This is a genomic window from Mycobacterium sp. shizuoka-1 (genome assembly GCF_002723835.1).
Lineage (GTDB): Bacteria > Actinomycetota > Actinomycetes > Mycobacteriales > Mycobacteriaceae > Mycobacterium.
Genome location: NZ_BEWG01000127.1, coordinates 1 through 54,366, shown reverse-complemented (window position 1 = coordinate 54,366; position 54,366 = coordinate 1). Strand labels below are relative to the sequence as shown.

Below are 54,366 nucleotides of genomic sequence, written 5' to 3'. Positions count from 1 at the left end.
CCCGCGCCGGCGTTGGCCGGCGGCGCGGGTGCCGGTGCGCAGCTGGTTGCCAGGGCGGCGGCGGAGGCGATCACGGTGGCCAGGGCGACCGCGGTCCGGCGCACCCGGCGCGCGCTAACCCTTGTCGCCGGTCCCGGCAACGTCCAACACAACCTCGAACTCGAGCAGATGGGCACCCTTGGCCACCGGGTTTGCCCGTTCACCGGCATGCGCGTGGATCGCCGGACCGGATGCCCACGCCTGGAAGGCCTCTTCGGATTCCCAGGTGGTCACCACGAAATAGCGGTCCTCGCCCTTGACCGGCCGTAGCAATTGGAAGCCGAGGAATCCCGGCTGGTTGTCGACGGCGTGGGCGCGGTTGGCAAACCGCTTCTCCAGCTCGGGGCCGGCACCCGGTGGAATCTCGATTGCGTTGATCTTCACCACGGACATGGCGCAAGGCTACCGCGCCGGCCGGAGGTGATGGCCGACCACGCAAGATGAATCGGTGAGTACCGAATCGCTGACGCATCGGGGCGGCACCGGCCGGCCGCTGGTGCTGGTGCACGGCCTGATGGGCCGCGGCACCACGTGGTCGCGGCAGGTGCCGTGGCTGACCCGGTTCGGGTCGGTCTACACCTATGACGCGCCGTGGCATCGCGGCCGCGAGGTCGAGGACTCCGCCCCCGTGAGCACCGAGCGGTTCGTTGCCGATCTCGGCGACGCGGTCGCCGGGCTGCGCCGTCCGGCGGTGTTGGTCGGGCACTCGATGGGTGGTCTGCATTCCTGGTGTCTGGCCGCGCAGCGGCCCGATCTGGTGAGCGCGCTGGTGGTCGAGGACATGGCTCCGGATTTCGTCGGCCGTACGACCGGTCCATGGGAGCCCTGGGTGCACGCGTTGCCGGTCGAATACTCCACTGCCGATGAGGTTCTCGGCGAGTTCGGGCCGATCGCAGGACGCTACTTCCTGGAGGCCTTCGACCGTACCGCGACCGGCTGGCGGCTGCACGGACAGCCCGCTCGATGGGTGGAGATCGCCGCGCAGTGGGGGACCCGGGACTACTGGCAGCAGTGGCGGGCGGTGCGCGTTCCGGTGTTGCTGATCGAGGCCGGCGACTCGGTGTCGCCGCCTGGGCAGATGCGCCGGATGGCCGAGCTGGCCGGACCGTCTGCGCGCTACGTCCACGTGCCGGGCGCGGGCCATCTGGTCCATGACGACGCCCCCGATCGCTACCGGGACGCCGTCGAGGCCTTCCTAACGGCGCTCCCCGAGGGCGCCTGACGACGGCCACGTCGGGTATTGCTCGAACCGCGAGCGCACCGCGTCGAGGTCGTGATGGATCCGGCGTGCGTCGGCGTCATCGGCGAAGAGCGGACCGACCATCGGAGCGCTCACCCGGAATTGATCGCTATGCAGCCGGAGTTTGTGCAGGAATGCGGATAGTGCAGACATGGCAGTAATGTTTCGGCAGATTAGATCCTGCCAACAGTGGCAGTACTGACCCTGTCAGATAAGATTCTGCCATGCCGTTGAAGAGTGTCTCGGCGCTGGTCCTCGACGGGCTGGCGGTGTTCGAGTTCGGGGTCATCTGCGAGGTCTTCGGCATCGACCGGTCCGCCGACGGGGTGCCGAACTTCGATTTCAAGGTCTGCGGTCCCACGCCCGGTGAGCCGCTGCGCACCAGCGTGGGAGCGCACCTGGTGCCCGATCACGGCCTCGATGCCTTGATCGGTGCCGACGTGGTGGCGGTGGCGGCGGTCACCGGCCCCGTCGAGGCCTACCCGCCGGAGGTGCTGGCGGCGCTGCGGGCCGCCCACGCCGCCGGCTCGACGATCCTGACCGTGTGCTCCGGCGCCTTCGTCGCGGGGGAGGCTGGTCTGCTCGACGGGCGCCGCTGCACGACGCACTGGATGCACGCCGACGACCTCGCTCAGCGCTACCCGACGGCGATCATCGACCGCAACGTGCTCTTCGTCGACGATGGCGACCTGGTGACCAGCGCGGGCACCGCCGCCGGTATCGACGCGAGCCTGCACCTGGTCCGCCGCGAACTCGGCAGCACGGTCACCAACATCATCGCCCGGCGAATGGTCGTGCCCCCGCAACGCGACGGCGGTCAGCGGCAGTACATCGAGCAGCCGATCCCGGCTCGATGCTCGGAAGGCTTTGCCCCTCAACTAGATTGGATACTGTCCAACCTCGACAAGCCGCACACCGTGGCCAGCCTGGCCCGCCGGGCCAACATGTCGGCGCGCACCTTCGCCCGCAGGTTCGTCGAGGAGGCCGGCACCACCCCTATGCAGTGGGTCACCGATCAGCGGGTGCTCTACGCGCGCCGGATGCTCGAAGAGACCGACCTCGACGTCGACCGCATCGCCGAGCGGGCCGGCTTCGGCACCGCCACCCTGCTGCGCCACCACTTCCGGCGGATCGTGGGCGTCACACCGTCGGACTACCGGCGTCGCTTCGCCCGCTCGGCGTGATCAGGGCGCTCGCTCGCCCTCTCCGCACAGCGCGAACCGGCCGTCTGCGGTCTGCTCCACCAAACCGTCCACCAGCAGCGAATCCAAGGCGCGATCGCGCTGCGCGGTGTCGGTCAGCCACACCACGTCCAGCTGGGCGCGCGGTACGGGCGCCGAACTGGCCCGCAGCACATCCAGCAACCGGCCGCGCACCTGCCGGTCGGTGCCCGCATAACGCTGCGCCCGCCGCGGCGCGGTGGTGGCCGCCGGGTGCCCGGCGGCTCGCCACGCGCAGAAGCTCAGCGGGCAGATCCCGCACTTGGGCGATCGGGCCGTGCACACGGTGGCGCCGAGCTCCATCAGCGCAGCCGAGAACACCGGCGCGGTGTCGTCATCGGGTAGCAGGGCGGCCACGTCGGCGAGGTCGCGAGTGGCCGACGGGTTACCCGCGTCGGCCAGCCCGTGTATCGCGCGGGCGACCACCCGGCGGACGTTGGTGTCCACCACCGGCACGCTCTGCTGATAGGCGAAACAGGCCACGGCCCGGGCGGTGTAGGCGCCGATGCCGGGCAGGGTCAGTAACACCTCGACGTCGTCGGGCACCTGATCGGCGTGGTCGGTGGCGATCGCGATCGCACACTCGTGCAGCCGCTTGGCTCGCCGCGGATAGCCCAACTTGCCCCAGGCCCGCAGCACGTCCGCGGCACTGGCGGCGGCCGTCGCCGAGGGCGTCGGCCAGCGGGCCACCCAATCCAGCCAGATCGGCGCCACCCGGGCGACCGGGGTCTGCTGCAGCATGAACTCGCTGACCAGGATCTGCCACGCCGTCACGTCCGGTTCGCGCCACGGCAGGTCGCGGCGGGCACGGGAGTACCAGTCGACGAGCTCGGCACTAATGGAACTCATGTCATCCCTGGGCCGGCGACAAGGCACAATGTGTGCCATGCCGAATACCAGCCCCGTAACCGCTTGGAAGGCACTCAAGGAGGGTAACGAGCGATTCGTCGCCGGCCGGCCCGAGCATCCCAGTCAGAGCATCGAGGACCGCGCCCGGCTGGCCGCAGGGCAGACGCCGACCGCGGTCATCTTCGGCTGTGCCGACAGCCGGGTCGCCGCCGAGATCATCTTCGATCAGGGCCTGGGCGACATGTTCGTCGTGCGCACCGCCGGTCACGTCATCGATTCCGCGGTGCTCGGCTCCATCGAATACGCGGTCACCGTGCTCAACGTGCCGCTGATCGCGGTCCTCGGTCACGACAGCTGCGGCGCGGTCAAGGCCACGCTGTCGGCTCTTGACGACGGCGCCGTGCCGGGCGGGTATGTCCGCGACGTCGTCGAGCGTGTGACGCCGTCCATCCTGGTCGGCCGGCGTGAGGGGCTGTCCCGCGTCGACGAGTTCGAGGCCCGCCACGTGATCGAGACCGGGACGCAGCTGCTGGCCCGGTCCACCGCGATCGCCGAACGGGTCGCCGCCGGAAACCTGGCGATCGTCGGCCTGACCTATCACCTCGCCGACGGCAAGGTTGTGCTGCGCGAACACCTCGGCGACATCGGCGAATAACCACTTTTTCAGCTAGCGAACAAGGCGACACGCCGGGCAGGGTCGAACAACTCGCGGTGACCTGGCCTTACCGTGAGAACGTGCTGGATCTCGAACCGCGTGGACCTCTTCCCTCGCAAATCTATTGGCGACGCCGTGGCCTCGCGATCGGCATCGTCGCGGTCGTCGTCGCGATCGTTGTCGGAGTGGCCTTCGTGATCTTCAGCGGCAGCTCCGACAACAAGAGCGCCGTGACGACCACCGCCGCGGCCCAACCCCAGAATCCGCAGCCGGAGAACAGGGCTCCCGTCGTCGCACCGCCGCCACCGGCCTCGGGACCGGTCGCGCCGTCGGCCACCCCGACCGAGGCCGTGATGCCGCCGCCGGTGCTCAAGGAGGGCGACGACTGCCCGGATTCCAACCTGGCGGTCAAGGGCATCACCAACCAGCCGCAGTACGTCATCGGCGATCAGCCGAAGTTCACCATGGTGGTGACCAACATCGGCCTGGTGGCCTGCAAGCGTGACGTGGGAGCGGCCGTGCTCGCCGCCTACGTGTACTCGCTGGACGGCAAGCGGCTGTGGTCCAACCTGGACTGCGCGCCCTCCAACGAGACGCTGGTCAAGACGTTCAACCCGGGCGAGCAGGTGACCACCGAGGTGACCTGGACCGGAATGGGCTCGGCACCGCAGTGCCCGCTGCCGCGCCAGCCGATCGGCCCGGGCACCTACAACCTCGTGGTCCAGCTGGGCAACCTGCGGTCGTCGTCGGTGCCGTTCATCCTGGCCGACGCGCCGCCGCCGGGTGCGGTTCCGCCCGCGGGCGATCAGCCGCCCGCGGCGCCCGGCCAGGGTGAGGCCCTGCCGCCGGCGCCGGCTCCGGCCGGCTAGACCAGTCGGTCGGCGATCGTCGACTCGGCCAGCTGGGACAGACCCTCGCGGACGTGCCGCGCCCACATCGCGCCGATGCCCTCGACGGACTGCAGGTCGGTGGCGCTCGCTGCCAGCAGGCCCTGGAGCGAGCCGAAGCGGCGCACCAGCAGGTCGACGTGCGCGAACTGTAGCCGCGGGATGCCCGCCATCGCCCGATAGCCGCGGGCACTGAGCGCCGAATCCTGCGCCTCGGCCGTCGAGGGATAGCCGAACACCCGTGACAGCGCGGTGAAGTCGAGCAGTTCGGTGTCCGACAGCGAGTCCAGTTCAGCCAGGGTCGACGCCACCTGAGCCTTGGACGGTGCATCCGGGTTGGCGTGGTAGTCGCGCACGATCAGCTCACGGGCGGTGTCGTTGCCGCCGAGCAGCTCCTCGAGCTGCAGCCGTAACTGCCGGCCGTCGGTGCCGAGTTCGACTGCGTCGTAGTCGATTTCGAGTCCGATGCGGCGCACCATCTCCAATCGCTGCACCACGGTCATGACGTCGCGCAGCGTGACGAAATCCTCGATCTCCGCGGTGGACAGCTGCCGGGACACCTCGTCGAGGCGGGCCTTGTAGCGCTCCAGGGTCGCGATCGCCTGATTGGCCCGCGACAAGATGGTGGCCGAGTCGGCGACCACGTGCCGTTCGCCCGCTACGTAGACGGTGACGATGCTCATCGAGTGACTCACCGAGATCACCGGGTAGCCGGTCTGGATGGCCGCGCGTTCCGCCGAACGGTGCCGGGTGCCGGACTCGTCGGTCGGGATCGTCGGATCCGGCACCAGCTGCACATTGGCCCGCACGATCCGGCTGCCATCGGTGGACAGCACCACGGCGCCGTCCATCTTCGACAGCTCCCGCAGCCGGGTGGGTGCGAAGCGAACGTCGAGGGAGAACCCGCCGTCGCAGATCGCCTCGACCCGCTCGTCGTAGCCCAGCAGGATCAAGGCGCCGGTCCGGCCGCGCAGAATGCGCTCCAAGCCGTCGCGCAGGGCGGTGCCCGGCGCCAGCCGCCCGATGGTCTCGCGCAGCGTGGCGCCCGTCGGCTGCGCCGAGCCGTTCGTCCGGTTGACGGTGCTCACAGCCACTTATTGTCCACCCCGTCGAGGTCGTTACCGGACCCGTCCCGCCGAAGCTGGGTCACGACGTTGTCGTAGGGCCGTTTCGCGATCGACAGCATCGAGCGCAGCGCGTCGCCGATGGTGGCCGATTCGATGGCCTTGAAGCCCTTGGGCACCGCGCCGCAGCCGACCGGTACCAGCGCCTCGGTGAAGCCCAGCCGGGCCGCCTCGGCCAGCCGGCGGTCCATCCCGGTGACCCGGCGCAGGTCCCCGGCCAGCCCCACCTCGCCGATCACCACGGTGGACGCGGGCAGTGGCAGGTCGGCGTAGGCCGAGGCCATCGCCATCGCGACCGCCAGGTCTGACGACGGGTCGGTCAACCGCATCCCGCCGACGGTCGACAGGTAGATGTCGGTGGCGCTGACCTTGAGACCGGCTCGGCGCTCCAGCACGGCAGCGATCATCGCGGCGCGCGAACTGTCCACCCCGCTGACCGCACGCCGCTGGGGAGCGTTCTCGGGCCGGTAGGCCAGCAGGGCCTGGATCTCGCCGATCAGCGGGCGTTTGCCGTCCAGAGCCACGGTGACCGCGGTGCCGGAAACCGGGTTGGGGCGCTCGTCGAGGAAGAGCCCGGACGGATCGGACACGCCTTCGATGCCGCTGTCGTGCAACTGGAAACAGCCGACCTCGTCGGACGCGCCGAACCGGTTCTTCACCCCGCGGACCATCCGAAGGGTCGAGTTGCGGTCGCCCTCGAAGTGCAGCACCACGTCCACCAGGTGCTCCAGTGATCGCGGCCCGGCGATCGCCCCGTCCTTGGTGACGTGGCCGACCAGCACCAGGGCCACCCCGCTGGCCTTGGCCGCGGCGGTCAAGGCCGTGGTCACCGCGCGCACCTGTGTCACCCCGCCGACCACGCCGTCGGTGTCTCCGGCCGTCATCGTCTGGACCGAGTCGACCACCACGAGGCTGGGCTGTACCGCCTCGATGTGGCCGAGCACGGTGTGCACATCGGATTCCGCAGCCAGGAACACCTCGTCGTGGGTGCAGCCGGTGCGCTGGGCGCGCATCCGGATCTGGCCGGCCGACTCCTCCCCGGAGACGTAGAGGGCACGCCGGCCGGACTGTGCCCACCGGTGGACCACCTCCAACAGCAGGGTCGACTTGCCGACGCCGGGATCGCCGGCCAGCAGGCTCACCGAGCCGGGCACCACGCCGCCACCGAGCACCCGGTCGAGCTCGCCGACTCCGGTGGCGAAGTGGCGGGTGCGGTCGGGATCGATGGAACTGATCGGCACGGCGGGGGAGGACGGCACCACGATGCGCTGCGCTCCACCGACGCCGGCGGGTACGCCGGCGACCTCGTCGACCGTGCCCCAGGTGCCGCACTCCGGGCAGCGACCGACCCATTTGGCCGTGACGTGCCGACATTCCGAACAGCGGTACTGCGAACGCGCCTTGGCCACGCCGTGACGCTATCGGCTGGGTGTGACAGATCGGCGGATCAGGCCCGCCGTGTCAGCAGGCTAGTGGTGGCCGCCGACCGGGTCGCCGTCCTGGCGCGGTGCGCCGCCGGCCGAGATCGGTACCTCGACGGTGGTCTGACCGGCCTTGTCGAAGGCGAAGGTGAACTTGTAGGTCAGGCCGTTGGTGATCGGCTCGTCCAGCGTGACCTCGGCTTTGGTCTGCGTGGCGCTGCCCATCGGGGCGACCTCGTCCTGGCCGTCGGCGCTGCCGACGATCAGCGAGCTGGCCGCCGGGATCGCGGTGGGCCCGGTGAGCGCGACCGAGCCGACGTCGGAGCTGACGCTGAGCAGCTTGTCGTCGACGTCGGGCGAGGTGTTTGCCGCCACGAAGATCAGTTCGACCGCGCGGCCGGGCTTCAGGTAGTCACCGGTCTGCACGGCCTGGATGTGCACGTTGCGTAGAGCGATGTTGGCGACGTTCGCAGTGGCGCCGTTGACAGCCGACTCCTGGTCGGCGGTCTGCGAGATCTGGCCCGAGCCGCAGCCGGTCAGGATCAGCCCGCAGGCGGCCAGGCCGGCGGATGCGGCGACGAGGCGATTCGTCAAGCGGTTCACAACAGCCTCCTGCTCGGCCTGTGGCTACGGCAGCGTCGCCGCCGCGGTTCGACTATGCAGAGTAGTAGGTAGTGCGGCGCGGCGGTAGCTGAGGGTTCCCCGCGCGGTGACAAAGCCGCCCGGGGGCCTCGATCCGAGGGTGTGCTGGGGCTTGCGCGCGGCGTTGGTGTTGCACGCTTTCGTCACCATGTCAACCCCCACTCTTCACCTCCGATGCCCCTGACCTGCATCGTTGTTCCGCACGCTGTCGGCCCCCGTGCTAACATTGGTCTGTGAAAGGGGCTCGAAACTGATGATTTTCAAGGTCGGAGACACCGTTGTCTATCCACACCACGGTGCTGCATTGATCGAAGCGATCGAAACCCGGACCATCAAAGGCGAACAGAAGGAATACCTCGTCTTGAAGGTCGCCCAGGGAGACCTGACCGTTCGAGTTCCAGCGGAGAACGCCGAGTACGTCGGCGTCCGTGACGTTGTCGGGCAGGAGGGCTTGGACAAGGTGTTCCAGGTTCTGCGCGCCCCGCACACCGAAGAGCCGACCAACTGGTCGCGCCGGTACAAGGCCAATCTCGAGAAGCTGGCGTCGGGTGACGTCAACAAGGTCGCCGAGGTCGTCCGTGACCTGTGGCGCCGGGATCAGGAGCGCGGCCTGTCGGCGGGTGAGAAGCGCATGCTGGCCAAGGCTCGGCAGATCCTCGTGGGTGAGCTGGCCCTGGCCGAGAACACCGACGACGAGAAGGCGACGATCATTCTCGACGAGGCGCTGGCCGCCGCCTCCTGACTGCCCTGAGGGGTTCGGTGTCGGACACGGTCGCGGTTGTCACGGCCGCTGGATCCGGTGAACGGCTGCGCGCGGGAATTCCCAAAGCATTCGTGGAGCTCGGTGGGCGAACGATGCTCGAACGCGCCGTCGACGGACTGTTGGCCTCCGGCGTCGTGGATCGAGTGGTGGTCGCGACGCCGGCCGATCGTGTCGACGACACCAGCGCCCTGCTCGCCGGTCGCGCCACGGTCGTCGAGGGCGGTGCGGAACGTCCCGAAACCGTCCGCCGTGCGCTGGAGGCTGTCGGCGAACCGGAATTCGTCTTGGTCCACGACGCCGCCCGGCCCCTGACGCCGGTCGAACAGATCCAGCGGGTGGTCGCCGCCCTGCGGGACGGGCTGCGTGCGGTCATCCCGGTCGTTCCGGTCATCGACACCGTCAAAGCCGTGGACGCCAACGGGGTGGTGCTCGGCACGCCGGAGCGATCCGGGCTGCGCGCTGTGCAGACCCCGCAGGGGTTCGAGACCGCGCTGTTGCGCCGGGCCTACGAGCGCGCCGGCGGGGCCACCGTGACCGACGACGCCGCACTGGTGGAGAACCTGGGTACCCCGGTGCACACCGTCGAGGGCGACACCATGGCTTTCAAGATCACCACCCCGCTCGATCTGCGGCTGGCACGGGCGCTGCTGGACGCATGACGATTCCCCGGGTCGGGCTGGGTACCGACGTCCATCCGATCGAGGCCGGTCGGCCCTGCTGGCTGCTGGGCCTGTTGTTCGACGGCGCGGACGGTTGCTCCGGGCACTCCGACGGCGACGTCGCGGTGCACGCGCTGTGCGACGCGCTGCTCTCGGCGACGGGTCTGGGGGATCTGGGTACGGTGTTCGGCGTTGATCAGCCGCAGTGGCGTGGGGTGACCGGCGCGCAGATGCTGGCGCATGTGCGGGAGCTGATCGCCGGCGCCGGGTACACGGTCGGAAACGCGGCCGTCCAGGTCATCGCCAACCGGCCGAAGATCGGCCCACGCCGGGACGAGGCTGCGCGGGTGCTGTCCGACCTGTTGGGCGCCCCGGTGTCGGTGTCGGCGACCACGACCGACGGGCTCGGGCTGACCGGTCGCGGCGAGGGAATGGCGGCCGTCGCCACCGCACTGGTGGTCGCCGGATCAGCCTCGGTGCCAAAGAACCCCGAATAGGCCGGTAAGCTGGCGCGTCGTGACCTCAAGCGGCCTGCGCCTGCACGACACCTACACCGGTGGCGTGCGCGATTTCGTGCCGCTGCGCCCGGGTCACGCCTCGATCTATCTGTGCGGCGCCACCGTGCAGGGACTGCCCCATATCGGCCACGTCCGCAGCGGCGTGGCCTTCGACGTGCTGCGCCGCTGGCTGACCGCGAAGGGCTTCGACGTCGCGTTCATCCGCAACGTCACCGATATCGACGACAAGATCCTCACCAAGGCCGCCGACGCCGGCCGCCCGTGGTGGGAGTGGGCGGCGACCCACGAGCGGGAGTTCAGCGCCGCCTACGACGCGCTGGGTGTGCTGCCGCCATCGGCAGAGCCCCGGGCCACCGGGCACATCACCCAGATCGTCGAGCTCATCGAGCGGCTGGTGGACACCGGCCACGCTTACACCGGTGCCGGTGACGTCTACTTCGACGTGCTGACCTTCCCCGAGTACGGCAAGCTGTCCGGGCACAAGATCGACGACGTGCACCAGGGCGAAGGCGCGGGCACCGGTAAACGAGATCAGCGGGACTTCACCCTGTGGAAGGGCGCCAAACCCGGTGAGCCGTCCTGGCCCACCCCGTGGGGCCGGGGCCGCCCCGGCTGGCACTCCGAGTGTGTGGCGATGGCGCATGAGTATCTCGGCGCCGAGTTCGACATCCATTGCGGCGGTATGGATCTGGTGTTCCCGCACCACGAGAACGAGATCGCCCAGGCGCGCGCCGCAGGCGACGGGTTCGCCCGATACTGGCTGCACAACGGCTGGGTCACCATGGGCGGCGAGAAGATGAGCAAGTCGCTGGGCAACGTTCTGGCGATCCCCGCTGTGCTGCAACGGGTCCGGCCCGCCGAACTCCGCTACTACCTGGGCAGTGCGCATTACCGGTCGATGCTGGAATTCTCCGAGACCGCGTTGCAGGACGCGGTCAAGGCCTATACCGGTATCGAGGATTTCCTGCACCGGGTGCGCATCCGCGTCGGCTCCGTGGTGCCCGGCACCTGGACCGAGAAGTTCGCCGCCGCCCTCGATGACGACCTCGCGGTGCCTGCGGCACTGGCCGAGGTGCACGCCGCGCGGGCCGACGGTAACCGGGCTCTGGAGTCCGGTGACCATGACACGGCGCTGGCGAAGGCGCGCGACATCCGCTCCATGATGGGCATTCTCGGGTGCGACCCGCTCGACGAGCGCTGGGAGACCCGCGACGAGACGTCGGCAGCGCTGGGCGCGGTGGACGTGCTGGTGCGCGCGGAGCTGAACCGCCGCGACGAGGCCCGCCAGACCAGGGACTGGGGTCTAGCCGACGAGATCCGGGACCGGCTCTCCAAAGCCGGCATCGAGGTCACCGACACCTCCGACGGACCACAATGGGCGTTACGCGACGAAGGCAGCAAGTAGATGGCGGGAAACTCCAAGCGCCGCGGTGCGATCCGTAAGGAAGGCACCAAGAAGGGCCCGACCGTCGGCTCCGGTGGTCAGCGCAGGCGAGGGCTGGAAGGGCGCGGTGCCACTCCGCCCGCGCACCAGCGGACCGGTCACCCGGCTGCCAGACGCGCCGCCGCAGCAGCCAAGCGGACGCACAAGTCGGCCAAACCCGCCGACGAGACCGAAATCGTGTTGGGCCGCAACCCCGTTCTGGAATGTCTGCGTGCCGACGCCCCGGCGACCGCGTTGTACGTGGCGCTCGGCGCCGAGGCCGACGAACGCATGACGGAGTCGGTCACCCTGGCCGCGGACCGGGGCATCGCCATCCTCGAGGTGCCGCGCAGCGATCTGGACCGCTTGAGCGCCAACGGGTTACATCAGGGCATCGCTCTGCAGGTGCCGCCTTACGACTACGCCCATCCTGACGATCTGCTGGCCTCGGCGACCTCTGACATCGAGCCCGCGCTGCTGGTCGCGTTGGACAACATCTCCGACCCGCGCAACCTGGGCGCGATCATCCGCTCGGTGGCGGCGTTCGCCGGCCACGGCGTGCTGATCCCGCAGCGCCGGTCGGCGTCGGTGACCGCCGTCGCCTGGCGCACCAGTGCCGGTGCCGCCGCGCGGGTGCCGGTCGCTCGGGCCACGAATCTCAACCGGACGCTCAAGGATTGGGGTGACGCCGGTCTGCAGGTGGTCGGCCTGGACGCCGAGGGCGACACCACGATCGATGACTTCGACGGCTCCGGCCCGCTGGTGGTGGTCGTCGGCTCCGAGGGCAAAGGACTGTCGCGCCTGGTGCGGCAGAACTGCGATGCGGTGCTGTCGATCCCGATGGCGGGGCCGACCGAATCGCTCAACGCCTCGGTGGCAGCGGGCGTCGTGCTGGCCGAGATCGCCCGCCAGCGCCGCCGCTGAGTCCGGCTACACCCCGATCAGCCGTACACCGCCCCACAACGCCACTACGGCGACCAGCAGGCAGGCCGGGACGGTCGCCACGCCCAGCCAGGTGAATTCGCGCGCGCTGGTCGGCTCCTCGTTCTGGTGCAGCACGCGGCGCCACAGCAGGTTGGCCAGCGATCCCGCGTAGGTCAGGTTCGGTCCGATGTTCACCCCGATCAGCACGGCCAGCACCGCCGCGGGTCCGGTCGCGGCGACCAGTGGAAGCAGCACCAGCGTCGCGGGCAGATTGTTGACCACGTTGGACAGCCCGGCGGCGAGGGCGGCGATGCCGAGCAGCGCGACCAGTCCCGTCCCCGACGGCATCACATCCGCGGCTGCGGTGTCGAGTCCGTTGACCATCACCGCCTTGACCACCACCGCCAACGCCAGCACGAACACCAGGAACGGCAGGTTCAGCGAATGCGCGATCCCGCCGATCGTGCTGCGCCGCTGGGCCAGTGACCGCACGCCGAGTATCACCGCACCGGCAAGTGCCGCCCACGCCGGTGACAGGTCGGCGAACGACGTCGCCGCGAACCCGGCCAGGGTCAGCGCCAGTACCACGAGCACGAACACCGGTGTGTCCGCGGGCGGGGGCGGGCCCGCGGGCGGTACGTCGGCCAGGTCACGACGAAAGACCAGTCGCAGCACCAGATATTCGATCGCCACCGCAGCCAGCCAGGGCGCGGCCATCAACGCGCTGAACCGGGTGAACGACAGGCCGGCGGCGCTGAACGCCAGGAGGTTGGTCAGGTTGGACACCGGCAGCAGCAGCGAGGCCGAATTGGACAGGTGCGCGGTGGCATACAGGTGTGGGCGAGGCGGTACCCGCATGGCCCGCACGGTCGCCAGCACCACCGGCGTCAGCAGCACGACGGTGGCGTCCAGGCTCAGGATGGCGGTGGTGGCCGCCGCGATCAAGAACACCTGACCCAGCAGCCGCCGCGGCCTGCCGCCACTGCCGCGCGCCATCCAGGCGCCGGCGGCCGCGAACAGCCCCTCGTCGTCACACAGCTTGGCCAGCACCAGGATCGCGGCCAGGAAGCCGACCACCGGAAGCATGCGGCCGGCCTCGGCGGCCGCGTCGTGCGGCGAGACCGCGCCGATCGCGATGACCAGAACGGCGGCGGGGACCGCGGCCACCGACTCCGACCAGCCCGCCGGCCGGGCGATGGCGAAGACGAGGACGACGACCAGGGCCGCGACGGCGACGATCAGCACGGCGCGTTCAGGTCCACGGATCTTCGCGTCGCCACACGGTCGGCAGATGCACGGCCACACCGTCACGTTCGGCCAGCCCGGACAGCACCCGCATCGACACGTCGAGATCGTCGCCGGCGTAGGGCAGCGCAACCATCGGCGCGGTGAGCGGGCGGAAGAAGTCGTCCCAGTGGATCAGCACGACCCGGCGGGCGCCGACTGTCGTGACCGTGTGCTCCCAGTACTGCTCGAGGTAGCTCTGGGGTTGTACGCCGAGCTGGCCGATGCCGAGGTAGGCGACGTCGGCGCGGCGACCGTCGAGGGCGCCCGGCACGAACCCGGCGCTGCCCTGGATGAGCAGACGCCGATCGCTGGGGGTGTGGTGGATCAGCGTCGACCAGGTCTCGCCGCAGCGGAACGCCGAGGCCTTTGCCGGCGGCCCGACGGGTGTGGTGATCGCACCGGGGAACCGGTCGGGCGGGCAGTGGTGCGACTCGACGAGCGTCACGGCGAACGGTCCCAGGGTCAGCTCTTCCCCTGACGCGGCGAGGAGGATCTGGTCGTCCGGAAGGCGATGTCCCCGAGCGATGTTGGCGGCCGACTCGCCGCCGATCAACCGGGCACCGGTGCGGGCGGCGACGACCGCGGAGTCCATGGCGTGGTCGAAGTGGGTGTGCACGGGCAGCACCGCGGCCAGCCGATTGATCCCGGCCCGGTTCAGGCAGTAGTCGATCCGCGCGTCCGATGGTTTCAGCCGGCGCAGCCCGACATCGAGTAACGACGGGCGGGAGAAGAAGCCGTCGGTCAGCAGCGCCGTGGTGCCGTCGTCGACGAGCACGGTGGAGACGCCCAGCCAGGTGATCGACAGCGCGGCGTCCTGGGCGGCGGCGGGGACGTCGAAGCGGCTGCGGTACCGGTCGATGTCGGGCCTGCCGAGTTTGAGCCGCATCAGACGAACGCCACCAGTTCGACGCCGTCGCGCAGCAGCCGTTCACGGACCGCGGTGGCGATCTCCACGGCTCCCGGCGAATCGCCATGCACGCAAATCGATTCCACTCGAACGTCGATCGTGGATCCGTCGACGGCGCGGACCTGGCCGCTGCGCACCATCGTGGACACGCGCTCGGCGATCTGCCCGGGATCGTGCAGCACCGCCCCGTCGTCGCGGCGGGACACCAATGTGCCGTCCGGGTGATAGGCCCGGTCGGCGAATGCTTCGGCGACGGTGCGCAATCCGAGGCGGCGGGCCTCGTCGAAGAACACCGAACCGGCCAGGCTCAGCACCGGCAGACCAGGGTCGACGGCGTGCACCGCCTCGGCGACCGCGCGGGCCTGCTCGCGATGGGTGACGATCGTGTTGTACAGCGCGCCATGGGGTTTGACATAGCCGACATCGGTTCCGGCCGCGCGGGCCAGGGCCTGTAGCGCGCCGATCTGGTAGATCACCTCGGCGGTCAGCTCGGCCGGTGCGACGTCGATGAACCGGCGCCCGAAGCCGGCGAGGTCGAGATAGCTGACCTGGGCGCCGATCCGCACGCCACGTTCGGCGGCGAACCGGCTGGTGCGCGCCAGCCCGGCCGGGTTGCCGGCGTGGAATCCGCAGGCGAGGTTGGCGCTGGTGACGATGTCGAGCATGGCGGTGTCGTCACCGAGCTCCCACACGCCGAAACCTTCGCCGAGGTCTGCGTTCAGGTCGACGGACGTCACGGACACAGCCTAGGCGCAGCAGCTGCGGGCCAAGCTCAGGCGGCGGCGGGGTCCGCCCGGCGGCGGCTGACGGCCCAGCACACCAGGTAGATCACGAACGAGATCGTCGTGACGAACACCGAGACCGGCACCCCGGGCGCCAGTGACAACACGATCCCCAGCACCGCGGACAGTTCGGCGAAGATCACCGATGCCGCGATGACGGCCGCCGGTGAGCTGAACACCCGGGCCGCCGCGGCGGCCGGGGTGATCAGCAGGGACATCACCAGCAGGGCGCCGACGATCTGCACCCCTTGGGCGGCGACCACGCCGACCAGCGCCGCGAACACGATGCCCAGGATCCGGACCGGAACACCGCGCGCGGCCGCCACTTCCGGGTCGGCGGTGGCGAACAGCAGTGGCCGGAAACTGACGGCCAGCACCGCGACCACCAGAACCGTGACGCCGACCAGCAGCGCCAGCCCCGAATAGCCCACGCCGACGATCTGGCCGGTCAGAAGGGCGAAGCTGGTGCCCGCCCGGCCCGGATACAGGTGGATGAACAGCACGGCCAGGCCCAGCCCGAACGCCATCACGACGCCGATCGCGGAGTCACGCTCGCGGGCCCGCTGCCCGAGGATGCCGAACAGCACCGCGGCCAGCGCGCTGCCGACCAGCGCGCCCAGCCCGACGTTGAAGCCGGCCAGCAGGGCGAACGCCGCGCCGGTCAGCGACAGCTCGCTGGAACCGTGCACCGCGAACGACATCTGGCGCATCACGATGAACGGCCCGATCAACCCGGCCACCAACGCCAGCAGCGCCGCCGCGATCAGGGCTTGCTGGACAAAGCCGCGGCTGAGCAGGTCCGCGGTGATGTCGAAGGCGAACAGATGGTCGAGCAGGTGGGCCAGGCGGTCATTCATGGGTGTGCCCGTGGGTGTGGCCGGAGTGGTCGAGATGCTCGCCGACCACCACATAGCGGTCGCCGACCTGCACCACCTGGATGTCGGCCTGATAGAGCTCCGAGAGGGTCTCCGAGGTCATCACCTCGGCGACCGTGCCGATCCGGAACCGTCCGTTGACGAGGTAGAGCACCCGGTCGACGTAGGGCACCACGGGGTTGACCTCATGCGTCACGAACATCACCGCGGTGCCGGCCTGGCGGCGCCGGTCGATGAGCTTGGCCACCAGCCGGGCACTGGCCGGGTCGAGGTTGAGCAGCGGCTCGTCGCACAGCAGCAGCACCGGGTCGCTGGCCAATGCCTGGGCGATGCGCACGCGCTGCAGCTCCCCGCCCGACATCACGCCGACCGGAACCTTCGCCAGCTTGAGCGCGTGAACCTGGGCCAGCGCCCGTTCGACGACCTCTTGCCGGTGGTGACGCTCTTTCGGCGACAGCGGTCCGATGCCCCAGTGGTGGCCGTCGACGCCGAGGCGGACCAGGTCGCGACCCCGCAGGCTCAGGCCCCGGTCGACCGACCGGTGCTGGGGTACGTAGCCGATCCGCTCGCTGCCGGCCTCGATCGGCCGGCCTTCGATGGTGGCCGTGCCCGCGCTGAGCGCCAACTGGCCCAGCAGCACTTTGAACAACGAGGTCTTGCCGGTGCCGTTGGGGCCGAGGATGGCGATGAACTCACCGGGGGCCACCTTCAGATCGAGATGGTCCCACAGCACGCGGTCCCCGAAGGCCAGCCGTGCACCGGACAAGCAGACGACCTCGGCACTCACAAGCAGTGATTATCGGTTCTGCTGCAGGGCTGCGGTCAACCGGTCGGCGGTATCGCGCTGCCAGCTCAGATAGTCCTTTCCGTCGGGCAGCGTCTCGGTGACCGCGACGACGGGCACGCCTGCGCTCTGCGCGGCAGCCTGGACCTGCTTGGTCACCTCGGTGACGGTCTGCTCGTTGAACAGCACGGCGGCCACCTGGCGGGACTTGATGAGGTCCAGCATGGCCGCGACATCGACAGGAGCGGGGTCGGTGTCCTGCTCGACGGCGCTGGCGAAACCGGCGGGGGTCTTGTCGGTCAGGCCGGCGGCGACCAGGAGGTAGTGGGCGACGGGCTCGGTGGCGACGACTGCCGCACCGGGGTGGCTGGTGCGGATGGCCTTCTCGGTCTGCGCGATCGCGTCGGCGTTGCGGTTGAAGGTTTCGGCGTTGGACTTGTAGTCCGCGGCGTGCTGCGGATCGGCCTGCGCCAGTTTGTCGGCGATCGTGGTGGCCACGGCGCGGGCGGTGCTCAGGTCGTAGAAGACGTGTTCGTTGGCCGGCTGGGGTTCGCCGGGGGGTGCCTGCAGCAGCGAGTAGGCGTCCACCGATGCGACGTTCTTGTGACTGGCCAGCACGTCGTCGACCCAGTGGTCGTAGCCGCCGCCGTTGTAGACGACCAGCGAGGCGTCGGCGATGGCCGCGGCGTTCGCGGGGCTGGCCTCGAACGAGTGCGGGTCGGCCGATGCGCTGGTGATGATCGAGGTCACCTTGGCGTGGTCGCCGGCGACGGCCTGCGCGACGCTGCCCCACACGTCGGTGGAGGCCACCACGACCGGGGGTTGGCCTTGGGCCTGGTTCGCCGACTTCTCGGTGCCGCATGCGGTGAGCCCCGCCGTCAGCGCCAGCGCCGACACCCCGACAACCATCCGGATCGCAGCAGTGCGCACGATCGCTCCTCTCGAACTCAGGCCAGACGAATACAAATGAAAACCGTTTCCAATAACTCTATGCCATCAGTGCCCGTGGAACGCAACTCGATGCGCTAGCCTCACGGAGCATGTCCAGAAGTCCCGCGCCGCGGCGGCGGGCGACCTTGGCCTCACTGGCCGCCGAGCTCAAGGTTTCGCGGACCACGATCTCCAACGCCTACAACCGTCCCGACCAATTGTCGGCCGATCTGCGTGAGCGGGTGCTGGCCACGGCCAAGCGGCTCGGCTACGCGGGCCCGGACCCAGTGGCCCGCTCGTTGCGCACCCGGCGCGCCGGCGCGGTCGGGCTGGTGATCACCGAGCCGCTGACCTATGCGTTCAGCGATCCAGCCGCATTGAATTTCGTTGCCGGGCTTGCGGAGTCGTGTGAAGAGGCCGGTCAGGGCCTGCTGCTGGTGGCGGCGGGTCCGGGCCGAAGCCTGTCGGACGGCACGAATGCGGTGCTGTCGGCCGGGGTGGACGGTTTCGTCGTCTATGCCGCCTCCGACGACGATCCCTATCTGCAGACGGTGCTGCAGCGGCACATGCCCGTCGTCGTGGTCGACCAGCCCAAGGACGTGCCGGGCGCCTCGCGAGTCTGCATCGACGACCGGGCCGCGATGCGGGAACTTGCCGAGTACGTCGTCGGCCTGGGGCATCACGAAATCGGGCTGCTGACAATGCGTCTGGGAACCGAGCGCAGTGTCGCCGACCAGGCGGCCGGGGTGGTGGGCGCCGAACGCCGCGACGGTTCGCACTTTCAGGTCCAGAGCGAGCGCATCGCCGGGGTGCGCGACGCGATGACCCACGCGGGTCTGGACCCGGGCTCGCTGACCATCGTGGAGAGCTACGAACACGTGCCCGCCTCGGGTGCGCTGGCCGCCGAGGTGGCGCTACAAGCCAACCCACGGATCACCGCGTTGATGTGCACCGCCGACGTGCTGGCCATATCGGCCATGGATTATCTACGCGCGCATGGCATTTACGTGCCCGGTCAGATGACCGTCACCGGATTCGACGGCATCCCCGAGGCGCTGAGCCGGGGGTTGACCACGGTGTCGCAGAACAGCCTGGAGAAGGGCAAGCGAGCCGGCCGGCTGCTACACAGCCCGCCTCGCGACGGTTTGCCGGTGATCGACGTGCTGCCCACCGAACTGGTGCGGGGCCGGACGGCCGGACCGCCGGCCTAACCCCGTCTGGCCTCGAGCAGCAACCGCAGCGCAGCGGCGACGTCGTCGGGGGTCTCGACGCGGTAGCGGGCCAGCGTCTGGCCCTGGCCGACCTTCACTCCGATGTCGTCGTCGGTCAGTCTGCTGAACGCCTTCTCGTCGGTGACGTCGTCGCCGAAGTACACCACCGCACTGGCGGCACTGCGCTCGCGAAGGAGCTCGATCGCGACGCCCTTGTCGGTGTCGATCACCGCGAACTCGCGTACCGCCTTGCCCTCGGTGACGTGAATGTCCCAGTCCCGCACCGCGTCCAGTGCGGCGTCGAGCGCCTGCTGGGCGTGTTCCGGGGCGGCGTTACGGACATGGAATGCCACACTGACCGGCTTGATCTCGACTGTCGCGCCCGGATAGCGCTGCGTCAGTGCGGTCATCGTCGCCTCGAGTTCGGCCAGCAGAGACTTCGCCGACTCGTCGATCGCAGCCAGGAAGCCGGAGTCGAACTCCGAGCCGTGACTGCCCACCAGGTGCATGTCGGACGACGCCCCGGACAGCACCCGCAGGTCGTGCAGGGCCCGGCCCGAGATCAGCGCGGCACCGGTGCCCGGCAAGGTCGCCAGCGCGGCCAGTGCCTGCGCCGCGGCCGGCAGTGGCCGGGCGTCGGCGGGATTCGACACGATCGGCGCTACGGTGCCGTCGAAATCGGAGGCCACCAGCAACCGCGGCACGCGCGCGACCTCGGTCAGTGCGCGGTGCAGATTCTCGGGCAGATCGGGCACGGCGTCCTAGGACTCGCCGTCGTCGCCGATCAGCAGGCGGACCGCCAGATCGAGGCGTTTGCTGACATCGGTCGCCGAGGCCCGGCGGGTCAGCCAGGCCAGCAGATTGGACAGCCACACGTCGGAGATGACCCGGGCGATGTGGTACTGGTCTTCGGTCGGCTCGCCGTCGCTCATCGCCCTGGCGAACATGCTGTCGATGATCTTCTCGACGTGATCAACCTCACCGGCGGCGGAGGCGTCGGCGAACACGTAGGCCCGCGTCATCGCCTCGGTCAGCAGGGGGTTGCGCTGCATGGCCCGGTTCAACTTGCTCACCATGAAGTTCAGCCGCTGGAACGGCGTACCCCCGGCGACGACCGAGCGGTCGGTCTTGGCGTCGATGCGCTCGAACTCCCGGGCCAGCGCCGACACCAGGAGGTGCACCTTCGACGGGAAGTAGCGGTACAGCGTGCCGACGGCCACGTCGGCACGGTCGGCCACCGCCCGCATCTGAACGGCCTCGTAACCACCCTTGGAGGCGATGGCCATGGTGGCGTCGAGGATGCGCTTGCGGCGTTCGCGCTGGGCTTCTGAACCGAGTTCCGATTCGGCGAGAACTGACACCGGCAACACCTCACGTGGCTGCGAACCTGCCCCGCCGGCCGACGATTTCTGCGCTGGCGATGACATAGCTCGGTCAGCTCCTTCCAAGGGCCGTTTCTGGAGGAAACGATACGCATCGCTACACTGCGTCGCGTACCTCTGCGTCCCCCAGGACGGTCGCGTGTCCTGCTGCGATACCGGTCGACTTGACTGTTGATCGCTCGCACTATTAGAACACGTTCTAGTGGCTTGGTGCCCGAGTCAGCATGAATCCTAGGAGCCGACGGTGTCTGCGACCATCACCGACGAACAGTTTGCCGCCCGTGAGTTGGTCCGCAGCTGGGCGGCCTCCTCGGGTGCCCTCGCCGCGGTGCGCGAGGTCGAACACGGCACGCCCGACGCCTGGCGACCCGTCTATCGCGCGCTGGCCGAGCTGGGCCTGTTCGGTGTGGCGGTGGCCGAGGAGGCCGGTGGCGCCGGCGGGTCGATCCAGGACCTGTGCGCCATGGTCGAGGAGGCGGCCCGGGCGCTGATCCCGGGCCCGGTCGTGACCACCGCGCTGGCCACGCTGGTCGTCACCGACCCCGAGCTGCTGGAAGCCCTGGCGGCCGGGGAGGTCACGGCAGGTCTGGCGCCGGCAGCCGACCTGCGCGCCGAGGACGGCCGGGTGTCCGGGATCGCCGAGTTCGTGCTGGGCGCCGACACCTCCGGTGTCCTGCTGTTGCCGGTGGGCGAAGACGTCGTGGTGGTCGACGCGGCCGCCGAGGGCGTGACGGTCGAGCTGCTGGCGGCCACCGACTTCTCCCGTCCGCTGGCCCGGGTGACGTTGGCCGCCGTGCCCGCCACCACCTTGGCGGTGTCGCGCCGCCGGTTCGAGGATCTGGCTGCCACCCTGCTCGCGGCCGAGACCGCGGGCGTGGCCCGCTGGACGTTGGACACCGCGGTCGACTACGCCAAGGTGCGCGAGCAGTTCGGCAAGCCGATCGGCAGTTTCCAGGCCATCAAGCACATGTGCGCCGAGATGCTGCTGCGCTCGCAGCAGGCCGCGGTGGCCGCCGCCGACGCCGCGGTCGCAGCGTCCGGTGAGGACTCCCAGCAGCTGTCGATCGCCGCCGCCATTGCCGCCGCGATCGGCATCGAGGCCGCCACGGCCAACGCCAAGGACTGCATCCAGGTGCTCGGCGGTATCGGGATCACCTGGGAGCACGACGCCCACCTGTACCTGCGTCGCGCCTACAGCATCGGCCAGATCCTCGGTGGCCGGCCGGCGTGGCTGCGCCGGGTCGCCGCGCTGACGTTGGACGGTGTGCGCCGCGAGTTGCACATCGACCTGGAGTCGGTGGCGCACCTTCAGCCCGAGATCGCCGCCGCCGTCGCCGAGGTGGCCGCCCTGCCGGCCGACAAGCGTCAGCCCGCGCTGGCCGACGCCGGGCTGCTCGCACCGCACTGGCCCAAGCCGTACGGGCGAGAGGCCGCGCCCGCCGAGCAACTGCTCATCGACTCCGAGCTCGCCAAGGCCGGGGTGGCCCGCCCCGACCTGGTGATCGGCTGGTGGGCGGTGCCGACGATCCTGGAGGGCGGCACGCCCGAGCAGATCGACCGCTTCGTGCCGGCCACCCTGCGCGGCGAGATCATCTGGTGCCAGCTGTTCAGTGAGCCCGGCGCCGGGTCGGACCTGGCCGCCCTGCGCACCAAAGCCGTTCGCGCCGAGGGCGGTTGGAAGCTCACCGGGCAGAAGGTGTGGACCTCGGCCGCGCAGAAGGCGCACTGGGGTGTGTGCCTGGCCAGAACCGACCCGGACGCTCCGAAGCACAAAGGCATCACCTATTTCCTGATCGACATGCGCTCGCCGGGCCTGCTGGTGCGGCCGCTGCGGGAGATCACCGGTGACGAGCTGTTCAACGAGGTGTTCTTCGACGAGGTCTTCGTGCCCGACGACATGGTGGTCGGCACCGTGAACGACGGCTGGCGGCTGGCCCGCACGACCCTGGCCAACGAGCGGGTCGCGATGGCCCAGGGCACCGCGCTGGGCAATCCGGTGGAGGAGATGCTGCGGACCGTCGCCGAGCGCGAGCTCGACACCGCGCTGGCCGACCAGTTGGGCAGGTTGATCCTGTCCGCTCAGGCCGGGTCCCTGCTGGATCAACGGATCGCGCAGTTGGCCGTGGCCGGCCACGACACCAGTGCGGAAGCCAGTGCCCGCAAGCTGATCGGCGTGCGGCACCGGCAGGCGCTGGCCGAGTTCCGTCAGGAACTGTCCGAGTCGAGGGGCCTGGTGATGGACGGGTTCGTGCACGACTTCCTCAACACCCGATGCCTGACGATCGCCGGCGGCACCGAGCAGATCCTGCTCACCATGGCCGGCGAACGCCTGCTCGGCCTGCCGCGCTAGCAAGTGCGCAGGACGGAACCGGCGGCGGCCTACTCGTCGTAGGTGACCTCGACCGAGTCCGAGGTGGGCCGGGCCTGGCAGGCCAGGATGAGTCCTTCGGCGATGTCGCTGGGCTCGAGGACGTCGTTGATGTCCATCTCCACCTCGCCGCTGTGCTTGACCACCGCGCATGCGCCGCAGTGCCCTTCCCGGCACGAGAACGGCACGTCGAGACCCTTGTCCAGCAGCACGTCGAGCAGTTTGGCGTTGCGCGGCCACGACACGGTGTGGCTCTGCCCGTCGAGTTCGACGACGGCGGTGGCCGGCGGTTCGTCCCCGTCGTCGGTGATCGTCACCGCGGCGAACGGATCGGTCTCCAAGGAGCGGAACACCTCGATGTGCACCTGCTTGGCGGGCACGTTCAGCGACTCGAGCGCCGCTTCGGCGGCTGCCATGAAAGGCCCCGGCCCACAGATGAACGCCTGCCGGTCGGTGTACGGCGCCATCAGCTTGCTCAGCGCCGCCGTGCTCGGCAGGCCTTGCACCGACTCCAGCCAGTGCACGACGGTGAGCCGGTCGGGGTATTTGGCGGCCAGTTCGCGCAGCGTGCTGCCGAAGATCACCGAGTTCTCGTCGCGGTTGGCGTAGATCAGGGTGACCTGGCCGCCGCCCTGTGAGAGAGCCGACTTGCAGATCGCCAGCATCGGGGTGACCCCGCTGCCCGCGGCGATGAGCAGGAAATCGGCGTCGAGCGTCTTGGGGACGAAGGTGCCCGACGGGGCCAGCACGTGGATCTTCATGCCCCGGTGCGCGTGGTCGCACAACCAGTTCGACGCGTAGCCGTCGGCGGTCCGCTTGACGGTCACCGTGAGCGCGTCGTCGGTGAACGGCGAACTGCACAGCGAGTAGCAGCGTGCCACCGAACCGGTCCGGTCGCTGGGGATGCGCAGGGTCAGGAATTGGCCCGGCGCGTAGCGCAGCCGGTCGGCGGGGATGTCCGCACCGGCGGGCACCCCGAACACCAGCGACCGCGAATCCGCGGTCTCCTCGACCACATCGGTCACTTCCAACTCGAGCACGTGGCTACCCAGCGGCTCGTCCGGTGGAACCTGCGTCACGACGCTTAGCCTTCCCTCAGCCCAACTAGAACAGGTTACAGAAATAGGTTTCCATATCGCTACCAGCCGCAGGCTCGCGCTGCTCGACACAAATCGTAACGTGTTCTAGTCTTGGTCCAGTAACGCATCTCTGGGAGGCATGCAGTGACGTCCATTCAACAGCGTGACGCGCAGGCGGTTCTAGCCGGCATCGATGAGCTGCTGCCGAAGCTGCGCGAGCGCGCTCAACAAACCGAGGATCTGCGCCGCATTCCCGACGCATCCATCGCCGCGCTCGACGAGGTCGGTTTCTTCAAGCTGCTCCAGCCCGAGCAGTGGGGCGGTCTGCAGTGCGACCCCACGCTGTTCTACGAGGCGGTCCGCCGACTGGCCAGCGCCTGCGGGTCGACCGGCTGGGTGGCCGGCATCCTGGGCGTGCACAACTGGCATCTGGCGCAGTTCGACCAGCAGGCCCAGGAAGACGTCTGGAGCGCCGACCCGTCGGTTCGGGTCTCGTCCTCTTACGCCCCGATGGGCGCCGGTGTCGTCACCGACGGCGGTTACCTGGTCAACGGCGCCTGGCACTGGTCGTCGGGATGCGACCACGCGACGTGGACCTTCGTCGGCGGCCCGGTCATCAAGGACGGCAGGCCGGTCGACTTCGGCAGCTTCTTGATCCCGATCAGCGACTACCACATCGAGGACGACTGGCATGTGGTCGGTCTGAAGGGCACCGGCAGCAACACCCTGGTGATGAAGGACGTGTTCGTGCCGCGGCACCGGTTCACCTCCTTCAAGGCGATGAGTGACCTGACCGCCGCCGGTCTGGCCACCAACACCGCGCCGGTGTACAAGATGCCCTGGGGCACCATGCATCCCACGACCATCTCCACCCCGATCGTGGGCATGGCCTACGGCGCCTACGACGCCCATGTCGAGCACCAGGGCAAGCGGGTGCGCGCGGCCTACGCCGGCGAGAAGGCCAAGGACGATCCGTTCGCCAAGGTCCGGATCGCCGAGGCGGCCAGCGACATCGACGCCGCCTGGACGCAGCTGTCGGGCAACCTGGCGGCCGAGTACGCGCTGTTGCTGGCCGGTGAGGACATTCCGCTGGAGCTACGCGCCAAGGCCCGCCGCGACCAGGTGCGCGCCACCCAGCGCGCGATTGCGTCCATCGACCGGCTCTTCGAGAGCGCCGGCGCCACCGCCTTGGGCACCGACACCGCGCTGCAGCGGTTCTGGCGCGACGCTCACGCCGGCCGGGTGCACGCCGCCAACGACGCCGAGCGGGCCTACGTGATGTTCGGCAACCAGGAGTTCGGGCTGCCGCTCGGCGACACGATGGTGTAACTGGCCGGCCGATGACGTCCTTCATTCAGGAAGTGGAGTCGCAGCGCGAGCTGACCTTCGAATCCACTTCCCGCTATGCGCAGGTCCGCGACGACATGCGCCTGCACTTTCACGAGGCGGGCGTCGGGAATCCGCAGACCGTCGTGCTGCTGCATGGTGGTGGGCCCGGCGCGTCGAGTTGGTCGAACTTCTCCCGCAACATCGGGGTGCTGGCGCGGCACTTCCACGTGCTCGCGGTCGACCAGCCCGGTTACGGCCACTCCGACAAGCACACCGAGCACGAGCAGTACAACCGCTACAGCGCAACGGCCCTGCTCAATCTGTTCGATCATCTCAAGATCGAACGTGCTGCCCTGGTGGGCAATTCGCTCGGCGGCGGAACCGCGGTCCGCTTCGCGCTGGACAACCCCGACCGGGCCGGCCCGCTGGTGTTGATGGGACCGGGTGGGTTGTCGGTGAACCTGTTCGCACCCGACCCCACCGAGGGGGTGAAGCTGCTCGGCCGCTTCACCGCCGACCCGACGCGCGAGAACCTGGAGAAGTTCCTGCGGATCATGGTCTACGACCAGAAGCTGATCACCCCGGAGCTGGTCGAGGAACGCTTCGCGATCGCCGGCACACCGGAGTCGCTGGCGGCGGCGCGGGCGATGGGGAAGTCGTTCGCCGGGGCCGATTTCGAGCTCGGCATGATGTGGCGCGACGTGTACAAACTGCGTCAGCGCGTGCTGTTGATCTGGGGCCGCGAGGACCGGGTCAACCCGTTGGACGGCGCGCTGGTGGCGCTCAAACAGATTCCGCGGGTGCAGCTGCACGTTTTCGGGCAATGTGGACATTGGGCTCAGTTGGAGAAGTTCGACGAGTTCAACAAACTGACTGTTGATTTCCTCGGAGGTGGGGCATGACGCTAAAGGCGCTCGGCTACATGCGAATTGAGGCCACCGACGTGGCGGCCTGGCGGGAGTTCGGAACCAAGGTTCTCGGCATGGTGGAAGGCGACGGGGCCACCCCCGGCGCGCTCTACCTGCGGATGGACGAATTCGCCGCGCGCCTGGTGATCGTGCCCGGCGACCGGGACCGGTTGCTGGTGTCGGGCTGGGAGGTCGCCGACGCGGCCGGCCTGCAGAGCCTGCGCGAGACGCTGGCCAAGGCGGGTGTCGACTTCGCCGAGGGCACCCGCGAGGAGAAGTCCGAACGACGGGTCGAGGGACTGATCCGGTTCTCCGATCCCGCCGGCAACGTTCTGGAGGCGTTCCACGGTGCGCAATATCTGGGCCGCCGGTTCGTCAGTCCGTACGGGCACAAGTTCGTCACCGCCGAACAGGGCCTCGGGCACGTCGTGCTCACCTGCGACGATGACGCCGCCGCCCAGGCCTTCTACCAGGACGTGCTGGGCTTCCGGCTGCGGGATTCGATGAGCCTGCCGCCGCAGATCGCGGGCCGTCCGGCCGACGCGGATCCGGTGTGGCTGCGGTTCTACGGCTGCAACCCGCGGCACCACGCGCTGGCCTTCATGCCGATGCCCAACCCGACCGGGATCGTGCACCTGATGGTCGAGGTGGAGAACTCCGACGACGTCGGCCTGTGCCTGGACCGCGCCAACCGCCGCAAGGTGCCCATGTCGGCGACGCTCGGCCGGCACACCAACGACAAGATGTTGTCCTTCTACATGAAGACCCCCGGCGGTTTCGACGTCGAATTCGGTTGCGAGGGTCTGCAGGTCGAAGACAACGGCTGGGTGGCCAGGGAGAGCACCGCGGTCAGCCTGTGGGGCCACGACTTCTCCGTCGGCTTCAAGTAGCGCATGTCCGAACCCGTGATCGACCCGCGCACGTTTCGTCACGTGCTCGGACAGTTCTGCACCGGCATCACGATCATTACCACCGTCCACGATGACGCGCCGGTGGGGTTCGCCTGCCAGTCGTTCGCGGCGTTGTCCCTCGAGCCTCCGCTGGTGCTGTTCTGCCCGACCAAGATGTCGAGGTCGTGGGCGGCGATCGAGGCCAGCGGGAAGTTCTGCGTCAACATCCTGCACGAGAAGCAACAACACGTCTCTGCCCGGTTCGGCTCCCGGGAGCCGGACAAGTTCGCCGGAATCGACTGGACGCCAAGCAAGCTGGGATCCCCGGTGATCGACGGCGCGCTGGCGCACATCGACTGCACAGTGGCATCGGTGCACGACGGTGGCGACCACTTCGTGGTGTTCGGCGCCGTGCACGCGCTGTCGGAGGTACCGAAGGTCAAGCCGCGCCCGCTGCTGTTCTACCGCGGCGAGTACACCGGCATCGAGCCGGACAAGAACACCCCGGCGCAGTGGCGCGACGACCTCGACGCGTTCCTCACCGCCACCACCACCGATACCTGGCTGTAGCGCGTCTCAGGTCTGGGAAACCACGAATTCGATGATGGCGGAGGCCACCTCGCGGTGCACCGTCTCGTTGAGGATGTCGTGGTGCGCGCCCGGGAATTCGTGCAGCCTCAAGCGTTCGATCTGATCGGCGTAGGCGCGCAGCGCGCTCACCGGGGCGATCGGGTCGAGTTCGCCGTGAATGGCCAAGGTGGGCACCGTCAGCTGCGGCAGCTCGGTGCCGAAGCGGTCCCAGGCCCGGTCGAGTTCCCGGGCCAGCGGCACACTGTCGGCCTCGACGAACGCCAGCGGGTCGTTCTCCATCGCGTCGAGGTAGAACGGGTCGCCGGACAGCCAGTGCGGATCGAGATCGAGCGAGGTGTCGGTGTCGAGCAGTTCGGGCACCGGGACCACCGGCGCGCCGGAGATGATCCCGGCCCGGTAGCGCTGCGGCGACTCGAGCAGCCGGAACAACGTCACCACCGCGCCGTAGGAGTGCCCCTGCGCGATCAGCGGGATGCCCGGCGTCGCCTGCTCGGCCAGCTCGGTGAGGCGCTCGGCCAACGCGGAGCTGTCCTCGATCCGGCCGAAGTCGCCGCGTGCGCCCGGGGACAGTCCGTGGCCGAACTGGTCGACCGCCCACAGGTCGATCCCGGCCGCGTTCAGAGCGAAACCGAGCCGGTGGTAGACGCCGGTGTGTTCGCCGAAGCCATGCAGGAAGACGACCGCCGCACGCGGTTCGGTTGCGGCCCAGTGCCGGTAGTAGGCGCGGCCGAGCTCATGGTCGATGAAGGGCATGACCGCCAGCCCACCAGCTGTGGCGATCGCCCGCAATATTTGCGCTCACCGCGCGCCGGTACCGAGCAGGGCCTCGCTCATCTCGGCCATCCGTGCCGTGATCGCCGCGACCAGCGCGGCGACCTCAGGCCTGCGCAGGGTCTCGGTGCGCGCCACGAGCCAGTAGCTCAGCCGCGGAGCCAGCTGGTCGGGCAGCAGCCGCACCAGGTCGTCGTGGCGATCGGCCATGAAGCAGGGCAGTAGTCCCAGTCCGGCGGCCGCGCGGGTGGCCTCGACGTGCACGAAGACATTCGTCGATGTCACCGATTCGCCCATGGCCGGAACGGAATTCGAGGCCAGGTCGAGGTCGTCGACCTGCAACATCGAATCGATGAAGTACACCAGCGGGTAGCGCGCCAGTTCCGCGACGGTTGCCGGGCTGCCGTGGCTGTGCAGGTAGCTACGCGAGCCGTAGAGCCCGAGTCGGTAGTCGCCGAGGTGCACCGCGGTGGCGCGGCGGACCCGCGGCTCGCCGACCACAACCTCGATGTCCAGACCGGAGCGCTGCTGGGAGGCGCGGCGGGTCGCGGTCACGATCTCGACGGCCACCCGCGGGTGGCGGCGCTGCATCTGGGCCGCTGCCGGTGCGGCGATGTACGCGCTGAAACCGTCGGTGGCCGACATCCGCACGACGCCGTGCAGCGGGTGGTCTCCATCGGCGCGCAGAGCCAGTGAGCGCACCGCCGAGTCGATGCTTTCGGCGGCGGCCAGCGCGGCGCGGCCGAGGTCGGTCAGCTCCCAGCCGCCGGCCGCCCTGGCCAGCACGCGGCCACCGAGCGTCTGCTCCAGCGCGGCGATCCGGCGCGAGATCGTGGTGTGGTTGAGGCCGAGTTCCTCGGCGGCCGTCACGAACCGGCCGGTGCGGCCGACGGCCAACAGCACCAGGAGATCGTCGGCGCTGGGGCGTTGGGCAGGTGGAACGGCCATATCTGCATATTCGCAGATAAGTGCTGCGAATTTCGCCATTGCTTGGTCTTCAGGTGTGCGCGAATACTCATCGAGGTGTGGTCGCGATCACATGGGGGCAGTCCCCGGGATGCGGCCTAGGCGAGGAGGAGCAGCGATGAGTGTGACCACGGCGGTAAGCGGGCTGCGCAAGGTGGTCGCGGCGTCCATGGCGGGCACGGTCGTCGAGTGGTACGAGTTCTTTCTCTATGGCACCGCGGCCACCCTGGTTTTCAACAAGATCTTTTTCGCCAAGGGCACCAGCGACCTGGACGCGATCCTGGCCGCGTTCATCACCTACGCGGTGGGTTTCGCCGCGCGCCCGCTCGGCGGTGTGGTGTTCGGCCACTTCGGCGACAAGTACGGCCGCAAGAAGCTGCTGCAGTTCAGCCTGGTGCTGGTCGGGGTGTCGACGTTTCTGATGGGTTGCCTGCCGACCTTCGGCCAGATCGGCTACTGGGCACCGACCCTTCTGGTGATTCTGCGTTTCGTCCAGGGCTTCGCCGTGGGCGGGGAGTGGGGCGGTGCGGTGCTGCTGGTGGCCGAACACAGCCCCAACCGGGAGCGGGGATTCTGGGCCAGCTGGCCGCAGGCCGGTGTGCCGGTGGGCAACATGCTGGCGACCGTGGTGTTGCTGACGCTGACCGCGACGCTGTCGGATACGGCGTTCCTGTCCTGGGGCTGGCGTGTCGCATTCTGGCTGTCCGCGGTGGTGGTGCTGGTCGGCTACTACATCCGGACCAAGGTCACCGACGCGCCGATCTTCGTCGAGGCCCAGCAGGAAGCCGAACGGATGAAGGCCGGCTCCTATGGCGTCGTCGAGGTTCTGAAGCGTTATCCCCGTGGCGTTTTCACCGCGATGGGGCTGCGCGTGGCCGAGAACATCATGTACTACCTGGTGGTCACGTTCTCGATCACCTACCTCAAGGTCCAGGTGCACGCCGACACCAGCGACATCCTCTGGTGGCTGCTGGTCGCGCACGCTGTGCATTTCGTGGTCATTCCATATGCCGGCCGGCTCTCGGACCGCTACGGCCGCAAACCGGTCTACCTGATCGGTGCGATCGGGGCGGGCGCGTGGGGCTTCGTCGCGTTCCCGATGATGAACAGCGGCCAGTACCTGCTGATCATGGGGTCCATAGTCCTGGGTCTGGTCATCCACGCTCTGATGTACGCCCCGCAGCCGGCGCTGATGGCCGAGATGTTCCCGACCCGGATGCGCTATTCCGGTGTGTCCCTTGGCTATCAGGTGACCGCGATCTTCGCCGGATCGCTGGCGCCGATCATCGCGGTGAAGCTGCTGGACATCTACGACTCGGCCGTCCCGATCGCGATCTACCTGGCCGCTGCCGCGGTGATCACCCTCATCGCGCTGGCCTTCGCCCGGGAGACGAAGGGGATCGACCTCGCTGACATCGACACCGCCGACGCCGAGCGCCATGGGCTGCCGACGTCTGCTGCGGCCACCAGGTGACCACGCTGACCGGCCGCACCGCATTGGTCACCGGTGCCGCGAGCGGCATCGGCGCGGCGTGCGCGCGTGAACTCGCCGGGCGGGGAGCGCACGTCATCGTCGCCGACCTGGACGGCGCCGGTGCCGCGGCCGTCGCCGCCGAGATCGGCGCAAAGACCTGGGCGGTCGACCTTCTCGACGTCAACGCGCTCGAGGAGTTGCGACTCGACGTCGACATCCTGGTCAACAACGCCGGGATGCAGGCGATCGACCCGATCGTGGACTATTCGCCGGAGAAGTTCCGGACGCTGCTCGCGCTGATGGTGGAGGCGCCGTTCCTGCTCATCCGGGCCGCGCTGCCGGCCATGTATGCGCGCGGGTTCGGCCGGATCGTGAATATCTCCTCGGTGCACGGCCTGCGCGCGTCGGAATTCAAGGTCGCCTACGTCACCGCCAAACACGGGTTGGAGGGCCTGTCCAAGGTCACCGCCCTCGAGGGTGGCCCCAAGGGCGTCACCAGCAACTGCGTGAATCCGGGATACGTGCGAACCCCGTTGGTGACCAAGCAGATCGCCGACCAGGCCCGCACTCACGGCATCGGCGAGCAGGAAGTGCTCGAGCGGATCCTGCTCGGCGAGAGCGCGATCAAACGACTGGTGGAACCCGAGGAGGTCGCTGACCTGGTCGGCTGGCTGACGTCACCGGCCGCGGCCATGGTGACGGGGGCGTCCTACACGATGGACGGCGGCTGGAGCGCCCGTTAGTGGTCAAGCAGCGTCGAAGGTTACCAGGTCGACACTGAGCTGACTTTCGGTGAAGCTGATCCGTTTTCGGATTGGGGGCCCTGGTAACGGTGGCGCGATGGAGCGATAGGTGGCGCCGGTCGGAGTGGTGAATGTGGCCTGATGCTTGCCGTCGCACTCGGTAGTACGTACCCGCCAGCCGCGGGCTTCTTTGGCGTAGTTGCACGCTTCGCACTCGCCCAGGCCGTTAAGCGCGCTCGTGCTCCCGGAATCGCGGTGCGGTAGCGCGTGATCCCGATGGCGAATAGGAGCGTCGCAGTACGGTGTTCGGCAGGTTTGGTCCCGCAGTCCGATGAACGCGGCCAACCCCCTTGGAAAGATCCGCGAACGCGATTCCATCGCAACCAGCTGTCCGCTGTCGGGATGCCGATAGAGCCGCCGCAGCGTGGTTCTGGCGTCTTCATCGACCGCGGCGTCGCCGACGATCTTGCACGCGAACCGGGCGGGCACCGGACCGTAGCCGTCCAGCCACGCCGACTCATCGTCGTCGCCAGCCAAGGTGGTATCGGCCATCACCAGGTTGAGTGAAACCGGTATGGGCTGGTCTGCGGGCCTACCGGTAATGCGCTCCACCACGGTGTCGGCCATGACCTGACCTCGGGAACGTCCGTCAAAAGTGGTGTCGGCTTCTCGTTTGACCGTGGCGTACAGCGCGACTCCTTGCGCGACGGGCAACAACACCGTTACGTAGGCCATGGCGTCCGGCGCAGGCCGGATCCACACGCACCGGTCGGCGGCGGCTTTGGCGGTGCGTTCGACAACGGCTTGCGCGTCCAGGCGCACGGCGATCTTCTTCGCCTCAGCCGCAACTCGGTTGTCGCCCCAGCCTTCGAGTGCCGTAGTGTCGCTACACAGTTCGGTATACAGTTGCCTACGATGCTCGATCGAAAGACAGGCTGACTCTCGCACGATCAACGTCGCGCGCCACTCGTTGAGTGCACCACATTCCAGTGCGGCGAGGGCGTGCGGCATCTCGCGTACGAGCGCGGTCGCCAACCCGAGGTGTTGGCCACCTCGTTTCGGCGCGACACGACGAGCGAGGGCCACCTCGTTGGCCAGTCCACGGCCGCGTTTCTGCTTCGGGACACCCGCTGCCGCTTCCGCCGCATGGCGCTTGGTCGCCCAGGCTTCCGTTGCGCGGGCCTGCGCGGCGGCCGCGGCGCCCTTCAGCTGTTCGAGCTGCTCGACGACCCCACGCAGCGTTGCCTCGTCGGCCTCAGCGTCGAATTCGACAACCTTTCGAACATGTAGCCGACGGTACACGGCTCTACTGACAAGTCAGCGAAGCCACGGCCCGAGCCTGCGCAGCGCCTCGTCGATATCGCCGGCCGGCCCGGCGAACGACAGCCGGACGAATGCCCCGCCACGCACCGGGTCGAAGTCGATCCCGGGAGCGATCGCCAATCCGGTATCGGCCAAAAGCTTTTCGCAGAACGTCAGTGAGTCGGAGGTGAAATCCGAGACGTCGGCGTAGACGTAGAACGCACCGTCGGTGGGTGCCAGCCTGGTGAGGCCGATCTGACGCAGACCGGCCAGCAGCGTCTCCCGGTTGGTCGCGTAGTGGTGCAGATGGCCTTGTGCTTCGGCGATGGACTCCGGCGTGAACGCCGCCACCGCGGCGAACTGCGGCAGCACCGGTGGGCAGATGGTGAAGTTGCCGGTCAGGCAGTCGACCGCGCGACGCAGTTCCCGGGGTACCAACAACCAGCCCAGCCGCCAGCCCGTCATCGCGAAATACTTCGAGAAGCTGTTCGCCACAACGGCATTACGTGATGTCTGCCATGCGCATGAGGTTTCCGGCGCACCGGGGTAGACCAGCCCGTGGTACACCTCGTCGCTGATCAGCCGGGCCCCGGTCTCGTCACACCAGGAGGCGATCGCCGCCAGTTCCTGCGGCGCGATCACGGTGCCGGTGGGATTGGCCGGGCTGGCCACGATCACGCCCTGCACCGGCGGATCCAACTCCGCGAGCATCTGCACGGTGGGCTGGAACCGGGTCTCCGGCCCGCACGGGATCTCCACCACCTCGCATCCCAGCGCGGACAGGATGTTGCGGTAGCAGGGATAGCCCGGGCTGGCGATGGCCACCCGGTCACCGACGTCGAAGCAGGCCAAGAAGGCCAACAGGAAACCACCCGAGGACCCGGTGGTCACCACCACGTCGTCTGCGCTGACGTCCAGGCTGTAGCGGTCGGCGTAGGAACTGGCGATCGCCTCCCGCAGCTCCGGAATGCCGAGCGCGACGGTGTAGCCCAGCTGGTTGGCCGCCAGCGCGGCCGCGGCGGCTGCCCGCACCGGCTCGGGGGCGCCGACACTGGGTTGGCCCGCCGAGAGGTTCACCAGGTCGCCGTGGGTGCGCTGGCGCTCGGCGGCGGCCAGCCACACGTCCATCACATAGAACGGCGGGATACCGGCCCGCAACGCGACGCGACTGTTCACTCCGGTCACGTTAGAACATCTGCCTCGGGCGGGCGCTGACCGTACAGGCCGGGGCCGTCGCCGATCCGGAGGTTGTCGAGGAACCGGCGGGCGTAGGTGTAGGCGTCCTCGATCAACGCGGTGGTGTGGCTGAAGTCCAGGGGTGACACCAACTTGGGCGACGGACCCGGCAGGTACACCACCGGCAGTTCGTTGGCGACCAGGGTCGCCTCGGCCACCGCCTGCGAGCGCATGGTGACCAATGCCGTGTACAGCACGATGTCGGCGATGGTGTCGGTCGAGGCGGGCAGCTGGCCGGGGAAGAAGCAATCCAGCACGATCAGCGATCGCGCCCCCATCGCGACCGCCTGCCGCATGGGCACGTTGGCCACGACTCCACCGTCGTAGAGCCGCAGGCCGTCGTGGTTCACCGGCGGATAGATGCCGGGGATCGCCGCACTGGCCAGCAGGGCCGGCAACAGCGGGCCCGAGCGCAGTACGTGCGGTGCCGCCGTTGCGACGTCCATCGTGACGGCGGCGAAGGGCAGCGCCAGATCGCTGAAATCGGTGCTGCTGCCCAGGAATTCGGCGATCACCTCGGCCAGCCCGGTGTTGGGGAACAGGTGTGTCTTGACCCGCTGCAGCATGAGCGCCTGGGCGATGAGGCCGCCGGGGAACACCCGGTCTCGGGTCATCCGTGCCCAGGCGTGGGAGAGGCGGTGCGCCGCGCCGGTCGGATCCGAGGCCAGCACCGCACCGTTGATCGAGCCGACGGACGTCCCGGCCACCAGGTCTGGTCGCAGATCGCGCTCGCTGAGCGCCTGCAGCATTCCGACCTGGATTGCACCGAGGCTGCCACCGCCGCCCAGGACGTAGCCGATCGGCCGGGGAAGATCCTCGACGGAACCGGTCGCCATGCTGCCTAGGCTAGAGCACCTCGGATTCGAGCCGGTGAAGTTGATCCGACACTGTGCCCAGCAACTGGGCGCTGCCGTGCGCCCGCTTGAAGTACAGCTGGATGTCGTGCTCCCAGGTGATCGCGATGCCACCGTGCAACTGGATCGCCTCGCCGGCCACCGTCGTGAACGCCTCGGTGGCGGACAGCCGGGCCAGGGCGGCCGACACCGGGGTGGGCTGGGCCACCGCATCGCCGACGAGGGCACGGGCGGACTGCACCGCGACATACAGGTCGGCCATCCGGTGCTTGAGCGCCTGGAAGCTGCCGATCGGCCGGCCGAACTGCACACGTTCCTTGGTATAGGCGACCGTGAGGTCCAGACACCGCGCGGCGGCACCGATCTGCTCGGCCGCGAGCAGGATCGCCGCCGTGTCCGCCAATCCCGGGTCGGTGCCGATCGGGGCCGTGGAGCCGGCCGACAGCCGGGCCAGCCGACGGGTCGGATCCATCGTCACCAGGGTCTCGGCGGTGACGTCACTCCACCGGTTCAGCGAGCCGTCCTCTACCGCGACCACCACGTCGGCGACGTCTCCGTTGACCACGTATCCGGGGTCGAAGACCACCGCACCGATGGACTCGCCGGCCGCCAGCTGCTCGAGTGCGTCGGTGTCGGGTTCGTCGGCGGCCAGCAGTGCCAGCTCGGTCAGCGTCGTGCCGAACAGCGGCGTGGGAACCAGGCCACGGCCGAGCTCCTCGAGAACGGCTGCGGCATCGGCCAGTTCGCCGCCGGCGCCGCCGAGTTCCTCGGGTACGACGAGCGCGGCGACACCCACCTGCTCGCAGAGCATCGCCCACAGCGATTCGTCGTAGCCGCGCGGCGACTCCATCGCCTCCCGGACCGCGGCGGGGGAGGCGTGTTTGTCGATCAGCGCGACGACGGTGTCGCGCAGCATCTGCCGTTCTTCAACCGAGGTCATGCCAGCGCCTCCAGCACGCGACGTCGATGGCTGGCCGGATCGCCCCAGGCCGAATGCAGTGCCTGCACGCGCAGCAGCCACAGCGACAGATCGTGTTCGGAGGTGAACCCGATGGCGCCGTGGGTCTGCAGGGACGACCGCGCCGCGAGCAGGGCGGCGTCCGAGGCGGCGGCCTTGGCGGCACTGACATCGCGCGCGGTGTCCGGTGACCCGTCGGCCAGCGACAGCGCCGCGCCGTAGACCAGGGGGCGGGCCATCTCCACCGCGATGTGGACGTCGGCCAGCTTGTGCTTGATCGCCTGGTAACCGCCGATGACCCGGCCGAACTGGCTGCGCTGCTTGGCGTATTCCACCGACATGTCCAGCATCGCCTGGGCGGCGCCGACCAGCTGCGCCGCGGTCGCGAGCGCACCGATGTCGTACGCGCGCGCCACGTCGGCGGCGCTGGTGTCGGCGCCCACGGTCACGTCGAAGAGGGTGCGGGTTGGGTCGACGGACTCGTGGCCGTCGCCCACGGTCGCATCGCCGACCTGGCCGTCCTGGGCCAGCAGCGTCACTCCGGCGAAGTCGGCGTTGACCGCGCGCGGCACCGCGGGCGGCAGCGCCACCGTGGCGATCAGGTCGCCGGCCGCCAAAGCGGCGGAACGCTCGTCGTCCGCAAGCAGAACCGGTGCGACGGCGATGGATTCGGTGACCGGACCCGGTACGTTCCAGCGGCCGAGGCGCTCCAGCGCGACCACCAGGTCGACCGGGTGGGCCTCGATGCCGTCATAGCGCTCCGGCACCGTCAGGGCGGTGACGCCCAGGTCGGTCAGCGTCGACCACACCTTGCGGGCCGGCGCGGTGTCACCGTCGGCCCAGGCCCGCACCGTGCTCGGCACGTCGGCGGCCCCCAAGGCGGCGTCGATGCTCGCGGCGAAGTCCCGCTGCTGTTCGTCGAGTGCGAATTTCATTTCTTCGCTCCTGCGCTCGCTGAGCTCTCTCGGGGCAGCCCGAGCAGCCGCTCGGCGATGATGTTGCGCTGAATTTCGTTGGTGCCCGCGTAGATCGGGCCGCCGAGGGCGAACAGCAGACCGTCGGTCCAGGCATCGGCGAGCTCGGCGTCGGCCCCCCGCAGTTCCAGAGCGGTCTGGTGGATCGCCACGTCGAGCTCCGACCAGAAGACCTTCGTCACCGAGGATTCGGCGCCCAGCTCACCACCGCCGGCCACCCGGGTCACGGTGCCGAACGTGTGCAGCCGGTAGGCCTGCGCCTTGATCCAGGCGTCGGCCACGCGGTCGGCGATGGCCGGGTCGGCGCCCCGGTCGTGCCACTGCGACACCAACCGTTCGGCCGGCGCCAGGAAGCGGGCGGGGCTACGCAGCGACATGCCGCGCTCGTTGCTCGAGGTGCTCATCGCGGCGCGCCAGCCGTCATGCACGCCGCCGATGACGTCGGCATCCGGCACGAACACGTTGTCCAGGAATACTTCTCCGAATCCGGTGTCGCCGCCCAGCTGGGCGATCGGGCGAACCGTCACGCCCTCGGTCTTGAGATCGAACATGAAGTAGGTCAGCCCGCGATGGCGTTCGGCGCTGGGATCGGAGCGAAACAGGCCGAAGGCCCGGTCGCCGAACACCGCGCGGCTGCTCCAGATCTTCTGTCCGTTGAGCAGCCAGCCGCCGTCGGTCTGGGTGGCTGTCGATCGTAGTGACGCCAGATCGCTGCCCGACTCGGGTTCTGACCACGCCTGGGCCCAGATCTCTTCGCCGCTGGCCATTTTCGGCAGGACTCGGTCCAGCTGCTCTTCGGTGCCGTGCGCGAAAAGGGTGGGTGCCAGCATGGAGGTGCCGTTGGCGCTGGCCCGCCCGGGTGCGCCGGCGCGGAAATACTCTTCCTCGTAGACCACCCACTGCAACAGGCTGGCGTCCCGGCCGCCGTACTTCTCGGGCCAGGTGATCACCGAGAGGCCGGCATCGAAGAGCACCCGGTCCCAGACCCGATGCTGCTCGAACCCCTCGGCGGTGTCGTAGGACTTCGTCGGGAACGCATCGGCGTTGGCCGACAGGAAGGTGCGCACCTCCTGGCGGAACTCTTCGGTGGCGTCGTCGTAGCGCAGATCCATCAAACCATCTCTCGCAGTGTGGGTTTGACCACTTTGCCGCCGGGGTTTCGAGGCAGGGACGCCACGAAGACCACCGAGCGTGGGGTCTTGAAATTGGCCAGGTGCTTGCGGGTGTAGTCGATCACGGCCTGCTCGTCGAGGTCACTGCCGTCGCGGCGCACGATGAACGCCCGCCCGACCTCGCCGAGGCGTCCGTCGGGCACCCCGATCACGGCAGCGTCGGCGACCCCCTCGAGGCGGGCGAGCACCTGCTCCACCTCGGCCGGGTAGACGTTGAAGCCGCCGCAGATGTACATGTCCTTGAGCCGGTCGGTGATGCGCAGGTTTCCGGCCTCGTCGACGGTGCCGACGTCGCCGGTGTGCAGCCAGCCGTCGGCGTCGATCGCCGCCGCGGTGGCAGCCGGGTCGTCGAGATAGCCGAGCATGACGTTGGGTCCGCGCAGCAGCACCTCGCCGGCACCGGTCTGGTCGGGAGTGTCGATGCGCAGCTCGAAGTCGGCGATCGGCCGCCCGCAGGTGGTGGCCACGGTGACGGCGTCATCGTCGGCGCGGCACATGGTGCCGAAGCCGTTGGCCTCGGTCAGCCCGTAGGCGGTGAGCACGATGTCGAAGTCCAGCTCGGCCTGCATACGTTCGATCAGCACGACCGGCACGGTCGCCGCGCCGGTCACCGCGAAACGCAATGAACTCAGGTCGTACTGGCCGCGATTCGGGTGATCCAGCAGCGTCTGGAAGATGGTCGGCGGCCCGGGTACCACGGTGATGCGCTTCTCGGCGATCACCCGCATGGCCTGCTCGGGGTCGAAGGTCAGCAACGGAATTAGGGTGGCGCCGGTCTGCAGGCAGGCCAGGATGCCGGCCTTGTAGCCGAAGTTGTGGAAGAACGGGTTGATGCAGAGGTAGCGGTCGGCGCTGGTGAGCTGTCCGCATTCGGCCCAGGCCGCCGGGGCGGCCAGCGACTGACGGTGTGCGCACAGCACGCCTTTGCTGCGCCCGGTGGTGCCGGAGGTGAAGAGCACGTCGGACGGATCGTCTGGGCGCACCGCCGCAGCGCGGGCGTCGACCTCCGACATCGGCGCCTGCGGTCCCGCGAGGAACTCGTCCCAGGTTCCGTCCGCCTCGTCGATGGGGATGCGCACGATGTGGCGCAGCGCGGGCAGGGCGGCGCGATCCAGCTCGGCGACCCGGTCGTTGCCCAGGAAGCGGCCCATCCCGAACAGCAGCGGAGCCTCGGTGCGGGCCAGGATGTCAGATGCCTCGTCGGCGGTATAGCGGGTGTTCAGCGGCACCATCACCGCACCGGCGTAGTGGGTGGCCAGGCACGCGATCACCCAGTGCCAGGTATTCGGCGACCAGATCGCGACCTTGTCGCCGGGTTGGACCCCCAGGCCGACGATCGCGGCCGCCGCCCGGCGAACCTCGTCGCGCAGTTCGGCGAACGTGAACGTGCGGTCATCAGTGATCAGTGCGTCGTGGTCGGCGAAATCGAGTGCCATCCGGTCCAGCACCCCGGGTGTGGTGCGCGGTTGGCTCGTCATCGAGACTCCTCAAGGCCTGATACCCGGCGCATCGGTCCCGGGCTAACAAAGCAAGTGCTTGGTAGGTTAGCCTACAAGGGTGATCACGGTCGAGGAGTTCCGGGCGGAGGTCCGCGAGTGGCTGGCCGACAATCTGGTCGGTGAATACGCCGCGCTCAAAGGCCTCGGCGGCCCGGGTCGCGAGCACGAAGCCTTCGAGGAGCGGCTGGCCTGGAACCGGCACCTGGCGGCGGCAGGGCTGACCTGCCTGGGGTGGCCGGTGGAGCACGGCGGGCGCGGCCTGTCGGTCGCCCACCGGGTGGCGTTCTACGAGGAGTACGCGAAGGCCAACGCGCCGGACAAGGTCAACCACCTCGGCGAGGAACTGCTCGGGCCCACCCTGATCGCGTTCGGCACCGCCGAGCAGCAGCAGCGGTTCCTGCCGCGGATCCTCGACGTCACCGAGTTGTGGTCGCAGGGCTATTCCGAGCCCGGCGCCGGCAGTGATCTGGCCAACGTCGCCACCTCCGCCGTCCTCGACGGCGACCAGTGGATCATCAACGGGCAAAAGGTGTGGACGTCGCTGGCGCACTGGGCGCAGTGGTGCTTCGTGGTGGCCCGCACCGAGAAGGGCTCCAAGCGCCACGCCGGCCTGTCCTATCTGCTGGTGCCCCTCGATCAGCCCGGCGTGGAGATCCGCCCGATCATCCAGCTCACCGGCGACTCGGAGTTCAACGAGGTCTTCTTCACCGACGCCCGCACCGATGCCGGCCTGGTCGTCGGCGAGCCGGGCGACGGCTGGCGGGTGGCAATGGGAACGCTGACCTTCGAGCGGGGCGTGTCCACGCTGGGTCAGCAGATCCGTTATGCCCGTGAGCTTTCCGGTGTCGCCGAGCTGGCCAAGTCCACCGGGGCCATCGACGACCCGCTGATCCGCGAGCGGTTGACCCGGGCCTGGGCGGGGTTGCAGACGATGCGGTCCTATGCGCTGGCGACCATGGACGTCGAGCAGCCAGGCATGGACAACGTGTCGAAGCTGTTGTGGGCCAACTGGCACCGCGATCTCGGCGAGCTGGCCATGGACATCAAGGGCCGCGCCGGTCTGGTGCTCACCGACGGTGAGTTCGACGAATGGCAGCGGCTGTTCCTGTTCTCCCGGTCGGACACCATCTACGGCGGATCCAACGAGATCCAGCGCAACATCATCGCCGAGCGCGTACTCGGCCTACCTCGAGAGGCGAAGGGCTAGTGGCGTCATTGTCGGAAGTGCCCGAGGAAATCGCGGGCCACGGTCTGCTCACCGGGAAGGTCGTCGTGGTCACCGCGGCCGCGGGCACCGGCATCGGATCCTCCACGGCCCGGCGCGCGCTGCTGGAGGGCGCCGACGTCGTCATCTCCGACCACCACGAGCGCCGACTTGGCGAAACCCGGGACCAGCTGGCCGAATTGGGATTGGGCCGGGTCGAGGCGGTGGTGTGTGACGTCACCTCCACCGCCCAGGTCGACGCGCTCATCGCGTCCACCACGGCCCGGTTGGGCCGGCTCGACGTGTTGGTCAACAATGCCGGGCTCGGTGGTGAGACCCCCGTCGTCGACATGACCGACGAAGAATGGGACCGGGTGCTCAACGTGACGTTGACCTCGGTGATGCGGGCGACCCGCGCGGCGCTTCGGTACTTCCGTGACGCCGGCCATGGCGGCGTGATCGTGAACAACGCCAGCGTGCTGGGCTGGCGGGCGCAGCACTCCCAGTCGCACTACGCCGCCGCCAAGGCCGGCGTGATGGCACTGACCCGCTGCAGCGCCATCGAAGCCGTCGAATACGGGGTCCGGATCAACGCGGTCTCACCGAGCATCGCCCGGCACAAGTTCTTGGAGAAGGTCAGCTCGGCCGACCTGCTCGACCGGCTGTCCGAGGGTGAGGCCTTCGGCCGGGCGGCCGAGCCGTGGGAGGTGGCGGCGACCATCGCCTTCCTGGCCAGCGAGTACTCCAGTTACCTGACCGGCGAAGTCATTTCGGTGTCGAGCCAACGCGCATGACCGACCAGCCGGTCAGCCGTCGCGACGAGCTTCTGGTGCTCGCCGCGACGATGTTCGCCGAACGCGGTCTGCGCGCGACCACCGTGCGCGACATCGCCGACTCGGCGGGCATCCTGTCCGGCAGCCTCTATCACCACTTCACCAGCAAGGAACAGATGGTCTCCGAGGTCCTTCGGGACTTCCTGGACTGGCTGTTCGACCGCTACCAGCAGGTGATCGCCACCGAGCCGAATCCGCTGGAGCGGCTCAAGGGCCTGTTCATGTTGTCCTTCGAAGCGATCGAAGACCGGCACGCACAGGTGGTCATCTACCAGGACGAAGCCAAACGGCTGTCGGCGCTGCCGCAGTTCGACTTCGTCGAGGCCCGCAACAAAGAGCAGCGGAAGATGTGGCTCGACCTGCTCAACTCCGGTGTCGAGCAGGGCTACTTCCGCCCGGACATCGACGTCGACGTGGTGTACCGGTTCATCCGGGATACCACCTGGGTGTCCGTGCGCTGGTATCAACCGGGTGGCCCGCTGACGGCCGAAGAAGTTGGCCGCCAATACCTTTCCATCGTCCTCGGCGGAATAGCCGCCGCAAAGTAAGGAGATCGACATGGCCCCCGCTTCACAGGCATACGTCATCGACGCCGTGCGCACCGCGGTCGGCAAGCGCAACGGTTCGCTGGCCCACGTTCATCCCATCGACCTCGGCGTGGTGGCGTTCCGCGGCATCTTCGACCGGGTGGACGTCGACCCGGGAGCCGTCGACGACGCGATCGTGGGCTGCCTGGACACCATCGGCCCGCAGGCCGGCAACATCGGTCGCAACACCTGGCTGGCGGCCGGCTTCCCCGAAGAGGTGCCGGGGGTGACCGTCGATCGTCAGTGCGGCTCCAGCCAGCAGGCGATTTCCTTTGGCGCACAGGCCATCATGGCCGGCACGGCGGATCTGATCCTGGCCGCAGGCATGCAGAACATGAGCCGCATCCCGATCTCGTCGGCGATGACCGTCGCTGAGCAGTTCGGCTTCACCTCGCCGACCAACGAGTCGGAGAACTGGCTGCACCGCTACGGCGATCAGGAGATCTCGCAGTTCCGCGGCGCGGAGATGATTGCCGAGAAGTGGGGCCTTTCCCGCGAGGAGATGGAAGAGTTCTCCAAGGGCAGCCACGACAAGGCCTTCGCCGCCATCCGCAACGGCAACTTCGAGAACGAGATCGTCCCGGTCGGTGATTTCCGCACCGACGAGGGCCCACGCGAGTCCACCCTGGAGAAGCTGGCCAGCCTGAAGACGCTGCGCGAGGGTGGCCGCTTGACCGCGGCCATGGCCAGCCAGATCTCCGATGGCGCGAGCGCGGTGCTGCTGGCCAGCGAGCAGGCCGTGAAGGACCACAAGCTGACCCCGCGCGCCCGTATCCACCACATCAGCGCCCGCGGCGCCGATCCGGTGTTCATGCTGACCGGCCCGATCCCGGCCACCAAGTACGCGCTGGACAAGGCCGGCCTGACCATCGACGACATCGATGTCGTCGAGATCAACGAGGCGTTCGCGCCGGTGGTGATGGCCTGGCTCAAGGAGACCAAGGCCGATCCGGAGAAGGTCAACCCCAACGGCGGCGCGATCGCCCTGGGTCACCCGCTCGGCGCCACCGGAGCCAAGCTGTTCACCACCATGCTCAACGAACTGGAGCGCCGCGGCGGCCGCTACGGCCTGCAGACCATGTGTGAGGGTGGCGGCACCGCCAACGTCACGATCATCGAACGGCTCTGACGGGTCGCCGGCCGCACGTCAGAGGTCGTGGATGACCACGCCTCGGATGTTGCGGCCGGCAAGCATGTCGCCGTAGGCGTCGTTGATCTCGCCGAGCTTGTATTCGTGGGTGACGGTCTCGTCGAGGAGCAGCTTGCCTTCGCGGTAGAGGCTGAGCAGCCGCGGGATGTCGGCGCGCGGGTTGGCCTGACCGTAAAGGCTGCCGAGCAGCCGCTTCTGGAACAGCGTGAACATGGTCATCGGCAGTGTCGGTGTCACGTCGGTCATCGGGGCGAGGGCGGTGAGCACCACGGCCCCACCCTTGCTGACGAGTTCGAGCGCGTCGTTGATCATCGACCCCTCGACCAGGCCGACGGTCAGCAGCGCGGAATCGGCCATCACGCCTTTGGTGAGCTCGCGGACCAGTTCGGTGCCTTCGGCGATCGACGTCGCGAAGTGGGTGGCACCGAACAGAAAAGCCTTGTCCCGCTTGGCTTCCACGATGTCGATCACGATGATCTTCTCCGCGCCGGCCAGCCGGGCACCCTGGATGGCGCCGCTGCCGATACCGCCGCAGCCGATCACCACCACGGTGTCGCCGGGGCGCACGTCGGCGGTGTTGACGGCCGAACCCCAGCCCGTGGTGACACCGCAGCCCAGCAGGCAGGCTCGGCTCAGCGGGATGTCGTCGTCGATCTTGACCAGTGACGCCTCGGGAACCGTGCCGTACGGGGCGAAGGTGCCCAATCCGATTGCGGCGTAGATGTCTTGGCCGCGCGCGTGCCGCCGGAACGTGCCATCGGGCTGCAGCCCCATCAGGATCTCGGCACCCATGTCGCACAGGTTCGACTTGCCGGTCGCGCACCAGCGGCACCGGCCGCAGGCGGGCAGGAACGCGGCAACGATGTGATCGCCGACCTTGAGGTTGCGCACACCGGGCCCGACCTCTCGCACGATGCCCGCGCCTTCGTGACCGCCGATCAGCGGGATCGGTGCCACCAGGTCGCCGTCGCGAATGTGATGGTCGGAATGACACAGGCCGGTGGCCTCGAACGAGACGAGGACCTCGCCTTCCTTGGGGGGATCGAGCTCGACTTCCTCGACGCTCCAATCCTGTCCGTACTCCCACAGGATGGCGGCATTCATCTTCATGAGGGACAAGGTATGACGCCGAGCCCGCTCACCGGCGACGAATCGGCTAACCGAGAGCGGTCAGCGCCAGACCGCCGAGCGCGACGATCCAACTCGCGAAGCTGCCGACCAAAAAGTACTCGGTGACATCGTCGATTCCGATTCCCCCCTTCTCCCGGGCCTTTTGGGCATTGATCTCGGGGAAGCGGATGATGCTCTTGGCCGCCACCACCGCGGTCGCGGCGGTCGGTTGCCCGGCCAGGCTCAGGCCGAAGATCAGCAGCCGCTCCATCGGGCCGAGCAGACGGCCACCCTTGAGCCGATCGGACGGCTGCGGCTGACCGGCGGGCTTGACCGAGCCCACCGAGCCGAGCAGCAACCGGACCAGCTGGTTGCCGGTGACCAGCTGCAGCAGGATCACGCCCGCCACCAACACGATTCGGGTCGGATCGGACGGCGCCGGTCCGGTCAGCGGGGCCCAGTCCACCCACGCTTTGACCAACCCGGTGACCGGCGAGCCCAGCCCGGACAGCGCGATCAGCACGGCCAGCACCGCGCCGAACAGCACCAGCGGTGCCGCCTGCCTGCGGCGCCCGGCGAGCTGGGCGGCTTCGCAGCTCACCTCCCACGACACCGCAGCCGCCGCGGCGATACTCACCAGCACGATGTCACCGAGATGCCAGAGCCCGCACAGTGCCGCGGTGACCACCGCGACCGCCGGCCCGGTGATCACCGCCGGCCAGCGCGGCGTGGTCAGCCTGCGGACGATGTCGGCGCAGCCGATGGCGATCAGCAGCACGGCCACGCCGCTCATCGCACGCTCTTGAGGTAATCGGCGGCCAGCACCAGCAGATCCAGTCCGTCGCGTGCAGTCCGCTGGGACACCGCCGAGGCACTGATGCCTTCCATCGCTGCCAGTTCCTTCTTGGTCGTGTGCCCGAGCAGCCCCCGCAGCAGTCGCAGGGACCGGGCATCCATCGATCCAAGCAGGTGGTCCCGACACAACAGGGCCGCGTTGACAGCGTCGGGATCCGGCCCGGTCGGGTGCTGGCGGCGATAGGCGGTGCGCACCGCCGCCAGTGCCGGCTGCTGTTGAGCGGCGCCCGCCCACTCGATCGCTTCCCGCGCCGACCACCAGCCGGGTCCATCCTGGATGCCGGTGCCGGAGTCGAGCATGGTCACCTCGCCCCAGCCGACACCGAAGCGCACGTCGACCTCGGGTGCCAGGGCCAGCCTAACTGTGAGCGCGGCGTCGAGGGCGGCGCCGACCGTGGGATAACTGCCCTGGAACTCGTCGCCGACCGTGAATGCCAACCCGTTATGCGCCAGCGCCTGGTCGACCTGCCGATGCAGTTCGGCCCGGTCCGAGGCGTGCCGTGACCCGACGACATCACCGATCAGCGTGCCACGGACAGATGAAGCAACAGGCTTCACTTCATTCATATGAAGACTATAGCTTCATATTGACAAAATGAAGCTATCAGCTTATTCCGTGATGGTGGCGCGGAGGAAATGTTTGATCCCGGTGCGCGCGAAGGTCCGCCGCCGGTCGCGGGGGAGCATCGGCAGCGCCTCGGTGGCGTCGATCAGCTCGGGCGAGCCGACCTGGTAGGTCTGCCCCTTGCTGGTGACGCGGGCGCTCCCCGCGGTCAGCACATTGCGCACCCAGTCGGCCTGGGTGCCGTAGGGCAGCGGGATCACGATCGTGTCGCCGACCCGGTCGGCGACGACCGGTGTGGAGTACGCCTTGCCGGACCGTCGTCCCACGTGGTGCACCACCGAGGCGTACCAGTAGCGGCTGCCGGCCGGTCGCAGCATCACCGGGTTGAGCAGGTACTTGTTGGACAGGCGGATGAGCGAGCGGAACTGTCGAGGCCAGGTGTCCGGAGCCAGTGCCATGGCGTCCTCCGAAGTCATCGGACTAGTCGTGCATGGCCAAACTACGCCCTATTCGACATAGGCGCTGGCTGCCTGCAGGTGTGTGATCGCCTCGGCCACAATCGCCGGGACCAGATCGGCGCACGACGGCAGGTTCTCGATGATCCCGGCCACCTGGCCGGACGCCAATACGCCGGCCTCGGTGTTGCCCTCGACCAGTCCGGCCTTCAGCAGCATCGGAGTGTTCGCGGCCATCAGCACCTGCGCCCAGGTGAGATCCTTGCCGTGGCGCATGGCCAGGCCGTCACGGATCATGCCGGACCAGCTCATCTGCGACATCTTCTTGAACTTGGCGGCGTTGCGCACCGCAGCGGCGAAGCCACGGATGGGTGAGCCGCTTTCCAGCTTCTCCACGAGTTCGGTACGCAGCACCCGATGCGGCATGCCGTCCACTCGGGTGGAGACGACGGTCCCGTCGAGCGCGGCCTTGAGGTACCGCTGCTTGATCTCTTCGGGCACGGTGGAATCCGAGGTCAGCAGGAACCGGGTACCCATCGCCACGCCCGCGGCGCCGTAGGACAGGGCGGCGGCAAGGCCGCGCCCGTCGAAGAAGCCGCCGGCCGCCACCACCGGGATGTCGACCGCGTCGAGGACCGAGGGCAGCAGCAGCGTGGTGGCCACCGGACCGGTGTGGCCGCCGCCCTCCCCGCCCTGCACGATCACCGCGTCGGCGCCCCAGCCGGCCACCTTCTTGGCATGCTTGGCCAGGCCCACCGACGGGATCACCACGGAGCCGGCCTCTTTGAGCTTCGCGATCAATTCCTGCTTGGGCGCCAGCGCAAAGGACGCGACCTTGACGCCTTCACGGATCATCAGGTCGACCCGATCACCGGCGTCGGCAGCGTCGGCGCGGATGTTGACCCCGAACGGGCGGTCGGTGGCGGACTTCACCTTGCGGATCGCGGTCGCCAACTCGTCGATCGTCATCGTCGCCGACGCCAGGATGCCCAGGCCGCCGGCATTGGAGGTGGCCGAGACGAGACGCGCGCCGGCCACCCACCCCATGCCGGTCTGCACGACGGGATGTTCGATCCCGATGAGCTCGGTCAGCGGGGTCTTCAGGTGTGCACCCATCACTTGACTTCTTTGTCTCGCAACGACTTCGGGTCGATGACCTCTTGGATCAGCCGCTGCTCCTCGCCGGATGGCAGCCGCGAGGTCTCGGCCTCGCCCAGACCGTGCACCTCGAAGGAGGTGTTCTCGGCGACTTCCTCCGGGGTCACGCCGGGATGCAACGACACCGCCCGCATCTGGTGGTCGGGGCCGTTGAAGTCGAACACGCCGAGGTTGGTCACCACCCGGAAGACATTGACGAAGCGGTACGCCGGGTTGGCGGGATCCACCTTGTCCCAGCCGATCCCGGAGACGATGTCGACCGTGTCGCCGAACACCCGCTTGGAGTGGTTGCCCACCCAGTAGCTGGTGGCGTGGTTGATGGTGTTGCCCGGCGCACCCCGCACGCCGAACATCTGGCGGGTGGGATGCTGCAGCGGGCCGAACGCCGAGAGGTTCTGGTTGCCGTACCGGTCGATCTGGTTGGCGCCCATCACCACATGGCGACGGCCCCAGGCCAGCGTCTCGAAGACGCGGCCGAACGGCATCCAGCCCTCGATCGCGCCGGTGGCACCCAATGCCGGGGTGTCGGCCAGGATCCGGGCCTCGCCGTCGGTCAGCAGGATGTCCGGCGCGAAGGTCAGGCGGGCCAGCCGGGCGCCGATCGACACCATGTTGGCCATCGGGCTGACCATGATCTCGCCGGCGTCACGGAACAGTTCGGCGCAGGCGACGGCACACACTTCGGCGCGGGTCACGGAGATCACTTCGAGGCCTCCAGGTCTTCGGTGAACTTGCGCACGGCGGCTTGGTAATCGGCTTCGCTGCCCGACAGGTAGGTGGCGACGAACTCGGCCCAGGTGTCCTCGGAGCCCGCGGCTTGCGCGTAATGGCGCTGGAACTTCTCGTCGCGGCGATAGTCGGGCTCGGCCGTGGTGAAGTGCGCCCCGCCCGGCGCCTCGACGACGGCGTCGACCATCATCCGGTTGACCAGCAGGGCCTGGGGCGGAACCGACTTCACCAGCTCCTCGGTGGAGACCACCTTCTCCACCGAGAGCAGCCGCTTCTGTGCCGACATCAGGTACAGGTCGTCGAAGTACGGGTCGATGCCGGTATAGGCCGCATTGCCCTGTGCGTCACCGAGATTGAGGTGTACCAGCGCGACGTCGAGGTTGAGTGCGGGCATGGCGACCAGCTCTTCGTAACCGTCGCCTTCCGGCGGGCAGGAGCGAAGCGACCCGGGATTTCGGACGGGGTAGGGGGACTTCACCGTCTTGAGCTCGTCGCCCCAGAACGCCCGGACATCGCTGCCCAGCCCGGCGCGGATCGGCAGGAACGGCAGTCGTTGAGCGGCGGCCTGCAGCCCGCAGCGCAGCATGCCCTCGTCCATTTCCCGGGCTTCGATCGCGCCGGTGGTGCGGGCCTTGGCGAACCACGGGTCGTAGAACGGCGGCGAGTCCAGCGACACGAAGCCGTAGTAGACGCGCTTGACCTTGCCCGCCGAGCAGAGCAGTCCGAGATCGGGTCCGCCGTAGGTGACGACGGTGAGGTCGGTGACGTCGGTGCGCAGCAGCGCCCGGATGAACGCCATCGGCTTGCGCCGTGAACCCCAGCCGCCGAGGCCGATCGTCATCCCGCTTTCGACGACAGAGACGGCCTCGTCGAGAGTTGTTCTCTTGTCACTCATGCCTTTTCGCCCTTCGAGGTCCCGGCGAACGCATCACGGTGCTCATCGGAGACGCCGGCCAGGTTCAGTTCGAACGTGAAGCCCTGCTCCATCCGGTAGCGGGCGTTGACCGGCTGGACGTCGATGAAGTTCAGCGCCTCCTTGGCGGCGCGGATCACCCGGGTGTCCTTCGATGCGATGTCGCGGGCAACCCGCAAGGCTGCTTCGTCGAGATCGGCGCGGGGCACCACCTCGTGCACCGACCCGAAGTGATGCAGGGTCTCGGCGCTCACCGTCGCGGCGGTGAAGAACAGCCGACGCATCATGTGCTGCGGCACCAGGCGGGAGAGGTGGGTGGCCGCGCCCAGTGCGCCGCGTTCCACCTCGGGCAGGCCGAATTTCGCGTCGTCGGAAGCGACGATCACGTCGGCGTTGCCGACCAGGCCGATGCCGCCGCCGACGCAGAAGCCGTTGACGGCGGCGACCACCGGCACCTCGCACTCGTAGACGGCCTTGAACGCGGCGAAGCAGCCGCGGTTGGCGTCGATCAGAGCGGTGAAGCCCTCGGTGTTCTGCATTTCCTTGATGTCGACGCCGGCGTTGAAGCCGCGGCCTTCGGCGCGCAGGATCACCACGTGGGTGCTCATGTCGCGCCCCGCGGCGGTGATGGCATCGGCGAGTTCGAACCAGCCGCGGGACGGGATGGCGTTGACGGGGGGATAGTCCACCGTGACGGCGACGATGCCCGGTTCGACGGTCTTGGACGTGATGGTCATCGGGTTCCTCAGCCACTTCCTGACGGGGTGGATACCTAAGCAAGCACTTGCTTGGTACGCTAGCACAGTGACCGACGCGGCTGACACTGGCATCAACCTGCAACTGAGTGGCCGGGTCGTTCTCGTGACCGGTGGAGTGCGCGGGGTCGGCGCCGGAATCAGCGCGGTTTTCGCCGCCCAGGGCGCCACCGTCGTCACGTGCGCCCGGCGTCCGGTCGAGGGATCGCCGTATGAGTTCCGGGCCTGTGACATCCGCGACGACGATGCCGTCAAGGCGCTCATCGACGGAATCGTCGCCGACCACGGGCGCCTCGACGTGGTGGTGAACAACGCCGGCGGCTCCCCGTACGTCCTGGCCGCCGACGCGTCGGCGAAGTTCAGCACCAAGATCGTCGAGCTCAATCTGCTTGGCGCGCTTTCGGTGTCGCAGCACGCCAACGCCGTGATGCAGGCGCAGGACTCCGGCGGCACGATCATCAACATCACCAGCGTGAGCGGCCGGCGGCCCACCCCGGGCACCGTCGCCTACGGCGCGGCCAAGGCGGGCATGGAGAACATGACCACCACGCTGGCCGTCGAATGGGCGCCGAAGGTTCGGGTCAACTCCGTCGTCGTCGGCATGGTCGAGACCGAGCAGTCCGAACTCTTCTACGGCGACGCCGATTCGATCGCGGCGATATCGGCGAACGTGCCGCTGGGCAGGCTGGCCAAACCCGAGGACATCGGTTGGGCCACCGCGTTTCTGGCTTCCCCGGCGGCGTCCTACATCAGCGGTGCGTCACTGGAGGTGCATGGTGGCGGGGAGCCACCGCACTACCTGTCGACCACCACTGCCGACATCAAATAAGGAGACAACTCGATGGGATTTCTCGACGGCCGCGTAGTGATCGTGACCGGTGCCGGTGGCGGCATCGGACGGGCGCACGCCCTGGCATTCGCCGCCGAGGGGGCGCGCGTGGTGGTCAACGACATCGGCGTCGGCCTCGACGGATCACCGGCCGGTGGGGGTAGCGCGGCCCAGGGCGTGGTCGACGAAATCGTGGCCGCCGGTGGTGAAGCCGTCGCCAACGGCTCCAACGTCGCCGACTGGGCGCAGGCCGAGGCGCTGATCCAGACCGCGGTCGACTCGTTCGGCGGACTCGACGTGCTGGTGAACAATGCCGGCATCGTGCGGGACCGGATGTTCGTCAACGCCACCGAGGACGAGTTCGACGCGGTCACCGCCGTGCATCTCAAGGGCCATTTCGCGACCATGAAGCACGCCGGTGCGTACTGGCGGGCGCAGTCCAAGGCCGGTAACGCCGTGGACGCGCGCATCATCAACACCAGCTCCGGCGCCGGCCTGCAGGGCAGTGTCGGCCAGGCAACCTACAGCGCGGCCAAGGCCGGGATCGCCGCGCTGACCCTGGTCGCGGCGGCCGAGATGGGCCGCTTCGGGGTGACCGTGAACGCGATTGCGCCGTCGGCGCGCACCCGGATGACCGAGACCGTCTTCGCCGACATGATGGCCACACAGGGCAACGATTTCGACGCCATGGCCCCGGAGAACATCTCACCGTTGGTGGTGTGGCTGGGCAGTGTCGAGTCCAAGGACGTCACCGGGCGGGTGTTCGAGGTCGAAGGCGGCATCATCCGGGTGGCCGAGGGCTGGAACCGCGGTGCCGAGGCCGACAAGGGCGCCCGCTGGGATCCCGCCGAACTCGGCCCGGTGGTGGGCGACCTGCTGGCCAAGTCGCGCACACCGCTGCCGGTCTTCGGGGCCTAGCGCCCAGACCGGGTCACCGCGGCTCGCACACCACCAGCGGGATGCGGCGGTCCGCGGCGTCCTGATAACCCTTGTACGGCGGGTAGATTCGGGTGAGCTTGCGCCAGTAGACGCGGCGCTCGTCGTCGGTGGCGTCCCGTGCGGTCATCTCCCGCACCGCGTCGCGTACCTGAACCCGGACCCGCGGTTCGGCCTTGAGATTGAGGTACCACGCGGGATGGGCGTTGCGTCCGCCGTAGGACGCGGGCAACACGATCCGCTCGCCGTCCTGCAGGTACAGGGTGGCGGTGGTGCGCGGCTGACCCGATTTGCGGCCGGTGGTCGTCACCAGCGCCGCGGGAAACCACAGGAGCCTGGCGCCCAACTTCCCGTTCGTGCGGCGATACACCGCGATGTGGGCGCGGGCGAAGTACTTCATCGCCTTGGCCAGCAGACCCGAGTTGCGAATGGGATGGGACGTGTCGGTCACGTCCCTAACGTGCCCCGCTTTACGGATCGCAAATCACGATGGGGATGACGCGGTCGGTCCAGGACTTGTAGTCCTCGAAACCGGTGTAGAACGCCGTCATCTTCGGCCAGTACTCGGCACGCTCGGCCTCGGTGGCGTCGCGCGCCGTCAACTCGAGCACCTCGTCCTTGATCTGCACCTTCACCTTCGGGTTCGCCTTGAGGTTCAGGTACCACAGCGGGTGCTTGTCGCTGCCGCCCTGGGACGCCACCAGCACCACTCGATTGCCCTCGCGCAGGAAGAGCAGTGGCGCCACCCGGGGTTCACCGCTCTTGCGCCCGATCGTCGTCAGCAGCGCCACCGGCGCGCCTTCGAGGAAGCTGCCGCCGATCTTGCCCTTGCTCGCCTTGTAGACCGCGGTCTGCGCGCGTGACATCCACTTGATGATGACCTTCGTCATCGGTGAGTCGAGGCCCTTGGGGCGCGGTTTGGGCACGAAGAACTCCTCGGGCTAGCGCGTCAGGAAGGGGCGGATGTTCGCCCGGATGTGATGGATCTTGCCATCGGTGGCCGGGATCAGGAACGTCTCGTCGATGTGCGCGCCGACTTTGCGTCCGGCCAGCGACGGTTTGGTCACCAGGTCGAAGCGGGCATGGACTTCGTCGCCGACCACACGGAACTCCGGCTCGGACACCGATGCGATCACCCGGTACTGAAGTCCGCGATTGAGGCTGCGGCGCAGGTGATCTCCGGAGAAGCCGGTCTTCAGCCCGACTTCCACGCGGGTGCAGCCCGGCGCGAACGGTACCTGGTCAGCGCGGTGGCTGGCCAGCGCCTCGATGTAGGCCCGCGCCGCGGCGATCCGCGCTTCGTCGGGAACGGGAGAGGCCACTAGATCCGCTCGATGATGGTGCCGGTGGACAGCGCGCCGCCGGCACACATGGTGATCAGGGCGGTGCTCTTGTCGGTGCGCTCCAGTTCGTGCAGCGCGGTGGTGATCAACCGGCTGCCGGTGCTGCCGACAGGATGGCCCAGCGCGATCGCGCCGCCGTTGACGTTGACCTTGTCCATGTCGGCGTCGTGCACCTGGGCCCAGCTCAGCACCACCGACGCGAACGCCTCGTTGATCTCGACCAGGTCGATGTCGCCCAGCTTCATGCCGGCCTTCTCCAGAACCCGGGTGGTGGACTGCACGGGGCCGTCCAGGTGGTAGTAGGTTTCGGCGCCGACGAGGGCCTGGCTGACGATCCGGGCCCGCGGCTTCAAGCCAAGGGCACGGGCCTTGTCTTCGTCCATCCACAGCACCGCCGCGGCGCCGTCGGAGATCTGCGACGAGGTGCCCGCGGTATGGCTGGCGCCTTCCATCACCGGCTTGAGGCCGGCCAGCCCCTCCATCGTCGTCTCGCGCAGCCCCTGGTCGCGGCTGACCATGTGCCGCTCGGCGGTGGGCTGCTTGTTCTCGTCGAGCACCGGCGCCTCGATCGGGGAGATCTCGCGGTCGAAGCGGTGCTCATCCCAGGCGCGCTTGGCTCGTTGCTGGGACAGGAAGCCGAGGTGGTCGAGGTCCGCGCGGGTGATGCCGCGGCGCTTGGCGATCCGCTCGGCGGCGGTGAACTGGTCGGGCATGTCGATGTCCCACGACGCGGCGCGGATCAGGGAGCGGTCCGGCCCGGCATTCGCGCCCAGGCCCACCCGGCTCATCGCCTCGATACCGCACGCGATACCCACGTCGATGGCGCCGGTGGCGATCAGCCCGGCAATCAGATGATTGGCCTGCTGGGCGCTGCCGCACTGGCAGTCGACGGTGGTGGCGCCGATCTGCTCGGGCAATCCCGCGGTCAGCCACGCCACGCGGGTGATGTTGTTGGACTGCTCGCCGTACTGGGTCACGCAACCGCCGATGACCTGCTCGACCTCTGCTGCGTCGATGCCGGCCTTCTCGACCAAGGCCTTCTGAACGGCCCCCAACAATTCGGTCGCGTGCAGGCCGGACAGCCAGCCCCCTCGCTTCCCGATCGGACTGCGGGTGGCTTCGACGATGACAGGATTACCCATGCGGTCAGGCTAGAACACGTTTCATTACTCTGACAAGCGAGGATGCCGCGGTGCCTTTTGTCTGCGGTGAAGCCATGTTTTACTGGCACTAGCCCGGATTTTGCGTGGTAATTGGTGTGGGTTCGGTGTGATGCCGAGTTGTGTTGTTGGGTAGTGGTTTTCGTGT

60 protein-coding genes (1 of these 60 only partly in view) are annotated in these 54,366 nt (G+C 68.7%); 23 read left to right on the top strand and 37 right to left on the bottom strand.

The window, feature by feature from the left end; genetic code table 11:
- Both MSZK_RS30255 and mhuD read right to left on the bottom strand, forming a co-directional pair.
- Nucleotides 1-140, bottom strand: the 5' portion of a protein-coding gene (locus MSZK_RS30255) for a serine hydrolase (protein WP_102869268.1). 1,231 nt of this gene lie to the left of the window's left edge; only the first 140 of its 1,371 coding nucleotides appear in the window; the start codon lies at nucleotides 138-140; the stop codon falls past the left edge of the window.
- The gene (gene mhuD / locus MSZK_RS30250; RefSeq protein ID WP_099252209.1) at nucleotides 115-432 is read right to left on the bottom strand and encodes a mycobilin-forming heme oxygenase MhuD; all 318 of its coding nucleotides are present in this window, start codon (nucleotides 430-432) and stop codon (nucleotides 115-117) included. The genes MSZK_RS30255 and mhuD overlap by 26 nt, the downstream gene beginning before the upstream one ends.
- Before the next feature lie 121 nt (nucleotides 433-553).
- Here mhuD and MSZK_RS30245 point away from each other — a divergent pair, with 121 nt between their 5' ends.
- Nucleotides 554-1,261 (top strand): alpha/beta fold hydrolase, encoded by a 708-nt coding sequence (locus MSZK_RS30245; protein WP_233211599.1) that lies wholly within the window; start codon nucleotides 554-556, stop codon nucleotides 1,259-1,261.
- Here MSZK_RS30245 and MSZK_RS30240 read toward each other — a convergent pair.
- The gene (locus MSZK_RS30240; RefSeq protein WP_099252207.1) at nucleotides 1,235-1,432 is read right to left on the bottom strand and encodes a hypothetical protein; all 198 of its coding nucleotides are present in this window, start codon (nucleotides 1,430-1,432) and stop codon (nucleotides 1,235-1,237) included. The two genes, MSZK_RS30245 and MSZK_RS30240, sit on opposite strands and share 27 nt — an antisense overlap.
- A gap of 71 nt (nucleotides 1,433-1,503) precedes the next feature.
- Between MSZK_RS30240 and MSZK_RS30235 the strand changes: the two genes are divergently transcribed.
- A complete protein-coding gene (locus MSZK_RS30235; protein ID WP_099252206.1) occupies nucleotides 1,504-2,463 on the top strand; it encodes a helix-turn-helix domain-containing protein in 960 nt (319 codons plus the stop codon).
- Here MSZK_RS30235 and MSZK_RS30230 read toward each other — a convergent pair whose 3' ends face one another.
- Nucleotides 2,464-3,348 (bottom strand): A/G-specific adenine glycosylase, encoded by an 885-nt coding sequence (locus MSZK_RS30230; protein ID WP_199203548.1) that lies wholly within the window; start codon nucleotides 3,346-3,348, stop codon nucleotides 2,464-2,466.
- A gap of 37 nt (nucleotides 3,349-3,385) precedes the next feature.
- On the opposite strand from MSZK_RS30230, the gene MSZK_RS30225 reads away from it, so the two are divergent.
- Together MSZK_RS30225 and MSZK_RS30220 are read left to right on the top strand one after the other, a co-directional pair.
- Nucleotides 3,386-4,003, top strand: coding sequence for a carbonic anhydrase (locus tag MSZK_RS30225; RefSeq protein ID WP_099252204.1), 618 nt, complete (start codon nucleotides 3,386-3,388; stop codon nucleotides 4,001-4,003).
- A gap of 80 nt (nucleotides 4,004-4,083) precedes the next feature.
- Nucleotides 4,084-4,872, top strand: a complete 789-nt coding sequence (locus MSZK_RS30220) for a hypothetical protein (protein WP_199203547.1) — start codon at nucleotides 4,084-4,086, stop codon at nucleotides 4,870-4,872.
- Here MSZK_RS30220 and disA read toward each other — a convergent pair.
- From disA to MSZK_RS30205, 3 genes are read right to left on the bottom strand one after another with little or no spacing between them, the layout of a single operon-like run.
- Entirely contained in the window at nucleotides 4,869-5,978 is a 1,110-nt protein-coding gene (disA, locus tag MSZK_RS30215; protein WP_371411421.1) for a DNA integrity scanning diadenylate cyclase DisA, read from the bottom strand. The genes MSZK_RS30220 and disA overlap by 4 nt on opposite strands.
- On the bottom strand, nucleotides 5,975-7,423 hold the full coding sequence (radA, locus tag MSZK_RS30210) for a DNA repair protein RadA (RefSeq protein WP_099252201.1): 1,449 nt from the start codon (nucleotides 7,421-7,423) through the stop codon (nucleotides 5,975-5,977). The genes disA and radA overlap by 4 nt, the downstream gene beginning before the upstream one ends.
- Nucleotides 7,424-7,483: 60 nt before the next feature.
- Nucleotides 7,484-8,038, bottom strand: coding sequence for a hypothetical protein (locus MSZK_RS30205; protein ID WP_099252200.1), 555 nt, complete (start codon nucleotides 8,036-8,038; stop codon nucleotides 7,484-7,486).
- Between the two features lie 292 nt (nucleotides 8,039-8,330).
- On the opposite strand from MSZK_RS30205, the gene carD reads away from it, so the two are divergent.
- The 5 genes from carD to rlmB are packed head-to-tail and all read left to right on the top strand — an operon-like array spanning nucleotide 8,331 to nucleotide 12,364.
- Nucleotides 8,331-8,819, top strand: a complete 489-nt coding sequence (carD, locus tag MSZK_RS30200; protein ID WP_005138865.1) for an RNA polymerase-binding transcription factor CarD — start codon at nucleotides 8,331-8,333, stop codon at nucleotides 8,817-8,819.
- Between the two features lie 17 nt (nucleotides 8,820-8,836).
- Nucleotides 8,837-9,499, top strand: coding sequence for a 2-C-methyl-D-erythritol 4-phosphate cytidylyltransferase (ispD, locus tag MSZK_RS30195; protein WP_099252199.1), 663 nt, complete (start codon nucleotides 8,837-8,839; stop codon nucleotides 9,497-9,499).
- Nucleotides 9,496-9,996, top strand: coding sequence for a 2-C-methyl-D-erythritol 2,4-cyclodiphosphate synthase (gene ispF / locus MSZK_RS30190; RefSeq protein ID WP_099252198.1), 501 nt, complete (start codon nucleotides 9,496-9,498; stop codon nucleotides 9,994-9,996). The genes ispD and ispF overlap by 4 nt, the downstream gene beginning before the upstream one ends.
- Before the next feature lie 19 nt (nucleotides 9,997-10,015).
- Entirely contained in the window at nucleotides 10,016-11,422 is a 1,407-nt protein-coding gene (gene cysS / locus MSZK_RS30185) for a cysteine--tRNA ligase (RefSeq protein ID WP_099252197.1), read from the top strand.
- Nucleotides 11,423-12,364 carry a 23S rRNA (guanosine(2251)-2'-O)-methyltransferase RlmB gene (gene rlmB, locus MSZK_RS30180; protein ID WP_099252196.1) on the top strand — a complete coding sequence of 314 codons (942 nt, stop codon included), beginning with the start codon at nucleotides 11,423-11,425 and terminating at the stop codon, nucleotides 12,362-12,364. It abuts the gene before it with no gap.
- A gap of 6 nt (nucleotides 12,365-12,370) precedes the next feature.
- On the opposite strand, the gene MSZK_RS30175 is transcribed toward rlmB, so the two are convergent.
- Genes MSZK_RS30175 through MSZK_RS30150 form a run of 6 tightly spaced genes read right to left on the bottom strand, consistent with a single transcriptional unit; the run spans nucleotide 12,371 to nucleotide 17,908 of the window.
- A complete protein-coding gene (locus MSZK_RS30175) occupies nucleotides 12,371-13,606 on the bottom strand; it encodes an SLC13 family permease (protein WP_199203551.1) in 1,236 nt (411 codons plus the stop codon).
- 10 nt (nucleotides 13,607-13,616) lie between these two features.
- Nucleotides 13,617-14,537: an MBL fold metallo-hydrolase gene (locus tag MSZK_RS30170; RefSeq protein ID WP_099252194.1), complete on the bottom strand. Its 921-nt coding sequence runs from the start codon at nucleotides 14,535-14,537 to the stop codon at nucleotides 13,617-13,619.
- The gene (locus MSZK_RS30165) at nucleotides 14,537-15,295 is read right to left on the bottom strand and encodes a LamB/YcsF family protein (protein ID WP_099252227.1); all 759 of its coding nucleotides are present in this window, start codon (nucleotides 15,293-15,295) and stop codon (nucleotides 14,537-14,539) included. The genes MSZK_RS30170 and MSZK_RS30165 overlap by 1 nt, the downstream gene beginning before the upstream one ends.
- Before the next feature lie 35 nt (nucleotides 15,296-15,330).
- Nucleotides 15,331-16,197: a metal ABC transporter permease gene (locus MSZK_RS30160; protein WP_099252193.1), complete on the bottom strand. Its 867-nt coding sequence runs from the start codon at nucleotides 16,195-16,197 to the stop codon at nucleotides 15,331-15,333.
- On the bottom strand, nucleotides 16,190-17,002 hold the full coding sequence (locus MSZK_RS30155) for a metal ABC transporter ATP-binding protein (protein WP_099252192.1): 813 nt from the start codon (nucleotides 17,000-17,002) through the stop codon (nucleotides 16,190-16,192). Before MSZK_RS30155 ends, MSZK_RS30160 begins: the two co-directional genes overlap by 8 nt.
- Nucleotides 17,003-17,011: 9 nt before the next feature.
- Complete coding sequence (locus MSZK_RS30150; RefSeq protein WP_099252191.1) at nucleotides 17,012-17,908, bottom strand: metal ABC transporter solute-binding protein, Zn/Mn family; 897 nt, start codon at nucleotides 17,906-17,908, stop codon at nucleotides 17,012-17,014.
- 131 nt (nucleotides 17,909-18,039) lie between these two features.
- On the opposite strand from MSZK_RS30150, the gene MSZK_RS30145 reads away from it, so the two are divergent.
- On the top strand, nucleotides 18,040-19,140 hold the full coding sequence (locus tag MSZK_RS30145) for a LacI family DNA-binding transcriptional regulator (protein ID WP_099252190.1): 1,101 nt from the start codon (nucleotides 18,040-18,042) through the stop codon (nucleotides 19,138-19,140).
- Here the strand turns inward: MSZK_RS30145 and otsB are convergent.
- Nucleotides 19,137-19,895 carry a trehalose-phosphatase gene (gene otsB / locus MSZK_RS30140; protein WP_099252189.1) on the bottom strand — a complete coding sequence of 253 codons (759 nt, stop codon included), beginning with the start codon at nucleotides 19,893-19,895 and terminating at the stop codon, nucleotides 19,137-19,139. The genes MSZK_RS30145 and otsB overlap by 4 nt on opposite strands.
- A 6-nt stretch (nucleotides 19,896-19,901) precedes the next feature.
- Nucleotides 19,902-20,501, bottom strand: coding sequence for a cholesterol catabolism transcriptional regulator KstR (kstR, locus tag MSZK_RS30135; protein ID WP_199203546.1), 600 nt, complete (start codon nucleotides 20,499-20,501; stop codon nucleotides 19,902-19,904).
- A 265-nt stretch (nucleotides 20,502-20,766) separates the two neighbouring features.
- Between kstR and MSZK_RS30130 the strand changes: the two genes are divergently transcribed.
- On the top strand, nucleotides 20,767-22,872 hold the full coding sequence (locus MSZK_RS30130) for an acyl-CoA dehydrogenase (protein ID WP_099252187.1): 2,106 nt from the start codon (nucleotides 20,767-20,769) through the stop codon (nucleotides 22,870-22,872).
- Between the two features lie 29 nt (nucleotides 22,873-22,901).
- On the opposite strand, the gene MSZK_RS30125 is transcribed toward MSZK_RS30130, so the two are convergent.
- Nucleotides 22,902-23,969 (bottom strand): ferredoxin--NADP reductase, encoded by a 1,068-nt coding sequence (locus MSZK_RS30125; protein WP_099252186.1) that lies wholly within the window; start codon nucleotides 23,967-23,969, stop codon nucleotides 22,902-22,904.
- A gap of 144 nt (nucleotides 23,970-24,113) precedes the next feature.
- Between MSZK_RS30125 and hsaA the strand changes: the two genes are divergently transcribed.
- Genes hsaA through hsaB form a run of 4 tightly spaced genes read left to right on the top strand, consistent with a single transcriptional unit; the run spans nucleotide 24,114 to nucleotide 27,666 of the window.
- On the top strand, nucleotides 24,114-25,298 hold the full coding sequence (gene hsaA / locus MSZK_RS30120) for a 3-hydroxy-9,10-secoandrosta-1,3,5(10)-triene-9,17-dione monooxygenase oxygenase subunit (protein WP_099252185.1): 1,185 nt from the start codon (nucleotides 24,114-24,116) through the stop codon (nucleotides 25,296-25,298).
- Nucleotides 25,299-25,309: 11 nt separating this feature from the next.
- Complete coding sequence (gene hsaD / locus MSZK_RS30115) at nucleotides 25,310-26,200, top strand: 4,5:9,10-diseco-3-hydroxy-5,9,17-trioxoandrosta-1(10),2-diene-4-oate hydrolase (RefSeq protein ID WP_099252184.1); 891 nt, start codon at nucleotides 25,310-25,312, stop codon at nucleotides 26,198-26,200.
- Nucleotides 26,197-27,096 (top strand): iron-dependent extradiol dioxygenase HsaC, encoded by a 900-nt coding sequence (gene hsaC / locus MSZK_RS30110; protein ID WP_099252183.1) that lies wholly within the window; start codon nucleotides 26,197-26,199, stop codon nucleotides 27,094-27,096. The genes hsaD and hsaC overlap by 4 nt, the downstream gene beginning before the upstream one ends.
- Before the next feature lie 3 nt (nucleotides 27,097-27,099).
- On the top strand, nucleotides 27,100-27,666 hold the full coding sequence (hsaB, locus tag MSZK_RS30105) for a 3-hydroxy-9,10-secoandrosta-1,3,5(10)-triene-9,17-dione monooxygenase reductase subunit (RefSeq protein WP_099252182.1): 567 nt from the start codon (nucleotides 27,100-27,102) through the stop codon (nucleotides 27,664-27,666).
- A 6-nt stretch (nucleotides 27,667-27,672) separates the two neighbouring features.
- Here the strand turns inward: hsaB and MSZK_RS30100 are convergent, their stop codons facing one another.
- On the bottom strand, nucleotides 27,673-28,440 hold the full coding sequence (locus MSZK_RS30100; RefSeq protein WP_099252181.1) for an alpha/beta fold hydrolase: 768 nt from the start codon (nucleotides 28,438-28,440) through the stop codon (nucleotides 27,673-27,675).
- 45 nt (nucleotides 28,441-28,485) lie between these two features.
- A complete protein-coding gene (locus MSZK_RS30095) occupies nucleotides 28,486-29,445 on the bottom strand; it encodes a LysR family transcriptional regulator (protein WP_371411420.1) in 960 nt (319 codons plus the stop codon).
- 97 nt (nucleotides 29,446-29,542) lie between these two features.
- Between MSZK_RS30095 and MSZK_RS30090 the strand changes: the two genes are divergently transcribed.
- Together MSZK_RS30090 and MSZK_RS30085 are read left to right on the top strand one after the other, a co-directional pair.
- Nucleotides 29,543-30,898 (top strand): MFS transporter, encoded by a 1,356-nt coding sequence (locus MSZK_RS30090; RefSeq protein WP_199203545.1) that lies wholly within the window; start codon nucleotides 29,543-29,545, stop codon nucleotides 30,896-30,898.
- Complete coding sequence (locus MSZK_RS30085) at nucleotides 30,895-31,641, top strand: 3-hydroxybutyrate dehydrogenase (protein WP_099252178.1); 747 nt, start codon at nucleotides 30,895-30,897, stop codon at nucleotides 31,639-31,641. Before MSZK_RS30090 ends, MSZK_RS30085 begins: the two co-directional genes overlap by 4 nt.
- 3 nt (nucleotides 31,642-31,644) lie before the next feature.
- Here MSZK_RS30085 and MSZK_RS30080 read toward each other — a convergent pair whose 3' ends face one another.
- Genes MSZK_RS30080 through fadD3 form a run of 7 tightly spaced genes read right to left on the bottom strand, consistent with a single transcriptional unit; the run spans nucleotide 31,645 to nucleotide 39,615 of the window.
- Nucleotides 31,645-32,943, bottom strand: a complete 1,299-nt coding sequence (locus MSZK_RS30080) for a DUF222 domain-containing protein (protein ID WP_142390034.1) — start codon at nucleotides 32,941-32,943, stop codon at nucleotides 31,645-31,647.
- 15 nt (nucleotides 32,944-32,958) lie between these two features.
- Nucleotides 32,959-34,119 (bottom strand): pyridoxal phosphate-dependent aminotransferase, encoded by a 1,161-nt coding sequence (locus MSZK_RS30075; protein WP_099252225.1) that lies wholly within the window; start codon nucleotides 34,117-34,119, stop codon nucleotides 32,959-32,961.
- Nucleotides 34,120-34,124: 5 nt separating this feature from the next.
- Nucleotides 34,125-35,015, bottom strand: coding sequence for a patatin-like phospholipase family protein (locus tag MSZK_RS30070; protein ID WP_099252177.1), 891 nt, complete (start codon nucleotides 35,013-35,015; stop codon nucleotides 34,125-34,127).
- Between the two features lie 10 nt (nucleotides 35,016-35,025).
- A complete protein-coding gene (locus MSZK_RS30065) occupies nucleotides 35,026-35,973 on the bottom strand; it encodes an acyl-CoA dehydrogenase family protein (protein ID WP_099252176.1) in 948 nt (315 codons plus the stop codon).
- Entirely contained in the window at nucleotides 35,970-36,926 is a 957-nt protein-coding gene (locus MSZK_RS30060) for an acyl-CoA dehydrogenase family protein (protein WP_099252175.1), read from the bottom strand. Before MSZK_RS30060 ends, MSZK_RS30065 begins: the two co-directional genes overlap by 4 nt.
- A complete protein-coding gene (locus MSZK_RS30055) occupies nucleotides 36,923-38,077 on the bottom strand; it encodes an acyl-CoA dehydrogenase family protein (protein ID WP_099252174.1) in 1,155 nt (384 codons plus the stop codon). Before MSZK_RS30055 ends, MSZK_RS30060 begins: the two co-directional genes overlap by 4 nt.
- A complete protein-coding gene (gene fadD3 / locus MSZK_RS30050; RefSeq protein ID WP_099252173.1) occupies nucleotides 38,077-39,615 on the bottom strand; it encodes a 3-((3aS,4S,7aS)-7a-methyl-1,5-dioxo-octahydro-1H-inden-4-yl)propanoate--CoA ligase FadD3 in 1,539 nt (512 codons plus the stop codon). The genes MSZK_RS30055 and fadD3 overlap by 1 nt, the downstream gene beginning before the upstream one ends.
- Nucleotides 39,616-39,694: 79 nt before the next feature.
- On the opposite strand from fadD3, the gene ipdE1 reads away from it, so the two are divergent.
- Genes ipdE1 through fadA6 form a run of 4 tightly spaced genes read left to right on the top strand, consistent with a single transcriptional unit; the run spans nucleotide 39,695 to nucleotide 43,389 of the window.
- A complete protein-coding gene (gene ipdE1, locus MSZK_RS30045; protein WP_099252172.1) occupies nucleotides 39,695-40,843 on the top strand; it encodes an acyl-CoA dehydrogenase IpdE1 in 1,149 nt (382 codons plus the stop codon).
- Nucleotides 40,843-41,634, top strand: coding sequence for a (5R,7aS)-5-hydroxy-7a-methyl-1-oxo-2,3,5,6,7,7a-hexahydro-1H-indene-carboxyl-CoA reductase (gene ipdF / locus MSZK_RS30040; protein ID WP_099252171.1), 792 nt, complete (start codon nucleotides 40,843-40,845; stop codon nucleotides 41,632-41,634). The genes ipdE1 and ipdF overlap by 1 nt, the downstream gene beginning before the upstream one ends.
- Nucleotides 41,631-42,221, top strand: a complete 591-nt coding sequence (kstR2, locus tag MSZK_RS30035; RefSeq protein ID WP_099252170.1) for a TetR family transcriptional regulator KstR2 — start codon at nucleotides 41,631-41,633, stop codon at nucleotides 42,219-42,221. The genes ipdF and kstR2 overlap by 4 nt, the downstream gene beginning before the upstream one ends.
- Nucleotides 42,222-42,231: 10 nt before the next feature.
- Nucleotides 42,232-43,389: a steroid 3-ketoacyl-CoA thiolase FadA6 gene (fadA6, locus tag MSZK_RS30030; RefSeq protein ID WP_099252169.1), complete on the top strand. Its 1,158-nt coding sequence runs from the start codon at nucleotides 42,232-42,234 to the stop codon at nucleotides 43,387-43,389.
- Nucleotides 43,390-43,407: 18 nt separating this feature from the next.
- On the opposite strand, the gene MSZK_RS30025 is transcribed toward fadA6, so the two are convergent.
- From MSZK_RS30025 to echA20, 8 genes are read right to left on the bottom strand one after another with little or no spacing between them, the layout of a single operon-like run.
- Nucleotides 43,408-44,520, bottom strand: a complete 1,113-nt coding sequence (locus tag MSZK_RS30025; RefSeq protein WP_099252168.1) for an NDMA-dependent alcohol dehydrogenase — start codon at nucleotides 44,518-44,520, stop codon at nucleotides 43,408-43,410.
- Between the two features lie 46 nt (nucleotides 44,521-44,566).
- On the bottom strand, nucleotides 44,567-45,313 hold the full coding sequence (locus MSZK_RS30020; RefSeq protein WP_099252167.1) for a hypothetical protein: 747 nt from the start codon (nucleotides 45,311-45,313) through the stop codon (nucleotides 44,567-44,569).
- Nucleotides 45,310-45,942 (bottom strand): SatD family protein, encoded by a 633-nt coding sequence (locus MSZK_RS30015; protein ID WP_099252166.1) that lies wholly within the window; start codon nucleotides 45,940-45,942, stop codon nucleotides 45,310-45,312. Before MSZK_RS30015 ends, MSZK_RS30020 begins: the two co-directional genes overlap by 4 nt.
- A 42-nt stretch (nucleotides 45,943-45,984) precedes the next feature.
- A complete protein-coding gene (locus MSZK_RS30010) occupies nucleotides 45,985-46,416 on the bottom strand; it encodes a nitroreductase family deazaflavin-dependent oxidoreductase (RefSeq protein WP_233211598.1) in 432 nt (143 codons plus the stop codon).
- Nucleotides 46,417-46,446: 30 nt separating this feature from the next.
- A complete protein-coding gene (gene ipdC / locus MSZK_RS30005) occupies nucleotides 46,447-47,511 on the bottom strand; it encodes a (3aS,4S,5R,7aS)-5-hydroxy-7a-methyl-1-oxo-octahydro-1H-indene-4-carboxyl-CoA dehydrogenase (RefSeq protein WP_099252165.1) in 1,065 nt (354 codons plus the stop codon).
- On the bottom strand, nucleotides 47,511-48,257 hold the full coding sequence (gene ipdB / locus MSZK_RS30000) for a cholesterol ring-cleaving hydrolase subunit IpdB (protein ID WP_099252164.1): 747 nt from the start codon (nucleotides 48,255-48,257) through the stop codon (nucleotides 47,511-47,513). Before ipdB ends, ipdC begins: the two co-directional genes overlap by 1 nt.
- Nucleotides 48,254-49,177 carry a CoA transferase subunit A gene (locus MSZK_RS29995; protein WP_099252163.1) on the bottom strand — a complete coding sequence of 308 codons (924 nt, stop codon included), beginning with the start codon at nucleotides 49,175-49,177 and terminating at the stop codon, nucleotides 48,254-48,256. The genes ipdB and MSZK_RS29995 overlap by 4 nt, the downstream gene beginning before the upstream one ends.
- Complete coding sequence (echA20, locus tag MSZK_RS29990) at nucleotides 49,174-49,932, bottom strand: (7aS)-7a-methyl-1,5-dioxo-2,3,5,6,7,7a-hexahydro-1H-indene-carboxyl-CoA hydrolase (RefSeq protein ID WP_099252162.1); 759 nt, start codon at nucleotides 49,930-49,932, stop codon at nucleotides 49,174-49,176. The genes MSZK_RS29995 and echA20 overlap by 4 nt, the downstream gene beginning before the upstream one ends.
- 67 nt (nucleotides 49,933-49,999) lie before the next feature.
- Between echA20 and MSZK_RS29985 the strand changes: the two genes are divergently transcribed.
- Together MSZK_RS29985 and MSZK_RS29980 are read left to right on the top strand one after the other, a co-directional pair.
- A complete protein-coding gene (locus tag MSZK_RS29985; protein ID WP_099252161.1) occupies nucleotides 50,000-50,779 on the top strand; it encodes an SDR family oxidoreductase in 780 nt (259 codons plus the stop codon).
- A gap of 12 nt (nucleotides 50,780-50,791) precedes the next feature.
- Nucleotides 50,792-51,697 (top strand): SDR family oxidoreductase, encoded by a 906-nt coding sequence (locus MSZK_RS29980; protein ID WP_099252160.1) that lies wholly within the window; start codon nucleotides 50,792-50,794, stop codon nucleotides 51,695-51,697.
- Between the two features lie 13 nt (nucleotides 51,698-51,710).
- On the opposite strand, the gene MSZK_RS29975 is transcribed toward MSZK_RS29980, so the two are convergent.
- The 4 genes from MSZK_RS29975 to MSZK_RS29960 all read right to left on the bottom strand — a co-directional run bounded on the left by MSZK_RS29975 (nucleotide 51,711) and on the right by MSZK_RS29960 (nucleotide 54,200).
- A complete protein-coding gene (locus MSZK_RS29975; protein WP_099252223.1) occupies nucleotides 51,711-52,115 on the bottom strand; it encodes a nitroreductase family deazaflavin-dependent oxidoreductase in 405 nt (134 codons plus the stop codon).
- Between the two features lie 70 nt (nucleotides 52,116-52,185).
- Nucleotides 52,186-52,605, bottom strand: a complete 420-nt coding sequence (locus MSZK_RS29970; RefSeq protein ID WP_099252159.1) for a nitroreductase family deazaflavin-dependent oxidoreductase — start codon at nucleotides 52,603-52,605, stop codon at nucleotides 52,186-52,188.
- A 51-nt stretch (nucleotides 52,606-52,656) separates the two neighbouring features.
- Nucleotides 52,657-53,037 carry a hypothetical protein gene (locus MSZK_RS29965; RefSeq protein ID WP_099252158.1) on the bottom strand — a complete coding sequence of 127 codons (381 nt, stop codon included), beginning with the start codon at nucleotides 53,035-53,037 and terminating at the stop codon, nucleotides 52,657-52,659.
- On the bottom strand, nucleotides 53,037-54,200 hold the full coding sequence (locus MSZK_RS29960; RefSeq protein ID WP_099252157.1) for a steroid 3-ketoacyl-CoA thiolase: 1,164 nt from the start codon (nucleotides 54,198-54,200) through the stop codon (nucleotides 53,037-53,039). The genes MSZK_RS29965 and MSZK_RS29960 overlap by 1 nt, the downstream gene beginning before the upstream one ends.
- Nucleotides 54,201-54,366 lie beyond the last annotated feature (166 nt).

Coding starts and splice junctions, on each gene's coding strand:
- MSZK_RS30170 (WP_099252194.1), bottom strand. CDS start 14,537: ATGCGGCTCAAACTCGGCAGGCCCGACATCGACCGGTACCGCAGCCGC.
- MSZK_RS30090 (WP_199203545.1), top strand. CDS start 29,543: ATGAGTGTGACCACGGCGGTAAGCGGGCTGCGCAAGGTGGTCGCGGCG.
- MSZK_RS30145 (WP_099252190.1), top strand. CDS start 18,040: ATGTCCAGAAGTCCCGCGCCGCGGCGGCGGGCGACCTTGGCCTCACTG.
- MSZK_RS29995 (WP_099252163.1), bottom strand. CDS start 49,177: ATGAGTGACAAGAGAACAACTCTCGACGAGGCCGTCTCTGTCGTCGAA.
- ipdC (WP_099252165.1), bottom strand. CDS start 47,511: ATGGGTGCACACCTGAAGACCCCGCTGACCGAGCTCATCGGGATCGAA.
- MSZK_RS29980 (WP_099252160.1), top strand. CDS start 50,792: ATGGGATTTCTCGACGGCCGCGTAGTGATCGTGACCGGTGCCGGTGGC.
- MSZK_RS30100 (WP_099252181.1), bottom strand. CDS start 28,440: ATGCCCTTCATCGACCATGAGCTCGGCCGCGCCTACTACCGGCACTGG.
- MSZK_RS30160 (WP_099252193.1), bottom strand. CDS start 16,197: ATGAATGACCGCCTGGCCCACCTGCTCGACCATCTGTTCGCCTTCGAC.
- carD (WP_005138865.1), top strand. CDS start 8,331: ATGATTTTCAAGGTCGGAGACACCGTTGTCTATCCACACCACGGTGCT.
- MSZK_RS30060 (WP_099252175.1), bottom strand. CDS start 36,926: ATGAAATTCGCACTCGACGAACAGCAGCGGGACTTCGCCGCGAGCATC.
- kstR2 (WP_099252170.1), top strand. CDS start 41,631: ATGACCGACCAGCCGGTCAGCCGTCGCGACGAGCTTCTGGTGCTCGCC.
- MSZK_RS30225 (WP_099252204.1), top strand. CDS start 3,386: ATGCCGAATACCAGCCCCGTAACCGCTTGGAAGGCACTCAAGGAGGGT.
- MSZK_RS30240 (WP_099252207.1), bottom strand. CDS start 1,432: ATGTCTGCACTATCCGCATTCCTGCACAAACTCCGGCTGCATAGCGAT.
- ispF (WP_099252198.1), top strand. CDS start 9,496: ATGACGATTCCCCGGGTCGGGCTGGGTACCGACGTCCATCCGATCGAG.
- MSZK_RS30245 (WP_233211599.1), top strand. CDS start 554: ATGGGCCGCGGCACCACGTGGTCGCGGCAGGTGCCGTGGCTGACCCGG.
- MSZK_RS29975 (WP_099252223.1), bottom strand. CDS start 52,115: ATGAAGTACTTCGCCCGCGCCCACATCGCGGTGTATCGCCGCACGAAC.
- MSZK_RS29960 (WP_099252157.1), bottom strand. CDS start 54,200: ATGGGTAATCCTGTCATCGTCGAAGCCACCCGCAGTCCGATCGGGAAG.
- MSZK_RS30150 (WP_099252191.1), bottom strand. CDS start 17,908: ATGGTTGTCGGGGTGTCGGCGCTGGCGCTGACGGCGGGGCTCACCGCA.
- MSZK_RS30230 (WP_199203548.1), bottom strand. CDS start 3,348: ATGAGTTCCATTAGTGCCGAGCTCGTCGACTGGTACTCCCGTGCCCGC.
- hsaD (WP_099252184.1), top strand. CDS start 25,310: ATGACGTCCTTCATTCAGGAAGTGGAGTCGCAGCGCGAGCTGACCTTC.
- rlmB (WP_099252196.1), top strand. CDS start 11,423: ATGGCGGGAAACTCCAAGCGCCGCGGTGCGATCCGTAAGGAAGGCACC.
- MSZK_RS30065 (WP_099252176.1), bottom strand. CDS start 35,973: ATGACCTCGGTTGAAGAACGGCAGATGCTGCGCGACACCGTCGTCGCG.
- MSZK_RS30235 (WP_099252206.1), top strand. CDS start 1,504: ATGCCGTTGAAGAGTGTCTCGGCGCTGGTCCTCGACGGGCTGGCGGTG.
- MSZK_RS29970 (WP_099252159.1), bottom strand. CDS start 52,605: ATGACGAAGGTCATCATCAAGTGGATGTCACGCGCGCAGACCGCGGTC.
- MSZK_RS30095 (WP_371411420.1), bottom strand. CDS start 29,445: ATGGCGAAATTCGCAGCACTTATCTGCGAATATGCAGATATGGCCGTT.
- MSZK_RS30020 (WP_099252167.1), bottom strand. CDS start 45,313: ATGAGCGGCGTGGCCGTGCTGCTGATCGCCATCGGCTGCGCCGACATC.
- MSZK_RS30025 (WP_099252168.1), bottom strand. CDS start 44,520: ATGAAGATGAATGCCGCCATCCTGTGGGAGTACGGACAGGATTGGAGC.
- MSZK_RS30070 (WP_099252177.1), bottom strand. CDS start 35,015: ATGGCGACCGGTTCCGTCGAGGATCTTCCCCGGCCGATCGGCTACGTC.
- echA20 (WP_099252162.1), bottom strand. CDS start 49,932: ATGACCATCACGTCCAAGACCGTCGAACCGGGCATCGTCGCCGTCACG.
- hsaB (WP_099252182.1), top strand. CDS start 27,100: ATGTCCGAACCCGTGATCGACCCGCGCACGTTTCGTCACGTGCTCGGA.
- MSZK_RS30055 (WP_099252174.1), bottom strand. CDS start 38,077: ATGGATCTGCGCTACGACGACGCCACCGAAGAGTTCCGCCAGGAGGTG.
- fadA6 (WP_099252169.1), top strand. CDS start 42,232: ATGGCCCCCGCTTCACAGGCATACGTCATCGACGCCGTGCGCACCGCG.
- mhuD (WP_099252209.1), bottom strand. CDS start 432: ATGTCCGTGGTGAAGATCAACGCAATCGAGATTCCACCGGGTGCCGGC.
- hsaC (WP_099252183.1), top strand. CDS start 26,197: ATGACGCTAAAGGCGCTCGGCTACATGCGAATTGAGGCCACCGACGTG.
- MSZK_RS30010 (WP_233211598.1), bottom strand. CDS start 46,416: ATGACTTCGGAGGACGCCATGGCACTGGCTCCGGACACCTGGCCTCGA.
- fadD3 (WP_099252173.1), bottom strand. CDS start 39,615: ATGACGAGCCAACCGCGCACCACACCCGGGGTGCTGGACCGGATGGCA.
- MSZK_RS30015 (WP_099252166.1), bottom strand. CDS start 45,942: ATGAATGAAGTGAAGCCTGTTGCTTCATCTGTCCGTGGCACGCTGATC.